Raw genomic sequence first — 57,435 nt, 5'->3', positions numbered from 1 at the left:
CCCGGTCAAGCGAAGCGCACAGCGAGCAGCAGCAGAAGGGCACGGCGTCGTGGCAAGGGTTCGGACAGGGGTACGCGCGATGGGCGCCGTGCTGGCAGTGATGCTGGCAGCCGCAGGATGCAGCAGCACCGGCGGCAAGCGCGCCGAGGAGCGCGCGGCCGCCGCGGCCGAGGGACGGGCCGCGGTGAACACTCCGCGCTGGACCTTCGCCATGGTCACCCACTCGGGCGACGGCGACACCTTCTGGGACATCGTCCAGAAGGGCGCCGAGCAGGCCGCCGTCAAGGACAACATCAACTTCCTCTACTCTCACAACGACGAGGCCAACCAGCAGGCCCAGCTCGTCCAGACCGCGATCGACAAGAAGGTCGACGGGCTGATCGTCTCGCTGGCCAAGCCGGACGCGATGAAGGCCGTGGTCGCCAAGGCCGTGAAGGCGGGCATCCCGGTCGTCACCGTGAACTCCGGCTCCGCGGAGTCGAAGGAGTTCGGGGCGCTCACCCACATCGGCCAGGACGAGACCATCGCCGGTGAGGCCGTCGGCGACGAGCTGAACGGCCGGGACCGCAAGAAGGTCCTGTGCGTCCTGCACGAACAGGGCAACGTGGGCCACGAGCAGCGCTGCGCCGGAGCGAAGAAGACCTTCGACGGCACCCTGCAGAACCTGTACGTCGACGGCACCAACATGCCCGACGTCACGGCGTCCATCGAGGCCAAGCTCCAGTCCGACAAGAGCATCGACGCGGTCGTCACCCTCGGCGCCCCCTTCGCCGACGCTGCCGTCCAGGCCAAGCAGACCGCGGGCAGCGACGCCGAGATCGACACCTTCGACCTGAACGCCAAGGTCGCCACCGGCCTCCAGGACGACAAGCTCGGCTTCGCCGTCGACCAGCAGCCCTACCTCCAGGGCTACGAGGCCGTCGACCTGCTCTGGCTCTACCGCTACAACCGCAACGTCCTCGGCGGCGGCCTCCCCGTCCTCACCGGCCCGCAGGTCATCACCAAGGACGACGCCGACGCGCTCGCCGACTACACCAAGCGCGGCACCCGATGAGCGGCTCCACCGCCGCACCGAAGACGCCGGCGAAGGCGGACGAGCGCCTGGTGCGCACCTCGCCCCTGCGCAAGCTGCTCGGCCGCCCCGAACTCGGCTCGGTCGTCGGCGCGGCAGCCGTCTTCCTCTTCTTCGCGATCGTCGCCGACAGCTTCCTCCAGGCCTCCAGCTTCGGCACGGTGCTGTACGCGGCCTCGGTCCTCGGCATCATGGCCGCGCCGGTCGCGCTGCTGATGATCGGCGGCGAGTTCGACCTCTCCGCCGGGGTCATGGTGACCAGCTCCGCCCTGATCTCCTCAATGTTCAGCTACCAGATGACCGCCAACGTCTGGGTCGGCGTCCTGGTGTCGCTGCTGGTCACGCTCGCCATCGGCGCGTTCAACGGCTTCATGCTGACCCGCACCAAGCTGCCGAGCTTCATCATCACGCTCGGCACGTTCCTGATGCTGACCGGCCTGAACCTCGGCTTCACCAAGCTCATCAGCGGCACCGTCTCCACCAAGGCGATCGGTGACATGGAGGGCTTCGACTCGGCCCACGCCCTGTTCGCCTCCACGCTGACCGTCGGCAGCGTCGAGTTCAAGGTGACGATCCTGTGGTGGGCTGCGCTCGTCGGGATCGCCACCTGGATCCTCCTGCGTACCCGCTTCGGGAACTGGATCTTCGCCGTCGGCGGCGAGGCCGACGCGGCCCGCGCGGTCGGCGTCCCGGTCATCCGCACCAAGATCGGGCTCTACCTCGGCGTCGCCTTCGCCGCCTGGATCTCCGGCCAGCACCTGCTGTTCAGCTACGACGTCGTCCAGTCCGGCGAGGGCGTCGGCAACGAGCTGACGTACATCATCGCGGCCGTCATCGGCGGCTGCCTGATCACCGGCGGCTACGGCTCCGCGATCGGCTCGGCGGTCGGCGCCTTCATCTTCGGCATGACCAGCAAGGGCATCGTGTACGCCGAGTGGAACCCGGACTGGTTCAAATTCTTCCTGGGAGCGATGCTGCTCCTGGCCACCCTGCTCAACGCGTGGGTGCGCAAGCGCGCGGAGGCGACGTCATGACGGCCACCCCTGAAGAGACCGCGGAAACGACCGGGGGAGCGACCGCGGGCCCGCTGGTCGAACTGGACGACGTATCCAAGTTCTACGGGAACATCAAAGCCCTGGAACACGTCTCGCTGGAGGTCCACGCGGGCGAGATCACCTGCGTCCTCGGCGACAACGGCGCCGGCAAGTCCACCCTCATCAAGATCATCGCGGGGCTGCACCGGCACGACGCCGGGCGCTTCCTGATCGACGGCGAGGAGACCGCCCTCGCCAACCCGCGCGACGCCCTGGACCGGGGCATCGCCACCGTCTACCAAGACCTCGCCGTCGTCCCGCTCATGCCGGTCTGGCGCAACTTCTTCCTCGGGTCCGAACCCACGACCGGCGTCGGCCCCTTCAAGCGCCTCGACGTCCGCCGGATGCGCGAGACGACCCGTACCGAACTGCTCCGCATGGGCATCGACCTGCGCGACGTCGACCAGCCCATCGGCACCCTGTCCGGCGGCGAGCGCCAGTGCGTGGCCATCGCCCGCGCCGTCTACTTCGGCGCGAAGGTCCTCGTCCTGGACGAGCCGACCGCCGCGCTCGGCGTCAAGCAGTCCGGCGTGGTCCTCAAGTACGTGGCCGCCGCCCGCGACGCGGGGCTCGGCGTGGTCCTCATCACGCACAACCCGCACCACGCCCACCTGGTCGGCGACCGGTTCGTCCTCCTCAAGCGCGGCGTGATGTCCGGCAGCCACACCAAGGACGACGTCACGCTGGACGAGCTGACCCGGCAGATGGCGGGCGGCAGCGAGCTGGAGGAGCTCAGCCACGAGCTGGAGCGCACCCCCACCCCCACCCTCCCGGGCGGCCGCGGCACGAAGGGCGAGGCTCCCTGAGCGGGGACCGCCCCGGCGCGGCCGACCCCGCCCACCGGACCCCCGGGGCCGGGCAGTGGCAGAATCGAGCCCGGCGGGCGTCGTCCGCCGCCGACCGCGACAGCGGCCCGGCCCCCCAGACCCCGCAGGGACGATGAGCACGTACCGCGACTTCGCACACCGCGGCTCCGCCCGCGCCACCGTCCTCAAGACCGTCGGCACCAGGGAACGCCGCTCGCATCTGTCCGCCCCCCGGGTCCCCACGGTCGGGATCGACATCGGCGGCACCAAGGTGATGGCGGGCGTCGTCGACGCCGACGGCAACATCCTGGAACAGCTGCGCACCGAGACGCCCGACAAGTCCAAGAGCCCCAAGGTCGTCGAGGACACCATCGTCGAGCTGGTCCTGGACCTCTCCGACCGGCACGACGTCCACGCGGTGGGCATCGGCGCGGCGGGCTGGGTGGACGCCGACCGCTCCAAGGTCCTCTTCGCCCCCCACCTCGCCTGGCGTGACGAGCCCCTGCGTGACGCCATCGCCTCCCGCCTCGTCGTCCCCGTCATGGTCGACAACGACGCCAACACCGCCGCCTGGGCGGAATGGCGCTTCGGGGCGGGCCGCGGCGAGGACCACCTCGTCATGATCACCCTCGGTACGGGCATCGGCGGCGCGATCCTGGAGGACGGCCAGGTCAAGCGGGGCAAGTACGGGGTGGCCGGTGAGTTCGGCCACATGCAGGTCGTGCCCTCGGGCCACCGCTGCCCCTGCGGCAACCGGGGCTGCTGGGAGCAGTACAGCTCCGGCAACGCCCTCGTCCGCGAGGCCAGGGAACTGGCCGCCGCCGACTCCCCGGTCGCGCACTACCTGCTGGACCGGGTCAAGGGCAACATCCCCGACATCACCGGCCCGCTGATCACCGAACTGGCCCGCGAGGGCGATGCGATGTGCATCGAGCTCCTCCAGGACATCGGTCAGTGGCTCGGCATCGGCATCGCCAACCTGGCCGCCGCACTCGACCCCTCCTGCTTCGTCATCGGAGGCGGCGTCAGCGCCGCCGACGACCTCCTGATCAACCCCGCCCGGGACGCCTTCAAGCGCCACCTCACCGGCCGCGGCTACCGCCCCGAGGCCCGGATCGCGAAGGCGCAGCTCGGCCCCGAGGCGGGTATGGTCGGCGCCGCGGACCTGGCCCGGCTGGTCGCCCGCCGATTCCGCCGGGCCAACCGGCGGCGCGTCGAGCGGTACGAGCGGTACGCCCAGATCTACGACCAGGCGGCGAGCACCATCCGCAACACGCGGTCCACCCGGACCGCCGACTGAACCGCGGCCGCCCCTTCCGGCGTCCACCCTTCAGTACGCCTCCTCAGCACGCCGTCGCCGCAGCACCTTAGGGACCACCTGATCATGATCGCAGCCGAGCACCCCGTGGTGCCGCACCAGTCGGAGTCGCCGGGCGACGGCGAGGGCAGACCGCCCGAGGGCCGCCGGCGTGTGTTCCGGCGGCGCTTCATCACCGCCACGATCATCGTGCTGCTGATCGGCATCCCGGCCGGCTACCTGCTGATCTCGGCCGGCCAGAGCCGCCGCTCGGGCATGGACAAGGAGAGCGAGGCGGCCGCCCAGGGGCTGCGCGAGGGCTGGCCCTCCAAGATGCAGCGCCGGATCTTCGAGATCCCGATCCCCGGCAACGGACAGGGCGTCCAGTACTACGAGACGAACAACTGGAAAGCCAGCCGGATGTACGCGAAGTTCCGCACCACCTCCGCCGGTCTCGACCGCTTCCTCACCGGGGTGGGCACCGGACGTGCGGCGCTGGAGCCGGACCGGATCACCATCAGCCCGCGGGACGTCAAGATCACCGGCTGGTCCTTCGGCCCGGGCGAGCACTGGGCCGGCACCACGCACAGCAACAAGAAGCCGCGCCCCACCCAGAACATCACGGTCAATATGACCGATCCGGCCAGCCCCGTCGTCTATGTCGTATCGGCGGCGACCCCCTGACCGGGGACCGGAGGGGCGCTCAGTAACCTGGAGCGAGTGAGCGAAGTGAGCGAGACGACCCCGCAGCCCGTGCCGGCCCCCCACCCCGGTGGGCCCGCCCCGCACCCCGGAGCGCCTCATCAGGCGGTTCCGGCCCCGCACCGGGCACCGGACGCCGTGCCCCTGTCGGCCGCCCCGGAGTCCTACCCGGCGCCCGGTGGCAGCGGGGCCCCCGGGTTCCCGCAGGCTCCGGTGACCGCGCAGCCGGACCGGATCCCGCTCGCCCCACCGGCACCGCAGGGCCCGTTCGCCCCGCAGGCCACCTCTGTACTGCAGGCCACCTCCGTACCGCAGGACGCTCCCGCCCCGCAGGCCGTTCCCGGTCCGCAAGGGGCCCCTGCCGCGGCCCCACCGGCACCGCAGGGAGGGATCGACGCCCCGCGGACCCTCCAGTACCGCTTCGACGGGCCCGACGACGCCCCGGTCCTGGTCATCGGTCCCTCGCTCGGGACGACGTGGCACATGTGGGACCGCCAGATACCCGAGCTGTCCCAGCACTGGCGGGTCTTCCGCTACGACCTGCCCGGCCACGGCGGCGCGCCCGCCCACGCCGCCGCCTCCGTCGCCGAGCTGGGCGACCGGCTGCTCGCGACCCTGGACGGGCTCGGCGTCCAGCGCTTCGGCTACGCGGGCTGCTCGATCGGCGGCGCGGTCGGCGCGGACCTGGCCCTGCGCCACCCGCACCGGGTCGCCTCGCTGGCGCTCGTCGCCTCCTCGCCCCGGTTCGGCACGGCCGACGAGTTCCGTCAGCGCGGCGTGATCGTCCGCACCAACGGCCTGGAGCCGATGGCCCGCACCGCGCCGGAGCGCTGGTTCACCCCCGGCTTCGCCGCCGCGCAGCCCGCCATCGTGGAATGGGCCGTGCAGATGGTCCGCACCACCGACCCCGGGTGCTACATCGCCGCCTGCGAGGCGCTCGCGGCGTTCGACATCCGCGGCGCCCTGGGCCGGATCGGCGTCCCCACCCTGGTGCTGGTCGGGGCGGAGGACCAGGTCACCGGTCCCGCCGAGGCCCGCACCCTGGTCGCCGGGATAACGGACGCCCGCCTGGCGCTCGTCCCCGGGGCCTCCCACCTCGCGCCCGTCGAGCAGCCCGCCGCCGTCAGCGACCTGCTGCTGATGCACTTCTCCACCGCCTGGCAGCAGGAGACCTCGGCCGCGATCCCCGTGCTGCCCCACGTCACCGGGCCCGCCGCCCCCAGCGTGCCGTTCGCCCCGGTGGCCGAGATCGCCCCGGCCGCCGGCGCGCCCGACGCCGTCGCGCCGACGCCGGACGGCCGGTACGAGCAGGGCACGAAGGTCCGCCGCGAGGTGCTGGGAGACGCCCACGTCGACGCGGTGAACACCGCGGCCGACGCCTTCACCGAGGACTTCCAGGAGCTGGTCACCCGGTACGCCTGGGGCGAGGTCTGGAGCCGCGACGGACTCGACCGCCGCACCCGCAGCGTCATCACGCTCACGGCGCTCGTCACCTCCGGCCACCTGGAGGGCCTGGCCGCGCACACCCGGGCCGCCCTGCGCAACGGCCTGACGCCTGCCGAGATCAAGGAAGTTCTGCTCCAGAGCGCCGTCTACTGCGGCATCCCGGCCGCCGGAGCCGCCTTCGCCGTCGCGCAGAAGGTGATCCAGGAGGAAACCACGCCGCCCGCGTAGCAGGATGGGGCCATGAACGCATCGCCCGGGGCACTCACCCTCACCAAGAAGACCCACTCCTGCGTCCGGATCGAGAAGGAGGGGCGCGTCCTGGTCATCGACCCCGGAGGCTTCTCCGAGGACGACGCGGCGCTCGGCGCGGACGTCATGCTGGTGACGCACGAGCACCCGGACCACTTCAACGAGGCGCGGCTGCGGGCGGGCCTGGAGGCCAACCCGGCGGCCGAGGTCTGGACGCTGCGCAGCGTCGCCGAGCAGCTCTCGGCCGCCTTTCCGGGCCGGGTGCACACCGTGGGCCACGGGGACGCGTTCTCCGCCGCCGGATTCGACGTCACCGTGCACGGCGAGCTGCACGCGGTGATCCACCCGGACATCCCGAGGATCACCAACGTCGGGTTCCTCGTCGACGGTTCGGTCTTCCACCCCGGCGACGCGCTCACCGTTCCCGAGCGCCCCGTGGACACGCTGCTGCTGCCCGTCATGGCCCCCTGGAGCAAGATCTCCGAGGTCATCGACTACGTACGCGAGGTGAAGCCGCGGCGCGCCATCGACGTCCACGACGCCCTGCTGACCGATCTGGCCCGCCCGGTCTACGACAGCCAGATCGGCGCCCTGGGCGGCGCGGACCACGGCCGGCTGGCCCCGGGCGGTACCACCGAGCTGTGAGCCCGGCGGCCGCTGTCAGTGGGAGCCGCTAGGTTGGCTGCCATGCGCATCGCCACCTATAACGTCAATTCGATCACCGCCCGGCTGCCGAGGCTCCTGGCCTGGCTGGAGAGCAGCGGCACCGATGTGCTGTGCATCCAGGAGACCAAGTGCACGGCGGAGCAGTTCCCCGCCGAAGCCCTGCGCGAGGCGGGGTACGAATCCGCCGTCAACGCCACCGGCCGGTGGAACGGGGTCGCGCTGCTCTCCCGTGTCGGCCTCGACGACGTCGTCACCGGACTGCCCGGCGGCCCGGACTACGACGGGGTGCAGGAGCCCCGCGCGATCTCGGCGACCTGCGGCCCGCTGCGCCTCTGGTCGGTGTACGTGCCCAACGGCCGCGAGGTCGAGCACGAGCACTACGCCTACAAGCTGCGCTGGCTGGAGGCGCTGCGCAAGGCCGTCGCGGGGGACGCCGCGGGGACCCGGCCGTTCGCGGTCCTGGGCGACTTCAACGTGGCCCCGACCGACGAGGACGTCTGGGACCCGGCGCTGTTCGAGGGCGCCACACACGTGACGCCCGCCGAGCGCGCCGCCCTCGCGGCTCTGGAGGCCGAGGGCCTGGGCGAGGTGCTGCCCCGCCCCCTCAAGTACGACCGCGCCTACACCTTCTGGGACTACCGCGAGCTGCGGTTCCCCAAGAACAAGGGCATGCGGATCGACCTGACCTTCGGCAACGCCCCCTTCACCGCCGCCGTCAAGGACAGTTACGTCGACCGCGAGGAGCGCAAGGGCAAGGGCGCGTCCGACCACGCCCCGGTGGTCGTCGACCTCGACCTCTGAGCCGGGCCGGGCGGAGGCGGGCGGGAGGTCGCGAACCACGTGACAACCCAAGGTTGACACCACTCGGGTGTCAACCTACGGTTGTCACATGACGCAGCCTCTTCCCGTCACCCCTTCCGTACGCCTCGACGATCTGATCGAGGCCATCAAGAAGACCAACGACGACGCGCTGGAGCAGCTCTCCGGCGCGGTGCTCGCCGCCGACCACCTCGGCGACGTGGCCGACCATCTCATCGGCCACTTCGTGGACCAGGCGCGGCGTTCCGGAGCATCCTGGACCGACATCGGCCGGAGCATGGGCGTCACCCGCCAGGCCGCCCAGAAGCGCTTCGTGCCCAAGAAGGGCGAGGGCTCCTCGGACCTGGACCCGAACGAGGGCTTCAACCGCTTCACCACCCGCGCCCGCAACGTGGTGGTCGCCTCCCACAACGAGGCCCAGTCCTCCAGGCACGCCGAGATCGTCCCCGCCCACCTGGTCCTCGGCCTGCTCGCCGAGCCCGAGGCCATCGCCGCCCGCGTCCTCACCGGGCAGGGCGTGACGCCGGACGTGCTGCGGGCGGCGGCGACCGCGGCGCTGCCCGCCGCCGTGGACGCGGTGCCCGAGATGATCCCGTACGACATGGACTCCAAGAAGGTCCTGGAGCTGACCTTCCGCGAGGCCCTGCGGCTCGGCCACAACTACGTCGGCACCGAGCACATCCTGCTGGCCCTGCTGGAGTTCGAGGACGGCTCCGGCGTGCTGACCGGCCTCGGCCTGGACAAGGAAGCCGTGTCCGCCGCGGTGGAGCGGACGGTGAGCGAGGCGGCCCAGGCCCTGCGGCGGTAGGAGCCCGAGGTTTCCCCGCGATGGGCGGCGAGCCCGGCGCACCGGGCCCGCCGCCACCGACACCGGCCGTCAGTGCACCGAGAAGCCGCCGTCCACGAACACCGACTGCCCGGTGACGTACGCCGAGGAGCGCCCCGCCAGGAACACCGCGGCCCCCGCGAAGTCCTCCGCGAGACCGTTGCGGCCGACCAGCGTGCGCGCGGCCAGCGACGCCACCTTCTCCGGGTCCGACTGGAGGCGCGCGTTCAGCGGGGTCAGCACGAACCCCGGCACCAGGCTGTTCACCGTGACGCCGTACGGCGACCACGCCTCGGCCTGGGAGCGGGTCAGCGACTCCAGGCCGCCCTTGGACACCCCGTAGGCGCCGCTGCTCACGAAGGCCCGGTGCGCCTGCTGCGAGGTGACGTGGATGATCCGGCCGTAGCCGCGCTCGGCCATGCCGGGCCCGAAGCGCTGCCCCAGCAGGAACGGCGCCTTCAGGTTCACCGCCATCGTGGTGTCCCAGACGTCCTCGCCGAGCTCGGTCATCGGCGGGCGCAGATTGATGCCGGCGCAGTTCACCAGGATGTCCGGCTCCCCGAACGCCTCCACGGCGCCCTCCGCTCCGGCGCGCACCCCCTCCGGCGTGCTCAGGTCCGCGCTCACCCAGGCGGCCCGGCAGCCCTCGGCGGTCAGCTCGTTGACGGTCGCCTTCAGCTCCGCCTCCCGGCGGGCCACCACGACGACGCGTCCGCCGGCCCGGGCCAGGGCGCCGGCGATCGCCCGGCCGATGCCGGAACTGCCTCCGGTGACCACCGCCACCCGGCCTTCCAGCGAGAACAGTTCCGCGACGTATGCCTGTGCACTCATGTACGCACCTTAGATATGCGCTCGGATCCCCGTCCGGGGCAGGGTGGGGGATCGGTGAACGCCGCGCGCCCTGTGGTGCGGAACCTGGCCGGGATGGGACCCTAGTGGTATGAACATCCCTTTCTTGGACAACTGGCGTAAGCGTCAGGGTGGTACGCACGCGGGCGCGCTCGCCGCCGCCGTCGAGGCAGACCCCGACGGCGTGGCCGAGCTGCTCGCCGAGTGCGAACTGCTGCGCGTCCGGGCGGGGCAGCACGGACTCGAACTGGACGACAGCCCCGCCTCGTTGACCGCGCTCGACCAGCTGCCGCCCCGCTGGCGCGACGATCCCGAGGAACTGCCCTGGCTGGGCAACGACGCAGGCCTCTATCTCGGCACCGTGATCGTGCGGACCGTGCCGGGCGCCGCGTGGGACGTCTGGCCGAGCGGCCAGCCCGTGGTGCGGCTGGTCTCCGGGCGGGAGATCGACGTCGTCGCGGCCGGACTCGACTGGGCGATGGCGGGCAGCCCGGAGCTCTCCCAGGTGTACGCCGAGTCCGCCGAGAACTGAGCCGGAACCGGCGAGCGGCCCGCTCTTCTCACCTAATCTAGAAAAAAGCCTTTTGCGCCATTTACGCGTGTCGGGTGCGAAGTCCCTTTTCGCGATGGATAGTTTGCGCTGACCTCGACACAGCGACAAGTGGGTAGGGCAGCGCATGGCCGTCGATCCGTTGATCGAACTGAGGGACGTCAACAAACACTTCGGGGAGTTGCACGTACTTCAGGACATCAATCTCACCGTCGGCCGCGGGGAGGTGGTGGTGGTCATCGGCCCCTCCGGCTCGGGGAAATCCACCCTGTGCCGGGCGATCAACCGGCTGGAGACGATCGAGTCCGGCATCATCACGATCGACGGCAGACCCCTTCCCGCCGAGGGCAAGGGCCTGGCCCAGCTCCGCGCCGAAGTCGGCATGGTCTTCCAGTCGTTCAACCTCTTCGCCCACAAGACCGTGCTGGACAACGTCTCGCTGGCGCAGCTCAAGGTCCGCAAGCGCAAGAAGGACGCGGCCGACGAGCGCTCCCGCGAACTGCTGGAGCGGGTCGGCCTGGCCGCCCACGCCGACAAGTTCCCCGCGCAGCTCTCCGGCGGCCAGCAGCAGCGCGTGGCCATCGCCCGCGCCCTGGCCATGGACCCCAAGGCGCTCCTCTTCGACGAGCCCACCTCGGCGCTCGACCCGGAGATGATCAACGAGGTCCTGGAGGTCATGCAGCAGCTCGCCCGGGACGGCATGACCATGGTCGTGGTCACCCATGAGATGGGCTTCGCCCGCTCCGCGGCCAACCGCGTCGTGTTCATGTCCGACGGCTGCGTCGTCGAGGACCGCACCCCGGAGGACTTCTTCACGAACCCTTCGAGCGACCGCGCCAAGGACTTCCTGTCCAAGATCCTCAAGCACTGAGGGGGGAGGCTTCCATGTTGCGTACGAGGAACACGCGTACGGGCAGAGCCGCCGCCCTCGTGGCCGGCCTCCTGCTCGCCGCTCTCGCCGCGGGCTGCGGCAAGGACGGCAGCCCGCCCGTCAAGGGGCCGAAGGCCGAGGCCCTGCCGGTGTACCAGGTCGACACCGGCTTCGAACTGCCCGACTCCCGCACCTGGACCAAGGCGAAGCGGCGCGGCTATCTGATCGTCGGCGCCAAGGAGGACCAGCCCTACCTGGGGGAGAAGGACCCGGCGAGCGGGATCTACTCCGGCTTCGACATCGAGATCGCCCGCATGATGGCGGCCTCGCTCGGCTTCGAACCGCAGACGATCCGCTTCCGCACGATCGCCTCGGCCAACCGCGAGACGGCCCTGCAGAACGGCCAGATCGACTACTACGTCGGCACCTACACCATCAACGACATGCGCAAGAAGCTCGTCGGCTTCGCCGGCCCGTACTACCTGGCCGGCCAGGGGCTGCTGGTGCGCACCGACGAGAACGACATCAACGGGCCCCAGGACCTGGCGGGCAAGACCGTCTGCTCCGCGGCCGGCTCGACGCCCTACCAGCGCATCGCCGCCGACTACCCCAAGGCGACCCTCGTCGCCTACGACACGTACTCCATCTGCGTCGACAACCTGCTCACCTTCCAGGTCGACGCCGTCACCACCGACGACGCGATCCTGCTGGGCTTCGCGGCCAAGGCGCCCGACGAGATGAAGGTGGTCGGCAAGCCGTTCTCCGAGGAGCCGTACGGCATCGGCGTACCGCGCAGCGACAACGCCCTGCGTAACGCCCTCAACGACGCGCTGGAGGCCAACGAGAAGGACGGCAACTGGAAGAAGGCGTACGACGCGACGCTCGGCCTCTCCGGAGCGCCCGCGCCGACCCCGCCGCCCATCGACCGCTACCCGGCGACCTGAGGGGACGGCCCCACCCATGGATGTACTGACAGAGAACTTCTCCCTCTACGGCAAGGGCTTCCTCGGCACCGTCGAACTGACCGTCTACGCCTCGGCGCTGGCGCTCGTCCTCGGCTTCCTGATGGCGTCCTTCCGGGTCGCGCCCGTCGGCTCCTTCCGGGTGCTGGGCACGGTCTGGGTCACCGTGCTCCGCAACACCCCGCTGACCCTGCTGTTCTTCGCGGTCCTGCTCGGCCTGCCCCGCTTCGGGCTCGTCCTGCCGTTCCAGGTCTTCGCGGTCATCGCGCTCGGCTGCTACACCTCGGCGTTCATCTGCGAGGTGCTGCGCTCCGGCATCAACACCGTGCCCAGGGGCCAGGGCGAGGCGGCGCGCAGTCTCGGCATGAACTTCGGCCAGACCCTGAGCACCGTGGTGCTGCCGCAGGCGTTCCGGTCGGTGATCCCGCCGGTCGGCTCCACGCTGATCGCGCTGGCGAAGAACTCCGCGATCGCCGGGGCGTTCAGCGTCACCGAACTCCTCGGCACCTACAAGACCCTCAACGAACTGGGCTACAGCATCATCTGGTCCTTCATCTGGATCGCCGTCGGCTACCTGATCATCACCCTGACCATCAGTGCGGTGTTCAACGTGATGGAGAAGCGCTGGGGAGTCGCACGATGACCAAGACCCTCACCCGTAGGACGTCCCGAGCGTCGTTGCCCGAGGCCACCGCGCTCTACGACATCCCGGGACCGGTGACCCGCAAACGGCACCTGATGTACGGGATCGCCTCGACCGTCCTGATCGTGGCGCTGTTCGGCTGGATCGTCTACCTGCTCTTCGACACCGACCAGTTCACCGCGCAGAAGTGGACGCCCTTCGAGTACAAGGGCATCCAGGAACTGCTGCTGCGCGGGCTCGGCAACACCCTCAAGGCGTTCGCGTACGCCGCGGTCCTCTCGCTCGCGCTCGGCGCGGTCCTCGCGGTCGGCCGGCTGTCCGAACACCGGGTGCTGCGCTGGATCTCCACCGTGCTGGTCGAGTTCTTCCGTGCCATGCCCGTGCTGGTGATGATCTTCTTCATCTTCGTGGCGCTGAAGGTCCAGCCGCTGCCCGCCCTCGTCGCCGGGCTGACCCTCTACAACGGTTCCGTTCTCGCGGAGGTGTTCCGCACCGGGATCAACTCCGTGGACCGTGGCCAGCGCGAGGCCGCGTACGCGCTCGGGATGCGCAAGACGCAGGTCACCACGTTCGTCCTGGCCCCCCAGGCCGTACGCGCGATGCTGCCGACCATCATCAGTCAGCTGGTGGTCGCGCTCAAGGACACCTCACTGGGCTATCTGATCACCTACGAGGAATTCCTCCACGCCGGAAAGCTGATCGCGTCGAATCTCGACTACGATCTTCCCTTCATCCCCGTCGTGATGGTGATCTCTCCGATCTACATCGGGATGTGCATGCTGCTCTCGTGGTTCGCCACGTGGGTGGCCCGTCGTCAGCGGCGCAATCCGAAGACGAGGGCGGTGGGGGTGGCCCCGGCCGAACCGGGGACGCTGCTGCCGGGAGGGCAGTAGCCGGGCAGTGCCCGCCCGGCAGCAGTCGGTGATCACTTCTCGCGCAGCGGGACCGAGAGATGACTCGGGTCCGTGCCGGGCGAGGAGAAGGTCAGCTGCGCGCCGGTCGGGTTGTGCTCGATGTACAGCGGATCGACGGTGTCGATCACCAGGGCGAGCCGGTGACCGGCCGGGACGTCGTAGGCCGTGGAGTACAGCTCCAGGTCGACGGGGAACGGCCGGCCCGGCGTCTGCCCGTGGAACGTGTACGGAGCATTGCTGACCAGCTTGCCGACGCCGAGCGGTCCCACGTCGTAGAGATAGGCGACGAGGGTGCCGCTCGGCTTCGTGCTGGTGACCGTCGTGTGCAGCGTGGACGTGCCCCTGATCCGCTGCTCGGTGGGGTACCGCTCCGACTGCCACACGCTCGCGAACGTACGCGGCAGCAGCGGCACGGAGACCATGGGCGGGAGCTTCAGGAACTGGTCCAGCGCGTTGGACAGGATCGCGATGCCCCCGTTCGCACCGGAGTCGACGTTGGCCCACACCTTCCTGGTGCCGTCCAGCGGGATCCGGTTCTTCAGCGCGCCGACCGACTTCCAGTCCGGGTAGCCCTCGTACCCCTTGTCGGTGCGGGACTTGAGCTGGACGGGCTGCTCGGTGTCGATGCCGTTGCGCTCGCCCTTGAGATAGCGGTCGAACCAGCGGCGGGTGCTCGTCCAGGTGTCGTTGGGCAGCCCGAGCAGTCCGGTGGCCTCGGCGGTGGCGTGGTCGCCGGGGCGGAACTCCAGGCGCTTGGGGCCGGTGAGCTTGTCGTAGAACGAGGCGTACTGGTTGGGCGGGAAGATGGTGTCGCCCCAGGCGTTGCCCATCATGATCGCCGCGCCGTTGGCGTTGATCCGGTCCAGGTACGTCGCGGGGGAGCGCTTCTTCCCCCAGGCGATCATCTGCGGCTCCTTGTCCAGCTTGGAGCCGAGGAAGTCCCGAAGCGTCTGCGTCAGTTCGTCGCTGGGGCGGCCGGTGACGAGGCCCGCGCCGCCGAGCAGGGCGGCGGCCTGGAGGTGCTGGGTGCGGCCGCTGTAGATCGAGTCGATCAGATCGGCCCAGCCGCTGAGCGCGGCCACCGCCTTGATGCGCGGGTCGTGGCCGGCCGCCAGCAGGCTGATGCCCGCTCCGTAGGAGACGCCGCCCATGCCGATGAGGTCCGGGTCGGCGGAGGTGTGCTCCAGCGCCCAGTCGATGACGGCGGAGGCGTCCGCGATGTCCGGCGGGCCCGCCACCTCGATCTTCCCGCCGGAGCGCCAGAAGCCGCGCGAGGTGTAACTCACCACGACATAGCCGGAGTCGGCGAGCTTCTGGGCTTGGGCGAGATACTCGATCTGCGGCACCGCCCAGCTCGTCGGGAAGACGATGAGGGGGTGCTTCGTCCCGGCCGCGGCTCCCGCCGGGGTGAAGACGTTGCCCTTGAGGGTGATGCCCCCAGAACCGGGGATGTCGTGGAACGTCAGGTCCCCGGCCGCCGTGCCCGCGGGCGCGGCGAGGGGGGCGGGGGCGGCGGTCGCCGCGGGCGCGGCGACGAGCGCGCCCCCGGCGAGCAGGGCGACGGCGGTGGTGATCGAAGCGGTGGTGCGCAGTGCCGGTTTCGGACGTACCACGGGTCACTCCTCACGCGTGTCAGTGCAAAGTGACCCGACGGTAACCCCGGTTGTTTACCCCTGGTAACTACTCGGCGTGTTGCGCGAAGGTAACGATTGTTGGACGCGACGTCAGTAGTGCGTCCGGTACGGAACGGGCGCTACCGGGTCACTTCAGGGCGCTCTTGGCCTGCCAGTCGGCCCACGACAGGTTCCACGCGCCGTAGCCGTTGCCCTCGGCGACCGTGCCCTTGGCCTCCGCGCCGGTCATCTCGAACGGATCGCCCACCCGTACCTGCCCGTACAGCGACGCGGCATCGGCGTCGCTCATCCCGACGCAGCCCGAACTCCGGTTGGCCTGGCCGAAAACGCCCGCGTTCCACGGCGCCGCGTGCGCGTACATCCCCGACCAGGTCAGCCGCATCGAGTAGTCGACCATCTTGTCGTAGGCGTCGCCGAGGCCCACCGTCTCGGAGCGCATGTTGATGGTGCCCTCCTTCGACATCACGACCGCCGTGCCCCGCCAGGAGGCCTTCTCACCGCCCGGGGTGCCCGCCGACATCGGGACGTCCAGGACCTGCTCGCCGTTCCGGTGCAGGGCCAGGCGATGCCCGTCGAGGTCGACCTTGACGATCTGGGCCGCGCCGACGGTGAACGTCGTCGTGTAGTCGCGGACGAACCAGCCGCCGTCCGCCCCCGTGTCGACGCCGTTGAGCCGCGCGTCCAGCGTCACCTTCGTACCGGGCTTCCAGTACTCCTCGGGCCGCCAGTCGACGCGGTCCTTGCCCGAGTAGTCCTGCAGCCAGCCCCAGGAGCCCTCGGTGTCGTTGGACGTCGAGACCTTCAGGGCCTTCTCCACGGCCGCCTTGTCCTTCACCGGGTGGTCGAAGACGACCGACAGCGGCTGCGCGATGCCCACGGTCGTGTTCTTCCCCGGCGCCAGGGACAGCTTGTTGACCTTCTCCGCCTCGGCGGTGGTGAACGCCGCGCTGTCGCTGCCGCCGTCCGCGTCCGTCGCCTCGACCGTGTACGCGGTGCCCGGCGCGGCGACCCGGTCGGATGTCCAGGTCCGGCCGTCGGCGGATATCCGCCCCGCCAGCGCGCCCTCGCCCGCCTTCACCGACACCGCCTTCAGCTTCCCCCGGGCCAGCGTCACCTTCACCGGTCCGCCCGGGGCCGCCGCCCTGCCCGTGAGATTCACCGAGACGCTGGTGTCGGCCGCCTTGCCGTCCCCGCCGGCCTCGGCGGAGCCCGACGAGCCGCCCGAGCACGCGGTGAGCGCGGCGGCGAGCAGCGCCGCGGGCCCGGTGACGGCGAGCCGGGCCCTCCGGCCGGCCGGGGCGGAACGACGGATGCGCGGGCGTGCGGAACTCACGGAAAAACCTCCAGGGCTGGGGTGCTCAGCAGGGGAGAGGCATTTCCCTCATGTCGGGTTCCTTCCGCGCCCCGGAAAAACGTCACTCCACGGCTCGGAGTACGCTCCACCGTCGGCCAGAACTCGTCCCCCGGGAGACCACCAGTGAGCGCGACCGTCGACGGAACCACGGGCACCACCGACCCCCCGCCCCGGTCCGCCTCGGTGCTGCGCAGCGGTGCCGTGATGGCGGCCGGCTCCGTCGTCTCGCGCGCCACCGGCTTCGTCCGCTCGGCGGTCGTCGTCGCCGCGCTCGGCACCGGGCTGACCGCCGACGGTTACACGGTCGCCAACACCGTCCCCAACATCCTCTACATCCTCCTCATCGGCGGCGCGCTCAACGCGGTCTTCGTCCCCGAACTGGTCCGGGCGGCCAAGGAACACGCCGACGGGGGAGCCGCCTACACCGACCGGCTGCTCACCCTGTGCACCGTCGGCCTCCTCGCCCTCACCACGCTCGCCGTCCTGGCCGCGCCCCTGATCGTCGGCCTCTACACCGACTACGACGGACGCCAGGCCGAGCTGACCGTCGCACTGGCCCGTTACTGCCTGCCGCAGATCCTCTTCTACGGGCTCTTCACTCTGCTCGGCCAAGTTCTGAACGCCCGCGGCCGGTTCGGCGCGATGATGTGGACCCCGGTTCTCAACAACATCGTGATCATCGGGGTGTTCGGCCTCTACATCGCCGTCGCCGCGAACTCCGACGGCATCCTCACCGACACGCACGCCCACCTGCTGGGCTGGGGCACCACCGCCGGGATAGCCGTGCAGACGCTCGCCCTGATCCCCGCGCTGCGCGCCGCGAAGTTCCGCTGGCGGCCCCGCTTCGACTGGCGCGGCAGCGGACTGACCCGGCCCGTGCGCGCGGCCGGCTGGCTGGTGCTGCTGGTCCTCACCAACCAACTCGCCTACTGGGTCGTCACCCGGCTCTCCACCGCCACCGGGCAGCACGCCGTCGAGCAGGGCGTCGCGGGCGGCGCGGGCTACACCGCGTACAGCTACGCCTACCAGCTCTGGGTCGTCCCGCAAGGCATCATCACGGTCTCGCTGGTCACCGCCCTGATGCCCCGGATGAGCCGGGCCGCGGCCGACGGTGACCTCGCCGGGGTGCGGCGCGACGTCGCGTACGCGCTGCGCACCAGCGCCGCCGTCGTGGTGCCCGCCGCCACCGCCCTGCTGGTGCTCGCACCGTGGGTGATCGGCTCCGTCTTCGGGTACGGACGCACCACCCCCGCCGACATCACGGTGATGGCCGGAATCATGATGGCCTTCGCCCCCGGGCTGATCGCCTTCTCCGGGCAGTACGTCCTCTCGCGCGGCTTCTACGCGATGAGCGACACCCGCACCCCGTTCCTCCTCAACCTGGTGATCGCCGCCGTCCAGGCGGGCCTCTCGGCCGCCGCCTACCTGCTGCTGCCGGCGCGCTGGGCGGTCACCGGGATGGCCGGGGCGAGCACGGTGGCCTTCTGCGCCGGGTTCGCCGTCACCGGGTACGTCCTGTCCCGCCGGCTCTCGGGGCCCGGAGCCGGTTCCCTGCTGCGCTCGCCCACCCTCGGCGCACACGCCCGCCTGATCGCCGCCTGCCTGCCCGCCGGAGCCCTGGCGTACGGCGCGGCGCGCGCCACGGAGGGCGCCGGGGACCTGACGGCCGCCGGCGCCGGGACCCTTGCGCTGCTGCTCGGCGTGGTGCTGGCGGCCCGGCCGTTGGGCCTGGCGGAGATCACCGGGATGGTGGCGGCAGGATGGGCCCGGCTGCGCCGCTGAGGGCCGGGGTGGGTCCGGCGGACCCGGTCGAGATCCGCCGGACCCACCTGAGGCCGGTCAGCTGCCCGCGCGGTGCGATGCGGGCGCGCTGGGCACCGGTGTCTGGGCCTCGCGCGTGACGTCACCGACCAGCTCGACCACATCGGGGCCGTACGCCTGGGAGTTGACGACCTTCAGCAGCAGGCAGAACGACTTGTTGCCGTGCTTGCGGCGCAGCTTCTCGTAGTTGCGGGCGGCATAGCGGGTGGCCGCCTGATTGGTGATGGCCCGCTGCCCGCAGAACAGAAAGACCGGGCGGGACTCCTGACCGCCCGTCAGCCGTGCGAGCAGCACGTACTCAGCGGTCCCCGGCTCCATCCGGTAGCGCTCCGAGCCGACCTGGAACGCCACCCGGTCCGGGCCCGGATCCTGTTCGACATTGATCCGCACCCCGGGCAGCAGGGTCCGCAGATGCGCCGCCATCCGCTGGTTGGACGTCGGGCCGCCGACGCAGAACTCCGTACGCTCCCCGAACCCCTGCTGGGCCGTGTCGTGCGTGACGATCTGCGCGTTCGCCCCGCACCCCTTGATGAGCGCGGAGAGTTCGAGCAGGGCGAAGGCGTCGTGCCGGTGCACCGATCCCTCGGCGCCCGCGTACCGGTTGACGACCAGCAGGCATGCGGAGTTCGACGGCAGCCCGAAGAAGGCCTGTTTGCGGCGGAGCCCCCGCCGCCAGAGATACGTTCGGGCGAGCCAGCCCAGCGAGGCACTGATCCCGGCGGCTATCACGCCCAGCACGATGTTGCGCACGTCGTCCGTCATGGGCGCGCATGGTATCGGTCATTCGGGTATCCGTTCGAGGCGGTCCTGACGATCCGGGCTCCCCGGGGCTACCCTGCGGCGGAGATCCGTTGACTGGAGGTACGTATGCGCCGTTCCGTCGGTCGGAACACGTCGCTGTTGGCCGTGCTCGCCGTGGTCGCCTCGGTGGGAGCCGCCGCCCCGGCGACCTCGACGACGACCGCCACGCCGCGCCCCGCGCCGCCCAAGTCCCCGGTGGCGGTGGGCCATGGGGGAGCGGTGGCCAGTGTCGACCCGGACGCGTCGGCCGCCGGGATCGAGGTGCTGCGCAAGGGCGGCAACGCGGTCGACGCGGCCGTGGCGACCGCCGCCGCGCTCGGTGTGACCGAGCCCTATTCGGCGGGCATCGGCGGCGGTGGCTACTTCGTCCACTACGACGCGAAGAAGCGTCAGGTGCGGACGATCGACGGCCGTGAGACCGCGCCGCGCAGCGCGGACGCCTCCCTGTTCCTGGAGAACGGCAAGCCGATCCCGTTCGACGAGGGCGTGACCAGCGGCCTCGGCGTCGGCACGCCCGGCACCCCGGCCACCTGGGAGCGGGCGCTGGACGCCTGGGGCTCCAAGTCCCTGCGCACGCTGCTGAAACCGGCCGAACGCCTGGCCCGCGACGGCTTCGTCGTGGACGGCACCTTCCGCTCGCAGACCGCCTCCAACCAGGCCCGGTTCGCCGACTTCCCCGCCTCCGCCGAGCTCTTCCTGCCCGGCGGAGAACTCCCCGTCGTCGGCTCGGTGTTCAAGAACCCCGACCTGGCGCGTACGTACGAGAAGCTCGGCCGGGAGGGCGTCGACGAGCTGTACCGGGGCGAGTTGGCCGACGACATCGTGCGTACCGTCCGCAGGCCGCCCGTCGACCCGGACGCCACCCGGGTCGTCCGCCCCGGCGATCTGACCCGCAAGGACCTGGCCTCCTACCGGACCCTGCGCAAGGACCCGACCAAGGTGAACTACCGGGGCCTGGACGTCTACGGCATGGCCCCCTCCTCCTCCGGCGGCACCAGCGTCGGCGAGGCCCTGAACATCCTGGAGTCCACCGACCTCTCCCGGGCCGACCGGACCCAGTACCTCCACCGGCTCATCGAGGCGAGCCGGATCGCGTTCGCCGACCGGGGCCGCTGGGTCGGCGACCCCGCGTTCGAGGACGTGCCGACCAAGGAGCTGCTGAGCCAGCGGTTCGCGGACGCGCGGGAGTGCCTGATCCGGGACGACCGGGCGCTGACCAGTCCGCTGGCGCCGGGCGACCCGCGCAACCCCGAGCGGTGCGGCCGCGGCGGCACGGCCGCGCCGACGACGTTCGAGGGCGAGAACACCACGCACCTGACGGCGGCCGACAAGTGGGGCAACGTCGTCGCCTACACCCTGACCATCGAGTCCACCGGCGGCAGCGCCATCACCGTGCCCGGGCGCGGCTTCCTGCTCAACAACGAGCTGACCGACTTCTCCTTCGCCCCCGCCAACCCGGCGGTCCACGACCCGAACCTGCCGGGACCGGGCAAGCGGCCGCGCTCGTCGATCTCCCCGACCATCGTGCTGAAGCACGGCAAGCCGGTGCTGGCGCTCGGCTCGCCGGGCGGGGCCACGATCATCACGACCGTGCTCCAGTCGCTCACCGGGCACCTGGACCGGGGGCTCCCGCTGGTCGACGCGATCGCCGCGCCGCGCGCCAGCCAGCGCAACGCGCCGACCACCGAGATCGAGCCGGAGCTGTGGAACAGCCCGGTCCGCGCGGAGCTGGAGAAGCTCGGCCACGCCTTCAAGCAGAACCCGGAGATCGGAGCCGCCACCGGGGTGCAGCGGCTGCCCGACGGCCGCTGGCTGGCGGCGGCGGAAAAGGTGCGCAGGGGCGGCGGCTCGGCCATGGTGGTGCATCCGGGCGGCCGGCACTGAGGCGGGAGGGGTGCGCCCCCGGACGCGTCGCCAGGAGGACCCGCACGGGTCCCCTCGTCCACGGGAAGGGTCCTTCCGCACCATGCGCACCCGCATGCTCCCTCTGACATCCGCCGCCTGCGCCGCCGCTCTGCTCGGAGCGGCGGCGCTGCCCGCGTCCGCCGACGGCCCCGGCTCCGGCCCCGCGTCTCGCTCCGGGACCGGAAACGGGAACGGGACCGGTGGCGCCTCCGGCCAGGAGCCGGAGGCCGCCGGGGTGACCGCCGCCGAACTGCTCGCCGAGGTCCGTGCCTGTTCCCGTGTCTCCCGGGGCAGGTACCGCACCGACAGCGGCAGCGCGAAGGCCACGGTTCCGGTCTGCGGCACCGAGGACGCCGTCTTCTGGAAGGCGGACATGGACATCGACTGCGACGGCCGCAGGACCAAGGCCTGCAACCGGAAGACCGATCCGTACTTCCTGCCGGAAACGGCGTTCCAGAGCTCCCGCGGCGAACCCCTCGACTCGGCCGCGCTGCCCCATGTGGTCGTACCGGGCCCGAGCAAGGTGTGGGACTACCGGAAGTCGGGGCTCACCGGCGGCAGCGTCGTGGCGGTCGTGTACCGCGACCGCGTGCGGTACGGCGTGATCGGCGACACCGGCCCCACGAACATCATCGGGGAGGCGTCGTACGCGATGGCGAAGACGCTGGGGATCGACCCCGACCCGGCGACCGGAGGCGCCGAGTCCGGCGTCACGTACATCGCCTTCAAGGACTCCCGTGTCTCTCCGATCGAGAGCCGCGCCAAGGCGCGGAGCCGGGGGCAGCAGCTGGCGAGGGAGTTCGTCGGGCGTTCCTAGCGGGACCCCCGAAGGTGGTCACAGCGCGGTCAGGATACGCGGGCCGTCGTTCGTGATCGCCACCGTGTGCTCGGCGTGCGAGGCCCGGCTGCCGTCCGTCGTCCGCAGGGTCCAGCCGTCCTCGTCGTGGCGGAACTCGTCGTGGCCACCGGCGAGCAGCATGGGCTCGATCGCCAGGACCATCCCGTGCCGCAGCGCCATGCCGCGACCCCGTCGTCCTTCGTTCGGCACGGACGGGTCCTCGTGCATGGACCGGCCGATCCCGTGGCCGCCGTAGCCCTCCAGGATGCCGTAGCCCGCGTCACGGCAGACCGTGCCGATCGCATGGGCGATGTCCCCGATCCGGTTGCCCACCACGGCCGCGCCGATCCCGGCCGCCAGGGCCTCGTTCGCGGTGGCGATGAGCCGCGCGTCCTCGGGGCGGGCCGCGCCCACGGTGAAGCTGACCGCCGAGTCACCGGCCCAGCCGTCGAGGAGCGCGCCCGCGTCCACGCTGACCAGGTCCCCGTCCCGCAGCGGCTCGGCCGAGGGGATGCCGTGCACGACCGCGTCGTTGACCGAGACGCAGATGACTGCGGGGAACGGCGTGGGCGCGAAGTGCGGCCTGTAGTTCAGGAAGGGGGAGGAGGCACCGGCCTTGCTCAGCACCTCGCGGGCCGCCTCGTCCAGTTGGCGGGGGGTCACGCCGACCGCCGCCACCTCCCGCGCGCGGGTCAGGATCTGCGCGACGACCCGGCCGGCCTCGCGCATCGCTTCGATCTGCGTGTCTGTCTTGATGTGCACCATGCCCATTACTATACCGGTCGAAGCGGTATAGTAATGACGGTATAGAAATGGCATTCCGTAGTAGGATGGGCTCATGGTCCGCACCCCTCTGACACCCGAAGAGCGCCTGCGCGGCGAACGTCTCGGCGCACTGCTCCGCGCGGCGCGCGGGGAGCGCAGCATGGCCGCCGTCGCCGCGAGCGCCGGAATCTCCGCGGAGACCCTCCGGAAGATCGAGACCGGCCGCGCGCCGACTCCCGCCTTCTTCACCGTGGCCGCCCTCGCCGGTGCGCTGGGCCTCTCCATGGACGAGATCCTCGGCCGCTGCGCACCGGAACCGGCCGCGGTGCCGCTGATCGCGTAACGGGCGGGGCCCAGGGTCTTGTCGCGGGGGCGCCCCCGGGCCGCGTAGGGTCGCGCCGTGACTCTCCAGGACTTCGCACGCAGCGAGTACGTCAGCCTCACCACGTACCGGAAGAACGGCACACCCGTCGCCACGCCCGTCTGGGCCGCCGCCGAGGGTGATGTGCTGTACGTCTGGACCCGCTCCGACTCGTGGAAGGTCAAGCGGCTGCGCAACAACGGCACGGTCGTCGTCACCGTCTGCGACGTACGCGGCAGGATCGCCGACGGGGCCCCCAGCGCCGAAGGTACCGCGAAGCTCCTCGACGAGGACGGCACCCGCGCGGTGCGCAAACTGCTGGCCCGCAAGTACACCTGGAAGTTCTGGTTCGTCGACTGGCCCGCGACGATCGCCCGGCTCGGCAAGCGCCCGCACACCGGGATCGCCGTCACCTTCTGAGGCCCCTCCCGATTCCGGGCCCCCTCGTGCTCCCGCCGCAGCGCGCCCGAAAGCTGCGCGTAGCCGCCCTGTAACACGCCTGCGGTCGAATGCCTCCGGACTGGAAGGGTCCAGTCGACGGCCGGTGAGGGCGACGATGACGGTGCATCAACAGGCGTACGAAATAGGGGCGTTCGCGCAGTACCTGCGGGATCTGGTGGCGCGCCTGGACCCCGGGCGGGGATGGTACGGAGTCTTCGCCCGGCGTGATCCGGCGGGCATGCGCTCCTGCCTCGACGGGGTGGAGGTCCCGCCCTGGGATGTGGTCGAGTCGCTGCTCGCGGACCTCGCGGCGCTGCAGGGCGCCCGGTTCGCCGAGCAGGTCTCGGTCCGCGCCGCCGCGCTCTACTCCGCGTCCGCCGCCGCCCACGACCGGCGGCCCGGAGGGCGTCAGGAGCTCGTCCACCGGCTGGAGTTGATGGTCCGCGAGCAGCTCCGGGCGGCGGAGCGCCTGCGCGGCGCGGGGCTCGGCGGCCCGTACCCGGCCGAACCGGAGGCGCTGGCCTGGGCCCGCGACGACCACGAACGGGCCACCGCCCGGTGTGCCGAGCTGCGCAAGCGGCTGGCCGCGGTGGCGGCCCCCGAGGACTGGTTCCGGGCGGAGGACGGCGAGGGGCCGCACGCCGGGGCCACTGTGGACTCCGGTGCCGCCGGGTTCTCCAGTGCCGCCGGGTCCGGGTCCGGCTCAGCCGCCGGCGTCGGCGCCCCAGTTCCGGACCCTACCGCCCCCGCGCCCCGGCGCAGGAAGCCGAGAGGTGCCCGGTTCGCCGGTCTGGAGGTCGACGAGGAGGGAGCCGGCCCGGCCCCCTCGCCGGTGCCCGGTCCGTTCGTGCCGCCCCGTGCGGGCGCGACCGCCCCGCGCGGCGCACGCTTCGGCGGCGGGGGCGGGGAGGACGACCACGGCGGCCGGGGCCGAGCCGGACGTGACCGTTCGCCGGGCGCCCCGCCGGATCCGGACGCCCTGCTGGATCCGGACGCCGGGCAGGCCGTCGCCGGTGCCGTGGCCCAACTGGTCCGGCTGCGTGCCGAGGGCCGCGGCGGCGAGGCGCACGTCGTGCTCTGCGAGGTCGCGGCCTGGCCCGCGCCCCGGCTCCCGCTGATCGCCCTCGCGCTGCACCGCGCCGGGCTCGCCGCCGACTGGACGACCCTGCTCTGGGAGGTTTCCTCGCTCCCGCCCGCCGGGTTCGCCGCCGCCGCGGGTGCGCTGGCCGCCGCGGGCCGGGAGGCGGACTGCGGGCTGCTCCTGCGCCAGGGGGTGGCCCGGCCCGCCGCCGAAGTGGCCGAGTCGGTGCTCGCCCTGGACGCGGCCGGCCGGGAGCGGGAGGCCCGGGACCTGCTCGGCGCCTTCGTCCGCGTACGCACTCCGCGGGAGGCCGCCGAGCTGGCCGGAACCGGCGGGACCCCGGTCCTGCCGCTCCTCCTCGCGGCCGCCCGCGAGGTGTCGGTGGAGCGGGAGTGGGACCTGGTCCACGCGCTGCGGGTGGCGGGTGTGCCGGGGGTCTGAGACCGCACGGACACCGCCCGGGACCGGCACCGTGTCCGATGTGGACCGGTCGGGTGCGAAACATGATCGACTCCGCCGGTTCACGGCGATGGTCTTGCCCCGCCGGACGGAGGGGCTTACGTTCTCCATCCATGCACCGATCTACGTGCGTAGAGAACGCGTGCAGGCTCTCTGACGCCGCGTCGAAGGAGCAGCTCATGTCCCACGTCGTACGCGCCGCACTCGTCCAGGCGACCTGGACCGGCGACACCGAATCGATGATTGCCAAGCACGAGGAACACGCGCGCGAGGCCGCCCGGCAGGGGGCGAAGATCATCGGCTTCCAGGAGGTGTTCAACGCCCCCTACTTCTGCCAGGTCCAGGAGCCCGAGCACTACCGCTGGGCGGAGCCCGTCCCCGACGGGCCGACCGTCAAGCGCATGCAGGACCTGGCTCGCGAGACCGGCATGGTGATCGTCGTCCCGGTCTTCGAGATCGAGCAGTCCGGCTTCTACTACAACACCGCTGCCGTGATCGACGCCGACGGCTCCTACCTCGGCAAGTACCGCAAGCACCACATCCCGCAGGTCAAGGGATTCTGGGAGAAGTACTACTTCAAGCCCGGCAACGCCGGCTGGCCGGTCTTCGACACCGCCGTCGGCAAGGTCGGCGTCTACATCTGCTACGACCGGCACTTCCCCGAGGGCTGGCGGCAACTCGGCCTCGGTGGAGCCCAGCTCGTGTACAACCCGTCGGCCACCTCGCGCGGACTCTCCAGCCACCTCTGGCAGTTGGAGCAGCCGGCCTCCGCCGTCGCCAACGAGTACTTCGTCGCCGCGATCAACCGCGTCGGCCGCGAGGAGTACGGCGACAACGACTTCTACGGCACCAGCTACTTCGTCGACCCGCGCGGCCAGTTCGTCGGGGAGGTCGCCAGCGACAAGGAAGAGGAACTCCTCGTCCGCGACCTGGACTTCGACCTGATCGAAGAGGTCCGCCAGCAGTGGGCCTTCTACCGGGACCGACGGCCCGACGCCTACGACGGGCTGGTGGAGCCGTGAGCGGACTGTACGAGCGCCACCTCGCCGTCAGCCCCGAGTGGCTGGCCCTCTACTACCGCCACCCCCTGGAACTCACCCACGGCGAGGGCCGCCACGTCTGGGACGCCGACGGCAACCGCTACCTCGACTTCTTCGGCGGCATCCTCACCACCATGACCGCCCACGCCCTGCCCGAGGTGACGAAGGCCGTCGCCGAGCAGGCCGGGCGGATCATCCACTCCTCCACCCTCTACCTCAACCGCCCCATGGTGGAGATGGCCGAACGGATCGCCACCCTCTCCGGCATCCCGGACGCCCGGGTCTTCTTCACCACCTCGGGCACCGAGGCCAATGACACGGCCCTGCTGCTCGCCACCGCGTACCGCAGGTCCAACCAGATCCTCGCGCTGCGCAACAGCTACCACGGCCGGTCGTTCTCCACGGTCTCGATCACCGGCAACCAGGCCTGGTCGCCCACGAGTCTGTCCCCCCTCCAGACCCTGTACGTCCACGGCGGCGTCCGTACCCGGGGCCCGTACGCCGAGTTGAGCGACGACCGGTTCATCCAGGCGTGCGTCGCCGACCTGGAGGACCTGCTCGGGCACACCCGCAACCCCGCCGCCCTGATCGCCGAACCCATCCAGGGCGTCGGCGGGTTCACCTCCCCGCCCGACGGGCTGTTCGCCGCGTTCCGGCAGGTCCTGGACCGGCATGGGGTGCTGTGGATCTCGGACGAGGTGCAGACCGGCTGGGGCCGCACCGGCGAGCACTTCTGGGGCTGGCAGGCGCACGCCGAGCACGGGCCGCCGGACATCCTCACCTTCGCCAAGGGCATCGGCAACGGCATGTCGGTCGGGGGAGTGGTGGCCCGCGCCGAGGTGATGAACTGCCTCGACGCCAACTCCATCTCCACGTTCGGCGGTTCACCGATCACCATGGCCGCCTCGCTCGCCAACCTCTCGTACCTCCTGGAACACGACCTCCAGGGCAACGCGCGACGCGTCGGCGGACTGCTGATCGAACGGCTGCGCTCCATCGCCGCCGCTTCCCCCGCCGTACGCGAAGTGCGCGGCCGGGGCCTGATGATCGGCATCGAGCTGGTGAAGCCCGGCACCGACGAGGCCGACCCGGAAGCCGCCGCGGCCGTCCTCGAAGCGGCCCGCGCCGGCGGGCTCCTCATCGGCAAGGGCGGCGGCCACAGCACCAGCGTCCTGAGGATCGCCCCGCCGCTGACCCTGACCGTCGCCGAGGCCGAGGAAGGCGCGGCGATCCTCGCCGACGCCCTGCAAGCGGCCGGCTGACCCCCGCCGCCCCCCCCGTCGGCCCGTACGCCCACGAACCGCGCGGGGCCGCCCCCGAGCGTCGCGCCCATCGGGCCGGCGCGGGGGCGCCCCGAGTTGAGGAGACACCCATGAGCCGCACCGTCATCCACGGTGGCCTGGTCATCACCGCGTCCGACGAGATCCACGCCGACGTGCTCGTCGAGGGCGGCCGGATCGTCGCGCTCGCCGCCCACGGGACCGACGCCGCCGAGAGCTGGAGCGCCGACCGACGGATCGACGCGACCGGCAAGTACGTCATCCCGGGCGGCGTCGACGGGCACACCCACATGGAGATGCCGTTCGGCGGGACGTACGCCGCCGACACCTTCGAGACCGGCACCCGGGCCGCCGCCTGGGGCGGCACGACCACCATCGTCGACTTCGCGATCCAGAGCGTGGGCCGCTCCCTGCGCGAAGGGCTCGACGCCTGGTACGCCAAGGCCGACGGCAACTGCGCCATCGACTACGCCTTCCACATGATCCTCGCGGACGTCAACCCGTCCTCGCTCAAGGAGATGGACCTCCTCGTCGCCGAGGGCGTGACCTCCTTCAAGCTGTTCATGGCGTACCCCGGCGTCTTCTACAGCGATGACGGACAGATCCTGCGCGCCATGCAACGGGCCTCCGGCAACGGCGGGTTGATCATGATGCACGCCGAGAACGGGATCGCCATCGACGTCCTGGTCGAGCAGGCGCTCGCCGCGGGCCACACCGACCCCCGCTACCACGGGGACGTCCGCAAGGTCGCCCTGGAGGCCGAGGCCACCCACCGCGCCGTCCAGCTCGCCCGGGTCGCCGGATCCCCCCTCTACGTCGTCCACGTCTCCGCCGACGAGGCCGTGGAGGAGATCTCCACCGCCCGGCACAAGGGTCTCCCCGTCTTCGGCGAGACCTGCCCGCAGTACCTGTTCCTCTCCACCGACAACCTCGCCGAGCCCGACTTCGAGGGCGCCAAGTACGTCTGCTCCACCCCGCTGCGCCCCAAGGAACACCAGGAAGCCCTGTGGCGGGGCCTGCGCAACAACGAACTCCAGGTCGTCTCCACCGACCACTGCCCCTTCTGCTTCTCCGGGCAGAAGGAGATGGGCCGCGGCGACTTCTCCAAGATCCCCAACGGCATGCCCGGCGTCGAGCACCGTATGGACCTGCTGCACCAGGCCGTCGTGGACGGCCACATCACCCGCCGCCGCTGGATCGAGATCGCCTGCGCCTCCCCGGCCCGGATGTTCGGCCTGTACCCGAAGAAGGGCACCATCGCCCCGGGCGCCGACGCCGACATCGTCATCTACGACCCGGCCGCCGAGCAGACCCTGTCCGCCGAGACCCACCACATGAACGTCGACTACTCGGCGTACGAGGGCAAACGGATCACCGGCCAGGTCGAGACCGTGCTGTCGCGCGGCGAAGTCGTCATCGAAGGACGGAAGTTCACCGGCCGTGCCGGACACGGCATGTACACCCCCCGCGCCACCTGTCAGTACCTGGACTAGGAGATCCCGCCATGGACTTCGGACTCGTCCTCCAGACCGATCCGCCCGCCTCCGCCGTCGTCGGCCTGATGCGCCGCGCCGAGCGCAACGGCTTCCGCTACGGCTGGACCTTCGACTCGGCGGTGCTCTGGCAGGAGCCGTTCGTCATCTACAGCCGCATCCTGGAGCACACCGACCGGATGATCGTGGGCCCCATGGTCACCAACCCCGGCACCCGCACCTGGGAAGTCACCGCCTCCACCTTCGCCACCCTGAACGACATGTACGGCAACCGCACCGTCTGCGGCATCGGGCGCGGCGACTCCGCGATGCGCGTCGCGGGCCGCCGCCCCAACACGCTGGCCCGCCTCGGCGAGGCCACCGACGTCATCCGGGACCTCGCCGAGGGCCGGGAGGCGACGGTCGACGGGCAGCCGGTGCGGATCCCCTGGGTGAAGGACGGACGGCTGCCGGTGTGGATGGCGGCGTACGGGCCCAAGGCCCTGGCGCTGGCCGGCCAGAAGGCCGACGGCTTCATCCTCCAGCTCGCCGACCCCTTCCTCACCGAGTGGATGATCAAGGCGGTGCGGGACGCGGCGGCCGACGCCGGACGCGACCCGGAGTCCGTCACCATCTGCGTCGCCGCCCCGGCCTACGTCGGCGACGACCTCGACCACGCCCGGGAGCAGTGCCGCTGGTTCGGCGGGATGGTCGGCAACCACGTCGCCGACCTGGTCGCCCGCTACGGCGAGCACTCCGGCCTGGTCCCCGAGGCGCTCACCGCGTACATCGCCGGGCGCTCCGGCTACGACTACAGCCACCACGGCCGCACCGGCAACCCGGACACCGCCTTCGTCCCGGACGAGATCGTCGACCGGTTCTGCCTGCTCGGTCCCGCCGAGGCGCACATCGAGAAGCTCCAGGCGCTGCGGGACATGGGAGTCGACCAGTTCGCTCTGTACAACATGCACGACGCCCGGGAAGCGACCATCGACGCCTACGGGGCCGAGATCATCCCCGCCCTGACCGACTGACCCCCTGACCGACTGACGGTCTCACCGCCCGACCGCCTGACGGTCTCACCGCCCGACCATCCGGCTGCCGGATCTCCCCACCCCTCCCCGCAGTTCGCACGCGCACCGCCCGCATCGCCCCGCACGGCACCGCTCCCGAGCGAAGGGCCCGTCCGCCATGACCGCTACCGTCCCACCCTCCCCACCGGAACCACCGACCCCACCGTCCTCCTCGCACGACCCGCACGACGCGATACCCGGCCCGGCCGCCTCCGGCCGGGTCGAACTCGCCCCCGGGCACGTCCCCGACGACCCCCGCTTCGCCAACGACGACCTGCTGCCCGTCCCCGTGGAGCGGCGCACCTGGACCACGTACAACTTCGCGGCCCTGTGGATCGGCATGGCCCACAACATCCCGTCCTGGTTGCTCGCCTCCGGTCTGGTGGCGCTCGGCATGGACTGGAAGCAGGCCGTGTTCACCATCGCGCTCGCCAACGTGATCGTGCTGGCCCCGATGCTGCTCACCGGCCACGCCGGGCCCAAGTACGGCATCCCCTTCCCGGTCCTGGCCCGCGCCTCCTTCGGGCTGCGCGGCGCCAACCTGCCCGCGCTGATCCGGGCCGCCGTGGCCTGCGCGTGGTTCGGCATCCAGACCTGGATCGGCGGCGTCGGGATCTTCACGCTGCTCGGCAAGATCTTCGGCGGCTGGGCCGGCGCGGCGGAGATCGGCGGTCAGCCCTGGACGCTCTGGCTCTGCTTCGCACTCTTCTGGGCCCTCGAACTGGCCATCATCTACCGGGGGATGGACACCCTGCGCCGCTTCGAGAACTGGGCGGCCCCGTTCGTCCTGGTCGGCGCGGTGGTCCTGCTGGTCTGGGTCGCGGTCAAGGCGGGCGGCTTCGGCCCGCTGCTCGACCAGCCGTCCGCGCTCGGCTGGGGCGCCGACTTCTGGCCGGTCTTCTTCCCCTCGCTGATGGGCATGATCGCCTTCTGGTCGACGCTCTCCCTCAACATCCCCGACTTCACCCGCTTCGGCGCCGGCCAACGCGCCCAGATCCGGGGGCAGTCGCTCGGGCTGCCGACCACGATGACCTTCTTCGCCCTGCTCTCGGTGTTCGTCACCTCCGGCTCGCAAGCGGTGTACGGGGTGGCCATCTGGGACCCGGTCCAGCTCGTCGCCCGGACGGACAACGTCTTCGGGCTGGTCTTCGGTCTGGTCACCGTGCTGATCGCGACGATCTCGGTGAACATCGCGGCGAACGTGGTCTCACCGGCGTACGACCTGGCGAACCTCGCCCCGAAGCTCATCAGCTTCCGGACCGGGGCGCTGATCACGGGCGTGATCGGGGTCGTCATCATGCCGTGGAAGCTCACCGAGACGCCCGAGCTGTACATCTTCACCTGGCTGGGCCTGGTCGGCGGACTGCTCGGTACGGTGGCGGGCATCCTGATCGCCGACTACTGGATCGTCCGGCGCACCGTCCTCGACCTGGCCGACCTCTACCGGCCGGGCGGCCGGTACTGGTACCGGAGCGGCTGGAACTGGCGGGCGGTGGCGGCCTTCGCGGTCGGCGGCGTCCTCGCGGTGGGCGGTTCGCACTCGGCCCCCGGGAAGGGCCCCTTCCCCGCCGACGGTCTGATCCCGTTCCTGAAGCCGCTGGCCGACTACGGCTGGGCGGTCGGGCTCGCCTCGTCGTTGCTGCTGTACGTGGCGCTGACCCGCCGGGAGCGTGCGGCGGCCTGAGCGCTCGGCAGGCCTCGCGGATGCGAAGCTCGGCTACACGGGTTTGACGCTGCGGCCCAGCAGAGCGGTGACGTCCACCGTCTCGTCCGCCGAGGGAGTGGCCGTGGGCACCGGCCGGTCGAAGCCGGAGAAGTTCACGGTCCCTTCCTCGTCGGCGTTCTGCACGGTGATCCGCACCGGGTACGGCGTGCCCTCGGCGGCCACGTAGGCCGTCAGGCGCTCATCGCCCTCGGCGCGGGTCACCGGAACGGTCGGCGCGCCGTTCACGTCGGTCCTCGCGCCCTTCGTCAGGGTGTCGAGGTCGGCGGTGCCGACGTTGTCCGTGATCAGCTCGCGGAACGTGTCGAGGTCGCAGACCTCGGTCACCTCCAGCAGCCGGGGGTCGTCGGCCGAGGCCTTCATGTACCGGCCGTCGAGGATCGCGTCGAAGGTGGAGCCGCCGATCGGCACATGGTTCTTCCAGAAGGTGGCGTCCGGCTTCAGCCAGACGTCGTCGCCGCGCTTCACGATCTCCACCGAGCCGTCGTCGCCCATGTCGACCCCGCCCGCGCAGTTTCCCTCGCGGTCCAGCGTCAGGTCGACGCTCACGTCCTCCCCGGTCCCGTCGGTGCTGCCGCGCGCGCTCAGATGCAGGGAGTCGACGCCGACCAGGGCGTCGCGGGCGCGTTCGGCGATCTCCTCGGCGGGGAGCGCGTCGATGTCGTCGTCAGCCTGCGCGAGGGTGCCACCCGTGACGGTGAGAGCGACGGCCGCCGCACCCGCGGCCGCCCGGGCGGCCCATCGGTGTCCGCTCACGTCGCCTCCTCGAAAAGGCCCCGGTCAGGGCGTACGAACCAGGATGACCGGCACATACGAGCGTACGCCGGGAGAGGGGGCGCCGCCCGGCGCGCGAACACAGAGTGAAGCGCGGCGGTGTTTTCGACCACGGAGCGTGGGCAAAGCTGCGGTGATCCCGCCCGGGGTCACATACGCACACACCACGAGGGAGAACAACCATGAACCTGTTCACGGGGACGAGGAGCACGAGCGGCCCGGCCGCGGGGAAGCGCCCCCGGTCCGTCCTGCGGGCGCTCGCCGCCACGGCGACGGCGGCCGCGCTGGCGCTCCCGGTCACCTCCGCGACCGCGTCGGCGGCCCCGGCCGCGATTCCGCCCGGCCTGTCCTGCGACACCGGCAAGCACGCCATCGACGACTACACGGGCTTCGCGCTCTGTCGCAACAACGGCAGCCAGACGCAGGTCTTCTGGGTGCATCTCGTCTGCGGCTGGTCCCCGGACGTCGACGGCGACCGCGTCACCCTCAGGCCCGGCGACTCCGGGCAGTCCACCGCCCACTGCGGGAGTCTCGGCACCGGCATCGGCGAGATCCACGTACGCCCCTGACGCAGGGCGCGTAGTCGGTGACAGCCGGAACAGCCGGAAGGGCCCGACCGGTTGAGCGTGCCGCCTCCTCTCGTTACCCTCCAGTAAGTAGGCGTGGGCGCAGCCGGGACGACCGGCCGGCCCCGCGACACGAGGGAGGCGGCACGCCCATGTCCTCAGCGGAGCCCACCGAGCAGACCGGCCCGGCCGTACGGGATCCCGGTCGCGCTCCCCGCCCGGCCGCCCCCGTCCCGCCGCCGCTCCCCGGCCTCGCGGAGAGCGCCCGCCGGCTGGCCGACGCCACCACCACCTCCACCGCTCTCGTGGCCGACGCCCTGGCCCGTATCGAGGCCACGCAGCCCTCCCTCAACGCCTTCCGCCACCTGCGCGCCGACGCGGCACTCGCCGAGGCCGCGGAGGCCGACCGCAGGCTCGCCGCGGGGGAGCGGCTGCCGCTCCTCGGCGTGCCGGTCGCGGTCAAGGACGACACCGACGTGGCGGGCCTGCCCACGCACTTCGGCTGCGACGGCGAACGGCCCCCGGCCGCATCCGACAGCGAGGCGGTCCGCCGGCTCCGCGCCGCCGGAGCCGTCGTCGTCGGCAAGACCAACTCCTGCGAACTGGGCCAGTGGCCCTTCACCGAGGGCCCCGGCTTCGGCGCCACCCGCAACCCGTGGAACACCGCGCACACCCCGGGCGGCTCCTCCGGCGGATCGGCCGCCGCCGTCGCCGCCGGGCTCGTGCCCGCCGCCCTCGGCTCGGACGGCGCCGGATCCGTGCGCATCCCCGCCGCGTGGACGCATCTCGTCGGCATCAAACCGCAGCGCGGGCGCATCTCGGTCCACCCGCACAGCGACGCCTTCCAGGGCCTCACCGTGAACGGCCCCCTCGCCCGTACGGTCGCCGACGCGGCGCTCCTGCTGGACGCCGTCGCCGGAGCGCACCCCGAGGACTTCCACCGCCCGCCCGCCGTGCGCGCCGCCGACGCAGCCCGCCGCGACCCGGGCCGCCTGCGCATCGCCCTCGCCTGGCGTCCCCCGCTCACCCTCACCGGCGCCGGACCGGACCCGGAGGTGCGCCGGGCCGTCGAGGCGCTCGCCGAGACCCTCGCCCGGCTCGGCCACCACGTCGAGGAGGCCCGCCCCCGGTACGGGCTGATCGGCCTCGCCTTCGTGCCCCGCGCCACGGCGGGCATCGCCGAGGTCGCCGCCCGGCACCCCGAACCGGCCCTCCTGGACCCGCGCACCCGCAGCGCCCTGCGGACCGGGACGCGGCTCGGCGGGCGGGTGGTGCGGGCCGCCCGCGCCCGGGAAGTCCGCCAGCACCGCAGGATCGGCGCCCTCTTCGACGCCTCCGGGTTCGATGTGCTGCTGACCCCGACCACGGCCGCCCCGCCGCCGCGGATCGGCCGGTTCGACGAGCTGAGCGCCTGGCGCACCGACCTCGCGATGACGGCCGCCTGTCCGTACGCCTGGCCCTGGAACGTCCTCGGCTGGCCCGGGGTGAACGTCCCGGCCGGCTTCACCCGCTCCGGCCTCCCGGTCGGCGCCCAGCTGCTCGGCCCCTCCCGCAGCGAGGAGCGGCTGATCGCGCTCGCCGCCCAGCTGGAGGACGACCGGCGCTGGTACGAGCACCGGCCGCCGACCCCGTAACCCGGAGTCATCGGAACATCACAGGACCCCGTACCGCCTGTGAAGCCGTGCGGGGGCCTTGTGGAGCCCCGCGCGCCGACGAGATATCTTGATGTCAAGCAATGTTGCAGACGTGGAGCGGAGCACCCGGTGACTGACTCGACCATCATCTATACGCACACCGACGAGGCCCCTGCCCTGGCGACCTACTCGTTCCTGCCCGTGATCGAGGCCTACGCCTCGACCGCCGGTGTCACGGTGGAGCGCCGCGACATCTCCCTCGCGGGCCGGATCATCGCCAGTTTCCCGGAGCGGCTGAAGGCCGAGCAGCGTATCGATGACGCACTCGCCGAGCTGGGCGAGCTGGCCAGGACGCCCGGCGCGAACATCATCAAGCTGCCGAACATCTCGGCGTCGATCCCGCAGCTCAAGGCCGCCATCGCCGAGCTCCAGGAGCAGGGCTACGCGCTCCCGGACTACCCGGACGACCCGCGGACCGACGAGGACAAGGACGTCCGCGCCCGCTACGACAAGGTCAAGGGCAGTGCCGTGAACCCGGTGCTGCGCGAGGGCAACTCCGACCGCCGCGCCCCCGCGTCCGTCAAGAACTACGCCAAGGCCCACCCGCACCGCATGGGCGCCTGGACGGCCGACTCGAAGACGAACGTCGCCACCATGGGCGTCGACGACTTCCGCTCCACCGAGAAGTCCGCGGTCATCCCCGAGGACGGCTCGCTCCGCATCGAGCTGCACGGCGACGACGGCACCACCACCGTGCTCCGCGAGTCCGTACCCGTCCTGAAGGGCGAGGTCGTCGACGCGGCCGTCATGCGCGTCGCCGCGCTGCGCGAGTTCTTCACCGCGCAGGTCGCCCGCGCCAAGGCCGAGGGCGTGCTGTTCTCCGTACACCTCAAGGCCACCATGATGAAGGTCTCGGACCCGATCATCTTCGGCCACGCCGTCCGCGCCTTCTTCCCGAACACCTTCGCCAAGTACGGCGAGCAGCTCGCCGCCGCCGGCCTCACCCCCAACGACGGCCTGGGCGGCATCCTCAAGGGCCTCGGCTCGCTGCCGGACGTCGGCGCCGAGATCCAGGCGTCCTTCGAGGCCGAGCTGGCCGAGGGCCCGGCCCTCGCGATGGTCGACTCCGACAAGGGCATCACCAACCTGCACGTCCCCAGCGACGTCATCGTCGACGCCTCCATGCCCGCCATGATCCGCACCTCGGGTCACATGTGGGGCCCGGACGGCGACGAGGCCGACACCATCGCGGTCCTCCCGGACAGCAGCTACGCCGGTGTGTACCAGGTCGTCATCGACGACTGCCGCGCCAACGGCGCCTTCGACCCGGCCACCATGGGCTCCGTGCCCAACGTCGGTCTGATGGCGCAGAAGGCCGAGGAGTACGGCAGCCACGACAAGACCTTCGAGATCCCCGCCACCGGCACCGTGCGCGTCGTCGACGCGAGCGGCGCGGTCGTGCTGGAGCAGGCCGTGGGCGCCGGCGACATCTTCCGGATGTGCCAGACCAAGGACCTGCCGATCCAGGACTGGGTCAAGCTCGCCGTCACCCGCGCCCGCGCCACCGGCAACCCGGCCGTGTTCTGGCTGGACGAGACCCGCGCGCACGACGCCAACCTGATCGCCAAGGTCACCGCGTACCTCGCCGACCACGACACGGACGGCCTGGACATCTCCGTCAAGTCCCCGGTCGAGGCCACCGCCTTCTCCCTGGAGCGCATCCGCCGCGGCGAGGACACCATCTCCGTCACCGGCAACGTGCTCCGTGACTACCTCACCGACCTCTTCCCGATCCTGGAGCTCGGCACCAGCGCCAAGATGCTTTCCGTCGTCCCGCTGATGAACGGCGGCGGCCTCTTCGAGACCGGCGCGGGCGGCTCGGCCCCCAAGCACGTCCAGCAGCTCGTCAAGGAGAACTACCTCCGCTGGGACAGCCTGGGCGAGTTCCTGGCCCTCGCGGTCAGCTTCGAGCACCTGGCCACCACCACGGACAACGCGCGGGCCCAGGTCCTCGCCGACACCCTGGACCGGGCGACGGGCACCTTCCTCAACGAGGACAAGTCCCCGAGCCGGCGCCTCGGCGGCATCGACAACCGCGGCAGCCACTTCTACCTGGCCCTCTACTGGGCCCAGGAGCTGGCGCGGCAGACCGACGACGCCAAGCTCGGCGAGGCGTTCGCGGCCCTGGCCAAGACGCTGGCCGAGCAGGAGGAGACCATCGTCGCCGAGCTGATCGCGGTGCAGGGCTCCCCGGCCGAGATCGGCGGCTACTTCCAGCCCGACCCGGCCAAGGCCGCTGCGGTCATGCGTCCGTCCGCCACGTTCAACAAGGCGATCGCGTCCCTCGCCTGATCTTTCTTTGACCGCTTGACCGCTTGACCGCTTGACCGCTTGACCGCTTGACCGCTCCGCCCCGGCCGGCCCCGCGCCCGCCGGGGCGGAGCGCGTTCCGGGCAGATCGGGGGACCGGACCAATCCGCCGGTCCCACGGCTCCGAATGACGACCGTGAGGATCACCCGGACAGCCCTGACCCGCGGCGCGCTCGCCGCACTGAGCGGACTGCTCGCGGGATTCGCCTCGTTGACCGTCGCCGAGCTCGTCTCGGCCGCCGTCCGCCCCGAGGCGAGCCCCGTGACGGCGGTCGGCGGAGCCGCCATCGACCGGACGCCCGCCGGTGTGAAGGACTGGGCGATCCGGACCTTCGGCGAGAACGACAAGATCGTCCTGCAGCTCGGCATCGTCGTCACGCTCGCCCTCTTCGCCGTCGCCGTCGGTCTGCTGGCGCTGCGACACCGGCGTACCGGCTCCGCCGCCGTCCTCGCCTTCGGCGTCGTCGGCGTCGCGTCCGCCGTCAGCCGCCCGGACTCCACCGGTCCGATCGACGGGCTCCCGTCGCTGGTCGGCGCGGTCGCCGGGGCGCTGCTGCTGTACGTCCTCATCGGCAAGCTCACCCGGCCGCACAGGGTCGCGGGGGAGGAGGACGAGGGCGGCTGGGACCGGCGGGGCTTCCTGATCGCCGCCACGGCCGCGGCCGCCGCCTCCACGGCGGCCGGAGCGGTCGGCCGGGCCCTGAACGGCCGGAGCGCCCAGGACGCCGTCGCCTCCCGGGAGGCCGTCCGGCTGCCCGCCCCGGCCTCGGCGGCCAAGCCGATCCCGGCGGGTGCCCAGCCCCGGGTGCGCGGCCTCAGCACCTTCACGACCCCCAACAACAAGTTCTACCGGGTGGACACCGCCCTGGTGATCCCCAAGGTCGACGCGAACTCCTGGCGGCTGCGCATCCACGGCAAGGGCGTGCGCCGGGACCTGGAGTTCACCTACCAGGACCTGCTGAACCGCCCGCTGATCGAGCGCGAGATCACGCTCTGCTGCGTCTCCAACGAGGTCGGCGGCCCCTACATCGGCCACGCCAGGTGGATCGGCGTCCGTCTCGCCGACCTGCTCAAGGAGGCCGGGGTGAAGCCGCCGTCCCGGGGTGGAAAGGCGGACCAGATCATCGCCCGCTCGGTGGACGGCATGACGCTCGGCACCCCCGTCGAGGACGTCATGGACGGCCGGGACGCGATGCTCGCCGTCGGCATGAACGGCGAACCGCTCCCCTTCGTCAACGGGTTCCCCGTCCGCATGCTGGTGCCCGGCCTGTACGGGTACGTCTCGGCCTGCAAGTGGATCGAGGACATCGAGCTCACCACGTTCGACGACTACGACGCGTACTGGGTGAAGCGCAAGTGGGCCCGCGAGGCCCCCATCAAGACCCAGTCCCGGATCGACACCCCCAAGCCCTTCGGCCGCCCGGAGGCCGGCACGGTCATGGTCGCCGGGGTCGCCTGGGCCCAGCACCGCGGCATCGAGAAGGTCGAGATCCGGGTCGACGAAGGCCCCTGGCGCCCGGCCCAACTCGCCGACCAGGCCACCGTCGACACCTGGCGTCAGTGGACCTACCCGTGGAAGGCGACCCCCGGCGGTCACACCCTGACCGTGCGCGCCACCGACGGGACCGGCGAGACGCAGACCGAGGAGCGGACGAAGACCGTCCCCGACGGTGCGAGCGGCTGGCACTCCGTGGTGGTCACCGTCGACTGATCCCGACAGAGCGCCCCGCCGCGGAAGGACCGTCACGACCCCCAAAGGTCCCTCCGCGGCGGGGCTTTCACACCCTCACGGCCCGAAGGCCCTCCCCAGTGCCTCCTTCAGCCCGCCCACCGTCGGCGGCCGGAGACAGGCGGTCAGGTATCCGTCCGGCCGTACGACGAACGCCGCGCCCTCACCCGCCGCGTACCGGAGCCCGAACTCGCCCAGGCTGTCGTGGTGATGGGGGACACCCGGCGCCCCTTCCGAGGCGCCGGCGGGCAGGATCCCGTGCGTCTCCATCAGGCCCCCGGTCAACTCCCTTGCCGCTGCGGCGAGATCGGTGGCCGTGTCACCGGCCGGGTGGTGTCCGTACACCAGCAGGACGTGACCGCGTCCGCGCAACAGGTCGAAGAGGCGCACCGGGTAGGCCGCGATGTCCCCGGTGAGGCCGCCGCAGTCCGGGGCCCGGTCGCCGGGCCGGAGACCGGCGCCGTCGTCCCGGGGCAGCGGTGTCACGATCGGGCTCTCCCGGTAGCCGATGAGGAGTTGGGCCTCCCGCAGCAGCAGCGTCTCCACGTCCGTCGGGTCCGCCTGCACGCCCTCGGCGGCGTGCCGGACGGTCCGGCCCACCACCTCCTCGCCGACCGGGTGCCGTTCCGCGTCGTAACTGGCGGGCAGCTGCGGGTGCGCCGCGCCCCCGACGGCCAGAGCCAGCTTCCAGGCCAGGTTGCAGGCGTCCTGGATCCCGGTGTTCATGCCCTGGGCGCCGGTCGGCGGATGGATGTGCGCCGCGTCCCCGGCGACGAACACCCGGCCCTCCCCGTACCGGTCCACCAGCCGGTGGCTGATCCGGAACACCGACGACCAGCGCAGCGCGGACGCGGTGACGGGCTCCGGCGCCAGCCGGTCCAGGACCTTCTGGATGTCGGCGAGTGCGGGGGCCGTGCCGCCTTCGAGGCCATGGGCCACCCCGTCGCCGCCCACCGGCCCGGTCGCCTCCACCTGCCGCGCGGCGGACAGCTCCGGCGGCACCAGCATCGACATCCGGTAGCGGCCGTCCCCCGGCAGCGGGATGCAGACCAGCAGATCGTCGATGGCCCCGTCCTCGCCCCGGTGCATCGAGCGCACCCCGTACCCGGGCGGCAGCCCCCACCCCACCTCCACATCGGCGAGCATGTACTCCTCGGGGAACGCGCCGCCCTCGAAGGTGAGCCCGAGCCCCTTGCGCACGACGGAGTGCGCTCCGTCGCACCCCACCAGGAACCGGGACCGGACCTCCTCCTCGGTACCGGACACGGTGGTGAGCCGGCTGGTCACCCCGGCGGGATCCTGGGCGAACGCCACCAGCGCGGTGGAACGCTCGATCCCGGTGCCGTAGCGCCCGAGGGACTCCTCCAGGAGGCGCTCGGTGTCGTACTGCGGCAGCGCGGCGAAGCCGTACGGCACCTCGGGCGGCAGGACCAGCTCGATCCGGCCCTGCTCGGCTCCGTTCACGTAGGTCAGCTGCCCGCGCAGGGGGACCGCCGCGTCCAGCACCTCCCGCACCAGGCCCATCCGGTCGAAGAGCTCCAGGGTGCGCGGCTGGATGCCCACCGCCTTGGCGTACGGCAGCCGGGCGGGGAGCCGGTCCACGATCCGGCAGGCCACTCCCGCCCGGCGCAGCTCAGCGGCCAGCGTCAGGCCGACCGGGCCCGCGCCCACCACGAGGACGTCCGTCGATTCGCTGCGTGCCACCGGGGTCTCCCGTCGTGGGCCCCCCTGCGTACGGTTCCCTCCATCGTCCTGCCATCGGCGGTCTCCGGCACCCGGGCGGCGCTCAGCCCCCGGCGGGCGCGGGCGGCGGGGTCATCGCCCACCGGATGGTCCTGGTCAGGGCCTTCCCGGCGGGCCGTACGCAGACCTCCTCGACCCCCGGCACCCGGGGCAGCCGCAGCGGCTCCCGGGCCCACGGCGGCAGCGAGGCGACGGCGTTGGCGGCGAGCACGGCGTACGGGGGGCGGACCGGCCAGGGCAGGGGAGGGTGCAGCAGAATGAAGCGGGCCGCTTCCAGGGCCTCCTGGGTGGCGCGCAGCTCGGGGCGGTAGGCGGCGATGCGCTCCGCCAGCTCCGCCCGGTCGCGCGGCGGGTCGGGGATGCCGAGGGCGTGGGCCACCGTCGCCATGTCGCGGATGTATCCGTCGCACCCCGCACCGTCCAACGGCCTTTCCCCGTACCGCTGGTGGGCGCGGAGGAAGCTGTCCACCTCGGCGATGTGCACCCAGCACAGCAGATGCGGATCGGCCGCGTGGTACGGCTCCCCGGAGGACGCGGTCCCGCGCACCCGCTCGTGCACGGACCGTACGCGGTCGACCGCCTCCTGGGCGTGCTCGGCCGTGCCGAACGTGGTCACCGCCAGGAACGTGCTGGTCCGCTGGAGCCGCCCCCACGGATCGCCCTTGAACCCCGAATGGCCCGCGACGGCGGCCATGGCGAGGGGGTGCAGCGACTGGAGGAGCAGCGCGCGCAGACCGCCGATGAACATGGACGCGTCCCCGTGCACCCGGCGCACCGGCCGGTCCGGGCCGAACCAGCGGGGGCCCGGGGTGTCGTGGATCCGGGCCCGGGTCTCCGGCCCGGAAGGCCCCGCCACCCGGGCGAACAGACCCCTGCCGAGCCGTTCCCGCACTCCGGAGCCGGGCGCCGCCTTGTCCATACGACCCAGTATGCGGGGGCGGGGGCCACAGCGGGGCCGGAACGCGGGCATGCGCCCAGGACCCTACGGCACCCGGGCCGTCCACTCTGGCGTCGCGAACTTGGTCCGTACGAGCTCCTCGGCGCGCGCCAGCTCGGAGTCCGTCACGTGGCCGACCGTGAGGCCGTGCCGCTTGCGGAACGACTCGATCATGCGCTCGATCACGACCTGACGGGGCAGGCCGGTCTGCCGCCGCAGTGGGTCGACGCGCTTCTTCGCCGACCGGGTGCCCTTGTCCGACATCTTCTCCTTGCCGATGCGGAGCACTTCCAGCATCTTGTCGGCGTCGATGTCGTAGGCCATCGTCACGTGATGCAGCACGGCCCCGGGCCCGCCGTCGGGCCCCACCACCCGCTTCTGCGCCGCTCCCGCGATCTTGCCGACCTCGGTGGCGATGTCGTTGAGCGGCTGGTACCAGGCCTTGATGCCCATGTCCGCGAGGGCTTCGAGGACCCAGTCGTCCAGATAGGCGTAGCTGTCGGCGAAGGACAGCCCCGACACCAGCGCCTGCGGGACGGCGAGCGAGTAGGTGATGGTGGAGCTGGGCTCGGCGAACATCGCGCCGCCGCCGGAGATCCGGCGTACGACGTCGATCCCGTGCCGCTCCACGCCCGCCGGGTCCACCTCGTTGCGCAGCGACTGGAAGCTGCCGATGATCACGGCGGGGGAGTCCCACTCCCAGACCCGCAGCGTCGGCGGACGCAGCCCCGCCGCGACCTCGGCGGTGATCACCTCGTCCAGCGCCATGTGCAGCGCGGGCGGCTGCGGGGCCTCGTGGATCAGCTGCCAGTCGTAGTCGCTCCACTCGGTGGCCTGCGCGAGCGCCCGGCGTACGGCGATGGCGACGCCCTCCGCGCTCAGCCCGAGCATCACCGTGGAGTCGGGCAACGCCGCCTCGATCCGGGCCGCGAGCCCGGCCGTGTCGGCAGAGGCCGGGGCGCCCTCCAGTGCCGCGTCGATCGCGAGGATCGCCTCGTCCGGTTCGAGGAAGAAGTCCCCGGCGACGCGGACGTTCCGCAGCGCCCCGCCCGCCACGTCCAGGTCCACCACGACCAGCTTGCCGCCGGGAACCTTGTACTCACCGTGCACAGCGCCGCCTCCAGCTCTCCGAGAGGGTCCGGCTCGGTGCCGAGCCGGACACACCAGGATGTAACACGCATCGCGGTGCGGATCATCCCCGCCGCACTGCCCGTGCCGCGCCTCGTGCGCCGGCGGTGGCCGGCAGGCGCGTGTGCGCGCCTGCCGCCACACACCGTCCGGCCCGCGCCGGGGCGCCGGTGGCGCGTCTCAGCGGTGGGTGAACTCCGCGGGCCGCTTCTCGGTGAACGCCTTCATGCCCTCCTTCTGGTCGGCCGTCGCGAACACCGCGTGGAACAGGCGGCGTTCGAAGCGCACGCCCTCGGCGAGCGTCGTCTCGAAAGCCCGGTTCACCGCCTCCTTCGCCATCATCGCGACCGGCCCCGACATGCCGGAGACCGTCCCCGCGACCGCGAGCGCCTCCTCCAGCAGAATCGCGTCCGGCACGATCCTGGAGACGAGACCGGCCCGCTCCGCCTCCTCGGCGCCCATGTTCCGGCCAGTCAGGCACAGGTCCATCGCCTTGGCCTTGCCGACCGCCCGGGTCAGCCGCTGGGAGCCGCCGATGCCGGGGATCACGCCGAGCCGGATCTCCGGCTGCCCGAAGACCGCCGTGTCCGAGGCGATCACCAGGTCGCACAGCATGGCCAGCTCGCAGCCGCCGCCCAGGGCGTAGCCCCGTACGGCGGCGATCGTGGGCGTGCGCAGCTGACCGAGCCGGTCCCAGGCGGTGAACCAGTCGCTGAGGTACATGTCCAGGTAGCTCCTCGGCTGCATCTCCTTGATGTCCGCCCCGGCCGCGAACGCCTTCTCCCCGCTGCCGGTGATGACGATGCAGCCGACGTCCGGGTCGCGGTCGAGCGCTTCCGTGGCCTCGACGGTCTCCCGCATGACGTCCAGGCTCAGCGCGTTGAGCGCCCCCGGCCGGTTCAGGGTGAGCAGGGCGGTGCGGCCCCGGCGCTCGACGAGGATGGTGCCGTACGGGCCCGGGGTGGACGTGCTCTCGTGGTTCTCGCTCATGCGGTGGTGCCTTCCTCTGTCCTGCCGGTCCTCGGCGAAGTGGCCCTGATGGCCCGGACGATCCCGGAGAAGTCCTGGTCCGCTCCCGGACCCTCGGCGAATCGGGCGTACAACTCCGCCGCACGGAGACCCAGTTCGGCATCGACGCCGCCCGCGCGCACCGCGTTGGCGGCCAGCCCGAGGTCCTTCGCCATCAGCGGGGCGGCGAACCCGGGGCGGTAGTCGCGGTTGGCGGGGCTGGCCGGGACCGGCCCGGGGACCGGGCAGTTGACGGTGAGCGCCCAGCACTGTCCGGAGGCCGCCGAGGCGACGTCGAACAGCGCCTGGTCGGAGAGGCCGAGGCTCTCGGCGAGCACGAACGCCTCGCTGACGGCGATCATCGAGACGCCGAGGATCATGTTGTTGCAGATCTTCGCCGCCTGCCCGGCGCCCGCCGCCCCGCAGTGCACCGCCTTCTTCCCCATCACGGACAGCAGCGGTTCGGCCTCCGCGAACGCGGCCTCCCCGCCCCCGGCCATGAAGGTGAGCGTGCCGGCCTCGGCCCCCACCACCCCGCCGGACACCGGCGCGTCCAGCGACCGGTGACCGGCCGCCTCCGCCGCTGCGTGGGCGGCCCGGGAGTCGGCCACGTCGATCGTCGAGCAGTCGACGAACAGGGTGCCGGGACGGGCGGCGGCGAGCAGGCCCTCCGGCCCGTACAGGGAGAGGACATGGCGGCCCGCCGGCAACATGGTGATCACCACGTCGGCCACCGAGGCGGCTTCGGCGGCGGACTCCGCCCGCTCGACCCCGCTCGCCGCGGCGGCCGACAGACAGGCTTCCACCAGATCGTGGCCGAGCACCCGGTGGCCGGCCCGGACGAGGTTGGCAGCCATCGGACCACCCATGTGGCCCAGCCCGATGAAGGCGACAGTCGTGGTCACCAGGGCACCTCCTGCGGTGAGTCGGATGCGGCGAGGGACAGTTCCTCGTCGCCGGTCGGTGCGAAGTACCGGGCCACGTCCGCGTCCGTGACCTCGACCAGCGTGCCCGGCGACCACCGGGGCGCGCGGTCCTTGTCGATCACCTGGGCGCGGATGCCCTCCACCAGGTCGTGCGAGGAGAGAGCGGCGCAGGAGATGCGGTACTCCTGCTCCAGCACCCTTTCCAGCGGTCCGAGTTCCCGGGCCCGGCGCAGTGCGGCGAGGGTGACCTTCAGCGCGGTCGGCGAGCGGCCGAGGATCGTGGCGGCCGCCTCACCCGCCGCCGGGGCGTCGGACGCGAGCAGCCGCTCCACGATCTCCTCGACCGTGTCGGCGGCGTAACAGCGGTCGATCCAGGCGCGGTCGGCGTCCAGGATGCCGAGGGGTGCTTCCCGGACATGGCGGTGCAGGACCGGGGCGGGAGGTTCGGTCCGCAGTCCGGCGAGAAACGCGGGCAGGTCCGCCCACGGTACGAAGTGGTCCGCGAGCCCGCACAGCAGGGCGTCCCCGGCTCCGACCACCGCGCCCGTCAGGGCGAGATGGGTGCCCAGCTCCCCGGGTGCGAGGGCCAGCAGATAGGTGCCCCCGACGTCCGGCACGAAGCCGATCCCGGTCTCCGGCATGGCGACCCTGGAGCGCTCGGTGACGATCCGGACGCTGCCGTGCGCCGAGACCCCGACCCCGCCGCCCATCACGATGCCGTCCATGAGCGCCACGTACGGCTTGGGGTAGCGGGCGATCCGGGCGTTGAGCCGGTACTCGTCGCGCCAGAACGCGGCCGAGGCCCTGCCGCCGACGCGCGCGTCCTCGTGGATGGACCGGATGTCGCCGCCCGCGGACAGGCCGCGCTCCCCGGCCCCGGTGATGACGACGGTGGCCACTTCCGGGTCGTGCTCCCACCGGTCCAGGGCGGCCGCGATCGCCTCCACCATCGCGTGGGTGAGGGCGTTGAGCGCCTTCGGCCGGTTCAGGGTCACCACCCCCGTACGTCCCTCGGTGTGCACCCGTACGAGCTCCTCGGTCATCGCAGGGCTCCCGTCAGGCTCCGGGCCACCATGACGCGCATGATCTCGTTGGTCCCTTCCAGGATCTGGTGGACCCGCAGGTCCCGGACGATCTTCTCGATGCCGTACTCGGCCAGATAGCCGTAGCCGCCGTGCAGTTGGAGCGCCCGGTCGGCCACCGAGTAGCCGGTGTCCGTCGCGAAGTGCTTGGCCATCGCGCACAGCTGCGGGGCGCCGGCCACGTTCCGGTCGAGCGCCTCGGCGGCCTGTCGCACCAGTGCTCGGGCGGCGGCGAGTTCGGTCGCCATGTCGGCCAGCCGGAACTGCAGCGCCTGCGCGTCCAGCAGCCGGCCGCCGAACGCCTCCCGGTCCGCGAGATGCGCCAGGCTGCGGTCAAGGGCGCTCTGCGCACCGCCCAACGAGCAGGCCGCGATACCGAGTCGGCCGCCGTTCAGCCCGTTCATCGCGATCCGGAAGCCGCCGCCCTCCTCGCCGAGCAGCCGGTCGGCCGGGATCCGCACCTCCTCCAGCAGGACCTGCCGGGTCGGCTGGGCGTTCCACCCCATCTTCTTCTCGTTGGGCCCGAACGAGAGCCCGGGGTCGTCCCGTTCGACGAGGAACGCGGAGATGCCCCGGGGCCCGTCGTCGCCGGTGCGGGCCAGCACGATGTAGAGGTGCGAGGCGCCCGCCCCGGAGATGAACTGCTTCGTCCCCGTCAGCACGTAGTGGTCGCCGTCGCGCACCGCGCGGGTGCGCAGCGCCGCGGCGTCGGACCCGGCGCCCGGTTCGGTCAGGCAGTAACTGCCCAGCTGCTCCATGGTGCAGAGCGTGGGCAAGTAGCGGCCGCGCTGGTCCTCGCCGCCGTACCGGTCGATCATCCAGCCGACCATGTTGTGGATGGACAGATAGCCCGCGATGGACGGGCAGCCGGTGGCCAGGGCTTCGAAGACCAGGACGCCGTCGGAGCGGGACAGCTCGGAGCCGCCCAACTCCTCCCGTACGTACACGCCTCCGAGGCCGAGCCCGGCCGCCTTGCGCAGCACGTCGACCGGGAAGTGCTTGTCCTGGTCCCAGGCCACGGCGTGCGGGGCCAGGTGTTCCTGGGCGAAGTCCAGGGTCGTCTCGACGACCGCGAGCTGGTCGTCGGTGAGGAGCGTGGTCACGATGCTCATCCCATGGTCGGAATCGTGAAGCTCGCGCCGTCCCGGATTCCCGAGGCGGGCCAGCGCGAAGTGACGGTCTTCGTACGGGTGTAGAAGCGGATGGCGTCCGGACCGTGCTGGTTGAGGTCGCCGAACCCGGACCGCTTCCACCCGCCGAAGGTGTGGTACGCGACCGGCACCGGGATCGGCACATTGACGCCGACCATGCCGGTGTCGACGCGGCGCGTGAAGTCGCGGGCGGTGTCGCCGTCGCGGGTGAAGAGCGCGACGCCGTTGCCGTACGGGTGCTCCGAGGGCAGGCGCAGCGCCTCCTCGTAGTCCGCCGCACGGACCACGGACACCACCGGGCCGAAGATCTCCTCCTGGTAGATCCGCATGTCCGGCGTGACCCGGTCGAAGAGGGAAGCGCCCGCGAAGAAGCCGTCCTCGTGACCCTCCAGGGTGAAGTCCCGCCCGTCGACGACCAGTTCCGCGCCCTCCTCGACCCCGAGGTCGACGTAGCCGCGGACCCGGTCCACCGCGTCGCGGCCCACCAGCGGCCCGAAGTCGGCGTCCGGGTCGTCCGAGCGGCCGATCCGCAGCTCGGCGATCCGCTCGGTGAGCCTGGCGACCAGCGCGTCGGCGGTGGCCTCGCCCACCGGCACGGCGACCGAGATCGCCATGCACCGCTCGCCCGCCGAGCCGTAACCGGCGCCGATCAGCGCGTCCACCGCCTGGTCCAGGTCGGCGTCCGGCATCACGATCATGTGGTTCTTCGCCCCGCCGAAACACTGGGCCCGCTTGCCGTGGGCGGCGGCCGTGGCGTAGATGTGCGCGGCGATCGGCGTCGAGCCGACGAAGCCGAGCGCCTTTACGCGCGGGTCCTCCAGGAGGGTGTCCACGGCCTCCTTGCCGCCGTTGACGACGTTGAGGACGCCCGGCGGCAGGCCCGCCTCCAGGAACAGTTCCGCCAGCCGCAGCGGCACCGACGGGTCCCGCTCGGACGGCTTGAGGATGAAGGCGTTGCCGCAGGCCAGGGCGGGTGCGGCCTTCCACAGCGGGATCATCGCGGGGAAGTTGAACGGAGTGATGCCCGCGACGACCCCGAGCGGCCGGCGCAGCGAGTGGACGTCGATGCCGGCCCCCGCGTTGTCGCTGAACTCGCCCTTCAGCAGATGCGGGACACCGGCGGCGAACTCCACGACGTCCAGTCCGCGCGCGATGTCGCCGTGCGCGTCGGCCACGGTCTTGCCGTGCTCCGAGGAGAGCAGCCGGGCCAGCGAATCCTTCTCCTTCTCGACGAGCCGGAGGAAGCGCAGCAGCACCCGGGCGCGGCGCTGCGGGTTCCACTCGCCCCACTCGCGCTGGGCCTCGACGGCGTCGGCGATCGCCGCCTCCGTCTCGGCGCGGTCGGCCAGCGGAACCCGGGCCTGCACCCGGCCGGTGTTGGGATCGAAGACGTCGCCGTAGCCGCCCGAGGTGCCGGACGTGTGCTTGCCGCCGATGAAATGAGTGAGTTCGCGGACCATGGAAGCCTGCTCTCGTCGTGGAGATCGTCAGGTGAGATCCGGGGATGGCGCACGGGCCCGCCAGGCCGCGGCGCACCGGTCGGATGCGCGCGGAAACGGAGGGCTCGTCGTCGGGGACGCGAAGGGCTCAGGCCGTCAGGGGGCGGGGAGAACCGCTCGCCGGGACGTGCCTGCGGGGCCGTGATGACGGACCGGTGCCATGCGTGTCTGCTCCATCCTCGTGGAAACACGGAACATCCCGCGGCCGGTATCCTGACTCCCGGATCAGCGCCCGCCCTCGTGCCTTCCCAACGGCTGCCTCACCGTCAGTGGCGTGTCCTGCGAGGACGGACTCCCCGGTCACAGTGGCGGGACCGCGCCGGAATCACACCGGCTTCCCTGACACCACGGGCCTTCGAGGCGCCCGGCTCCATGCCGGTCACCTCTCTGCTCACGAACATATAGTTGGACGTCCTAGTAAGTCCACCCCGCCCGGGGCCTGTCTGACCGTTCCCGCCTGCCTCGCGACGCCATGCGCGCACTCTCGCCGCACCGGCCCCTGGCATGATCGGCCGACATGGCAGACATGGCTGAAATGAGCGACGCGCCCCGCCACATCCTCGTCATCGGCATGGGCGCCGGCGACCCCGACCATCTGACCCTGGCCGCGGTGAAGGCCATGCGCCGGGCCGACGTCTTCTTCGTGCTCGGCAAGGGCAAGGAGAAGGAGTCCCTGACCCGGCTGCGGCGCGACATCCTCGACGAGCACCTCACCGGCCCGTACCGCGTGGTGGAGGCCGACGACCCGTGGCGCGACCGGACCCAGCAGGACGGCGGGCGCTACACCTCGGCGGTGCACGACTGGCGGCACCGCCGCGCCGACATCTGCGAGCGCCTGATCATCGAGGAGCTCGCACCGGGGCAGTGCGGAGCCTTCCTGGTGTGGGGCGATCCGGCCCTCTACGACAGCACGCTGGCGATCCTCGACGACATCCGAGGGCGCGGCACGGTGGAATTCGGCCATGCGGTGGTCCCCGGCATCAGCAGCGTCTCCGCCCTCGCCGCCCGGCACCGCGTCACCCTGAACCAGGTCGGCCGGCCCATCCACATCACCCCCGGCAGGCGGCTGGCCCAGGGCTTCCCCGAGGACGACGGCGACATCGTCGTGATGCTCGACGGCCACGAGAGCTTCACCCATCTGACAGGCAGGGGCCTGTGGATCCACTGGGGCGCGTACATCGGAACCCCCGACGAGATCCTGGTCTCCGGCCCGCTCGACGAGGTGGCCGACGACATCAGCCGCCTGCGCGCCGAGGCCCGCGAACGGCACGGCTGGATCATGGACACCTATCTGCTGCGCCGGACGCCGGACGAGGCGGACGGCGTCGGCGGCACGGACTGACGGCGGCTGATCGCTGACGGTTGCCGGGGCCGCCGAGGGGCCCGCGTCGAGGCGCGGGCGGCGGGCGGCCTCCGCACCTCGTCGTCGGACCGGCGGGGTGTCAGCGCCGGGTCTCGTGCGCCCGGATCACGCCGAGCCCGTGCCCCAGGCTCGGGCACTCGGCGGTCAGGTCGTCGCCCCTCACCAGGTAGTCGTGCACCCGGCCGTCCGTGGGCCGTTCGATCGCGCGATACAGCGTGCCGTTCACGGTGATCGTCCAGTCGTCGCCGTCCTGGGCCCACCCGACTGTCTTCTTCATAGGGCGTTGTCCCTTTCCTCGGTCGGCTTCGCCGCGGGTCGGCGGCCGTGTAGTGCGAAGAAGAACGGCTTGTGACGCTCCGTGGTTCCGCGTTCTCTACGCCAATCGGTTACATCTGGGTCACTGCCTCCGCACAGTCGAGCCGAACGACCTGACCGAAGGTCAGGGAGCGGATGGCGAAAAGTCGAACGATGGGGGAACCCGTGTCGCCCCCGCTCCGTGGCCCGGCCCGGTCTTCAGCGCGATCGGGAAGAAGCGGGCGCGTGTCTCACATCACCGTCCGAAGTGTGAACAACGGTGTGCGCCCGGCGGTCGTCCCCTAGGCTGGCCGCTGCAACTGGTTCGCCCTGTCCGCCAGACAGGGTGTCGCAAGAGGGAACCCGGTGGGAATCCGGGACTGCCCCGCAGCGGTGAGTGGGAACGACCGCCGTCATACGCACTGGGCCCGGCCGGGTCTGGGAAGCGACGGCCTTTAGGTGTCTGCCCCGGCAGACGTGCCCGCGAGTCCGAAGACCTGCCCGTTGCCCGCACGCGACCGTTCGCGTGCGGAGATCTCGGTGACCTCGTGGGCGGGTCGGCGTAACCATCAGGTGGACGGACACGGTTCGACGTGTCCGGTGTCCGCCCGATGCGTCATCCCTTCGCGTCCGCGTCCCGTCCCGGGATCTGCACCGCAGACACGCTCGCGAAGGAGAGTCACGTGACAGCGAAGCCCGCAGCCGCGGCAGCACGGGCCACCGTGTACGGCTACCCCCGCCAGGGTCAGAACCGTGAACTGAAGAAGGCCATCGAGGGCTACTGGAAGGGCCGCGTCAGCGCCGACGCCCTCCGGCAGACCGCCGCGGAACTGCGCCGGGGAACCTGGCAGCAGCTCGCCGAGGCCGGCGTCCACGAAGTGCCGACCGGTGATTTCTCGTACTACGACCATGTCCTGGACACCAGTGTCATGGTCGGCGCTGTTCCCGAGCGGCACCGCGACGCGGTCCGCGCCGACGCCCTCGACGGCTACTTCGCCATGGCCCGCGGCACGCAGGACGTGGCCCCGCTCGAAATGACCAAGTGGTTCGACACCAACTACCACTATCTGGTGCCTGAGTTGGGACCGGACACGGTGTTCACCGCCGACTCGGCCAAGCAGGTCGCCGAGTTCAAGGAGGCCCTCGCGCTCGGCCACACCCCGCGCCCGGTCCTGGTCGGCCCCGTCACCTACCTCCTGCTCGCCAAGGCGGCCCCCGGCGTGGCCCCGGACTTCGAGCCGCTGACCCTGCTGGACCGGCTGCTGCCGGTGTACGCGGAGGTCCTCGCGGACCTGCGCGCGGCCGGTGCCGAGTGGGTGCAGCTGGACGAGCCCGCGCTCGTTCAGGACCGCACCCCGGCCGAGCTGAACGCCGCCGCCCGTGCCTACCGCGAGCTCGGCGGCCTCACGGACCGGTCCAAGCTGCTCGTCGCCTCCTACTTCGGGCGGCTCGGCCAGGCGCTGACGGTCCTGGCCAAGGCTCCCGTCGACGGGCTGGCCCTCGACTTCACCGAGACCGGCGCGGGCAATCTCGACGACCTGGCCGCCGCCGGGGGACTGCCCGGCAAGCGGCTGGTGGCCGGTGTCGTCAACGGCCGCAACATCTGGATCAACGACTACGGGAAGTCGCTCGCCACCCTCGGCACCCTGCTCGGCCTCGCCGACCGGGTCGACGTCTCCGCCTCCAGCTCGCTGCTGCACGTCCCGCTGGACGCCGCCGCCGAGACCGACATCGCCCCGCAGATCGCCCGCTGGCTCGCCTTCGCCCGGCAGAAGACCGCCGAGATCGTCGTCCTGGCCCGCGGTCTCGCCGCCGGAACGGACACCATCGCGGCCGAACTCGCCGCCAACCGCGCCGACCTGGCCTCCCGCACCGACGCCGCGATCACCCGCGACCCGGCCGTCCGCGCCCGTGCCGCGGCCATCACCGACGCGGACGGCCGCCGCTCCCAGCCGTACGCCGAGCGGACCGCCGCCCAGCGCGCGCACCTCGGGCTGCCGCTGCTGCCGACCACCACGATCGGCTCGTTCCCGCAGACCACCGAGTTGCGCACGGCGCGGGCGGACCTGCGGGCGGGCCGGATCGACGAGGCCGGGTACGAGGAGCGCATCAAGGACGAGATCCGCGAGGTCCTCTCCTTCCAGGAGAAGGCCGGGATCGACGTCCTGGTGCACGGCGAGCCCGAACGCAACGACATGGTGCAGTACTTCGCCGAGCAGCTCACCGGCTACCTCGCCACCCAGCACGGCTGGGTGCAGTCCTACGGCACCCGCTACGTCCGCCCGCCGGTCCTCGCCGGGGACATCTCGCGGCCCGAGCCGATGACCGTGCGCTGGACCACGTACGCGCAGGCGCTGACCGAGCGCCCCGTCAAGGGCATGCTCACCGGGCCGGTCACCATGCTCGCCTGGTCCTTCGTCCGCGACGACCAGCCGCTCGGCGACACCGCCCGCCAGGTGGCCCTCGCCCTGCGCGACGAGGTGAACGACCTCGAAGCGAACGGAACGTCGGTGATCCAGGTCGACGAACCCGCGCTGCGCGAGACGCTCCCGCTGCGCGCCGCCGACCACGCCGCGTACCTGGAGTGGGCGACGGAGTCCTTCCGCCTCGCCACCGCAGGCGTGCGGCCGGACACCCAGATCCACACCCACATGTGCTACGCGGAGTTCGGCGACATCGTCCAGGCCATCGACGACCTCGACGCCGACGTCATCAGCCTGGAGGCGGCCCGCTCCCACATGCAGGTCGCCCGCGAACTGGCCGCCCACGGCTATCCGCGGGAGGCCGGACCCGGCGTCTACGACATCCACTCCCCGCGCATCCCCAGCACCGAGGAGGCAGCGGCCCTGCTGCGCAAGGGACTTGAGGCCATCCCGGCGACACGGCTGTGGGTGAACCCCGACTGCGGCCTGAAGACCCGAGGCTGGCTGGAGACCCGGACCTCCCTGGAGAACCTGGTCGCCGCCGCGCGGGAGATCCGCGCCGAGCTGCCCACCGACGCGGCGTGATCCGGGCCCGGTGCGGGAGCGGTGACCGCCGCTCCCGCGCCGGGCCCCCACCCGTACGGACCGGTGCGTGTCCGAGTCCGCTGATAGCGTGCCGCTTCCGGATCGAAGATCACGAAAGGGCGGCGTGCGTGCGGGAAGTGACGTGTCATGAGGTGGATATCCGGCGCTTGGGCGAGGCATCGGAAGGCATCGTCGGCCGTACCGCGGGGCGGTGGCACCGGATGCGCTACGACGATCCGGACCCGCGGCGGATGCGCGAACTGGCCGAGGAACTGCTCGACCACGTCGCCGCCCGCACCGGGCAGGGGATCGCGCTCGACGATCTGGCACGCTCCGCGCTGAGCACGGCGGCGGAGTGCCACCTGGGGGAGATGAGCGTCGGCTGTTTCCCCGACGGGGACCAGGAGATCTTCTTCCCCCTGGTCGGGGAGAGCCTCAGCAGCGAGGACATATCCTTCGGCGACGTCGTCGCCTTCTCAAACGCGCAGGCTCCCTCGGCCCGGACCTGGCTGGACCTCTTCGCGGTCTCCCTCGCCAGCGGTCTCGTCCGGCAACGGCAGCGGGTGATCGGGCCGTTGCTGCGGAACGACTTCGCGCCCTCGATCCGCCAAGGGGTGCCGTACTCCTCGCTCGCCTCGGCATCGGACCCGGCGGACCTCGCCGCGATGGACGCCCTGTGCCCGTATCTGGCCGAGGCGGAAGGCCACCAGCCCCGCCACCGGCCCACCGTGCCCCTGCGCAAGCCCGATGCCGACGAGCGGGTACAGGCGGCCGCCGCGCTGGACGCCGTAGGCGCGCTCACCCCCGATCAGCACCTTCTGCGCCTGCTCCTCGACGACGAACAGCACGCGTTCGAGCAGGCGTTGGCGGACCGGCTCGACGCCTACCGGGAGAGTGCGGGACCCGCTCCCGCGCCCCGCACCCTGCTGCCGCTCGACCCCCTCGCCCTGGCCGCCCTCGCCGTCCAGGTGCACGGATGGGAGCTGGGCATCGGCTCCCGCTATCTGCCGCCCGACCTGCTGGGCTCCCCGGACGCGCTGCGCCGGGCAGCGGAGGCGGGACCCGGCAACTCGGTTGCCCAGTAGGCGAAGCAGCCTCCGGGGCCCGGCGGGCCGCCCGTCGTTCGCGCCCTCCAAGTTAGGTTAGCCTAACCAGCAAATCCCCGGCGGTGGATCTCTCCGCCCCCGGTGTCGCCCCGCGCGCGGACCCGCTTCCGCACGGCCCGCCCGCACCACGACCGAAGGTCCTCGCCATGCCGCCTCCTCCGCTCCCGCTCCCCGGCGAACCCCCGGCGCAGGCCGGGGCGTCGGGCGCGCGTGCCGGTACGCCGTCGGGGCCCGGCGCACAGGACGTACGGGGAGGCCTCGTGGCGGGCGGTGCGCACGGGCCGGACCACCTGCGGGCCCTCACCGCGATCGTCCTGGACGCCCTGGAGAACGCCGCCCCGGCCCGGGGCGGACCGCTGCCCGCCGGAGGGCCCGATGCCGTGGCCCTGAGCACCCTGGCCCTCTGCTCCCCGGTTCTGCCGGAGGAGGGCGTCGGCCCCGAGGCCGCGCTCGGGGACGTCGTGCGCGCGGTCGCGGAAGGGGCCGCCGATCCGGCCGACCCCGCCTGCGTCGCCCATCTGCACTGCCCGCCGCTCGCCGTGGCCGTCGCGGCGGACCTGGCGGGGGCGGCCCTCAACCCCTCCATGGACTCCTGGGACCAGGCGCCCGCCGCCGGTGTGATCGAGGAGCTGACCACGGCCGCACTGGCCCGGCTCGTCCACCCCACGGCCCCGGCCCCCGACGCGCTCATCACCAGCGGCGGCACCGAGTCCAACCTGGTCGCCCTGCTCCTCGCCCGGGAACGGTCGGCCCCCGGTCCGCTGCGAGTGGTGACCGGCGCCAACGTCCACCACAGCGTCCACCGTGCCGCCTGGATGCTCGGCCTGCCCGCCCCCACGGTCGTCCCCTGCGGCAACGGCCGGATCGACCCGGCCGCCCTCGACCGCGCCCTGACCCGCCTCGCCGGAGCGCCGCTCCTGGTCGTCGCCACCGCCGGGACCACCGACGAGGGGCGCATCGACCCGCTCCCGGAGATCGCCCGCATCGCCGAACGGCACACGGCCCAGCTCCACGTCGATGCCGCGTACGGCGGCCCACTGCTGTTCAGCGAGCGCCTGGCCCCTCAGCTCGCCGGCCTGGAGCACGCCGCCACCGTAACGTTCGACCTGCACAAACTCGGCTGGCAGCCGGTCGCCGCCGGAGTGCTGGCCGTCGCCGACGCCGCGATGCTCGCCCCGCTGTCCCTGCGCGCCGACTACCTCAACGCCGACGACGACACCGAGGCCGGACTCCCCGACCTGCTGGGCCGCTCGATCCGTACCACCCGCCGCCCCGACGCCCTGAAGATGGCGGTCACCTTCCGCGCCCTCGGACGCCGGGGGCTCGGCACACTGGTCGAGCACTGCGTGCGTACGGCCCACGAGTTCGGCCGGGCCGTCGACGCGCGCCCGGCACTGCGCCGCCGGCCCGGCGACATCGGGATCAGCACCGTGCTGTTCCGGCCGACGGTGGCCGACGGGCTGCCCGACGAGGCGGGCGACGCCGTGGTCGCCGCAGTCCGCCGCACCCTGCTCACCGAGGGGCGCGCCGTCCTCGGCCGGGCGGTCGCGGAGGACGGCGACGGCCGCAGCCGCCTCTGGCTGAAGGCCACCCTCCTGCACCCGAACGCCGCCACGGCCGACCTGCTACCCCTGCTCGACCTCGTCACGGCGGCGGCGGACCGTGCGGCGAGCGAAGCCGCGGCGGCCGAAGGTACCGATGCCCCCGTGACGGAAAGGCTGTCGCCATGACGTCGACGATGCGCACGACGCGTACGGGACGACCCCCCGCCGCCCCAGCGACCCCCGCCGGAGGAACCCGATGACACCCGGACCGCGCACGCCGCCCCTCGATCTGCTGGGGGTGGGGGCAGGGCCCTTCAACCTTTCGCTCGCCGCACTCGCCGACGGCGTTCCCGGGCTGCGCACCGCCTTCCACGAGCAGCGCGCCGCCTTCCACTGGCACCCCGGGCTGCTCATCGAGGGCGCGACGCTGCAAGTGCCCTTCCTGGCCGACCTGGTGAGCCTCGTCGAGCCCACCAGCCCCTGGTCCTACCTCAATTACATCAAGACCCGCCGCAGGCTCTTCCCGTTCTACTTCGCCGAGCGCTTCCACATCCACCGCTCCGAGTTCGACGACTACCTGCGCTGGGTGAGCACCGAACTGCCCTCCACCCGCTTCGGCCACCGCGTCGACACCGTCGCCTGGGACCCCGGACAGGGCGCGTTCGCCGTGGAGTTCAGCCGCCTCGGCCCCGACGGGGAAGCGCTCACGAGCGGGCTCGCCCATGCCCGTAACCTCGCCCTCGGCGTCGGCACGGCGCCGCACGTCCCCGAACCGCTGCGGGAGCTGGTCGGGGACCCGGCCGCCGTGGTGCTGCACTCCGCGGACTATCTCGCCCAGCGGGACCGGCTGCTGGCCGCCCGCCACATCACCGTCGTCGGCTCGGGCCAGTCGGGCGCCGAAGTCCTGCTGGACCTGCTGCGGTCCCGGCCCGAGGGGGCGGAGGCGCTGACCTGGCTGGCCCGTACGCCGGCCTTCGCGCCCATGGAGTACAGCAAGATCGGCCTGGAGCAGTTCACGCCCGACTACACCCGCTACTTCCACGGACTTCCGCAGGCCACCCGGGACCGGCTCCTGCCCCGTCAGTGGCAGCTCTACAAGGGCGTCAGCGGGGACACGCTCGGGGACATCCACGACGAGCTGTACCGGCGGAGCCTCGGCGGGGGCTGGCCCGACGTCACGTTGACACCCGGCATCGAGGTCACCGGAGCGGCCGCCACCGCGGCGGGGCGCATCGAGCTGAGCGTCGAGCACGGCCAGCAGGAGCGGCGGGGCCGGCTCGTCACGGACGCCGTCGTTCTCGCCACCGGGTATCGGGAGCGCCCGGTCGACCTGCTGCTGGCCGCCCTCGACCCGTACATCGTCCGCGACGAGGCCGGGCGTCCGCAGGTCGACGCGGCTCAACGGCTCGTTCTCGCACCGGAGATCGCCGGATCGCTCTTCGTGCAGAACGCGGAACGGCACACGCACGGCGTCGGCGCGCCGGACCTGGGTCTGGCCGCCTGGCGTTCCGCCGTCATCGTCAACGCGCTGACCGGCAAGGAGTTCTACCCGCTGCCCGAGCGCACGGCCTTCACGACGTTCGGCCTCGCCGCGCAGGACCGCGACGACCGGGACGACCGGGACCCGTCGGCGCGTCCGGCCGAGGAACGACGGTGACGACGCGGCCGGGCCGCGCGGTGGGGTTCACCGTGCGGCCCGGGGCGGGGGTGGTTCGCCGGGGGATCAGCCCTTGCGGGCGGTGATCTCCTCGGTGAGCTG

Annotated in this window: 49 protein-coding genes and 2 riboswitches; of the genes, 34 read left to right on the top strand and 15 right to left on the bottom strand. The window is 72.1% G+C overall.

The genetic code is table 11. The annotated features are described in order from the left end of the window. The first annotated feature begins 79 nt into the window (after positions 1-79). From ACFWRV_RS22210 to ACFWRV_RS22170, 9 genes are all read left to right on the top strand, one after another. Positions 80-1,054 carry a sugar ABC transporter substrate-binding protein gene (locus tag ACFWRV_RS22210; protein WP_384337129.1) on the top strand — a complete coding sequence of 325 codons (975 nt, stop codon included), beginning with the start codon at positions 80-82 and terminating at the stop codon, positions 1,052-1,054. Further along, positions 1,051-2,106 (top strand): ABC transporter permease, encoded by a 1,056-nt coding sequence (locus ACFWRV_RS22205; protein ID WP_384337127.1) that lies wholly within the window; start codon positions 1,051-1,053, stop codon positions 2,104-2,106. The genes ACFWRV_RS22210 and ACFWRV_RS22205 overlap by 4 nt, the downstream gene beginning before the upstream one ends. Next, positions 2,103-2,972, top strand: coding sequence for an ATP-binding cassette domain-containing protein (locus tag ACFWRV_RS22200; protein ID WP_384337125.1), 870 nt, complete (start codon positions 2,103-2,105; stop codon positions 2,970-2,972). Before ACFWRV_RS22205 ends, ACFWRV_RS22200 begins: the two co-directional genes overlap by 4 nt. A gap of 133 nt (positions 2,973-3,105) precedes the next feature. Continuing rightward, positions 3,106-4,272 (top strand): ROK family glucokinase, encoded by a 1,167-nt coding sequence (locus ACFWRV_RS22195; protein WP_384337123.1) that lies wholly within the window; start codon positions 3,106-3,108, stop codon positions 4,270-4,272. A gap of 84 nt (positions 4,273-4,356) precedes the next feature. After that, positions 4,357-4,953, top strand: a complete 597-nt coding sequence (locus tag ACFWRV_RS22190) for a hypothetical protein (protein WP_384337121.1) — start codon at positions 4,357-4,359, stop codon at positions 4,951-4,953. A gap of 408 nt (positions 4,954-5,361) precedes the next feature. Beyond that, positions 5,362-6,645, top strand: coding sequence for an alpha/beta fold hydrolase (locus ACFWRV_RS22185; protein ID WP_384337179.1), 1,284 nt, complete (start codon positions 5,362-5,364; stop codon positions 6,643-6,645). Positions 6,646-6,657: 12 nt separating this feature from the next. Next, positions 6,658-7,311, top strand: a complete 654-nt coding sequence (locus ACFWRV_RS22180) for an MBL fold metallo-hydrolase (RefSeq protein ID WP_384337119.1) — start codon at positions 6,658-6,660, stop codon at positions 7,309-7,311. Between the two features lie 42 nt (positions 7,312-7,353). After that, entirely contained in the window at positions 7,354-8,133 is a 780-nt protein-coding gene (locus ACFWRV_RS22175; protein ID WP_384337117.1) for an exodeoxyribonuclease III, read from the top strand. A gap of 88 nt (positions 8,134-8,221) precedes the next feature. Beyond that, the gene (locus ACFWRV_RS22170) at positions 8,222-8,959 is read left to right on the top strand and encodes a Clp protease N-terminal domain-containing protein (protein ID WP_384337115.1); all 738 of its coding nucleotides are present in this window, start codon (positions 8,222-8,224) and stop codon (positions 8,957-8,959) included. A gap of 69 nt (positions 8,960-9,028) precedes the next feature. Here the strand turns inward: ACFWRV_RS22170 and ACFWRV_RS22165 are convergent, their stop codons facing one another. Then, entirely contained in the window at positions 9,029-9,808 is a 780-nt protein-coding gene (locus ACFWRV_RS22165; RefSeq protein WP_384337113.1) for an SDR family NAD(P)-dependent oxidoreductase, read from the bottom strand. Positions 9,809-9,917: 109 nt separating this feature from the next. On the opposite strand from ACFWRV_RS22165, the gene ACFWRV_RS22160 reads away from it, so the two are divergent. The 5 genes from ACFWRV_RS22160 to ACFWRV_RS22140 all read left to right on the top strand — a co-directional run bounded on the left by ACFWRV_RS22160 (position 9,918) and on the right by ACFWRV_RS22140 (position 13,745). Next, complete coding sequence (locus ACFWRV_RS22160) at positions 9,918-10,358, top strand: DUF6278 family protein (protein ID WP_384337111.1); 441 nt, start codon at positions 9,918-9,920, stop codon at positions 10,356-10,358. A gap of 145 nt (positions 10,359-10,503) precedes the next feature. Next, positions 10,504-11,247 (top strand): amino acid ABC transporter ATP-binding protein, encoded by a 744-nt coding sequence (locus ACFWRV_RS22155; RefSeq protein WP_384337109.1) that lies wholly within the window; start codon positions 10,504-10,506, stop codon positions 11,245-11,247. A 14-nt stretch (positions 11,248-11,261) separates the two neighbouring features. After that, positions 11,262-12,191: a glutamate ABC transporter substrate-binding protein gene (locus ACFWRV_RS22150; RefSeq protein WP_384337107.1), complete on the top strand. Its 930-nt coding sequence runs from the start codon at positions 11,262-11,264 to the stop codon at positions 12,189-12,191. 16 nt (positions 12,192-12,207) lie between these two features. Next, complete coding sequence (locus tag ACFWRV_RS22145) at positions 12,208-12,852, top strand: amino acid ABC transporter permease (RefSeq protein WP_384337106.1); 645 nt, start codon at positions 12,208-12,210, stop codon at positions 12,850-12,852. Beyond that, positions 12,849-13,745: an amino acid ABC transporter permease gene (locus ACFWRV_RS22140; protein ID WP_384337104.1), complete on the top strand. Its 897-nt coding sequence runs from the start codon at positions 12,849-12,851 to the stop codon at positions 13,743-13,745. Before ACFWRV_RS22145 ends, ACFWRV_RS22140 begins: the two co-directional genes overlap by 4 nt. 32 nt (positions 13,746-13,777) lie before the next feature. Here ACFWRV_RS22140 and ACFWRV_RS22135 read toward each other — a convergent pair whose 3' ends face one another. Next, entirely contained in the window at positions 13,778-15,379 is a 1,602-nt protein-coding gene (locus ACFWRV_RS22135) for a CocE/NonD family hydrolase (RefSeq protein WP_384337102.1), read from the bottom strand. A gap of 148 nt (positions 15,380-15,527) precedes the next feature. Further along, positions 15,528-16,733, bottom strand: a complete 1,206-nt coding sequence (locus ACFWRV_RS22130; protein WP_384337100.1) for an Ig-like domain-containing protein — start codon at positions 16,731-16,733, stop codon at positions 15,528-15,530. Positions 16,734-16,877: 144 nt separating this feature from the next. Here ACFWRV_RS22130 and murJ point away from each other — a divergent pair, with 144 nt between their 5' ends. Next, positions 16,878-18,536: a murein biosynthesis integral membrane protein MurJ gene (murJ, locus tag ACFWRV_RS22125; RefSeq protein ID WP_384337098.1), complete on the top strand. Its 1,659-nt coding sequence runs from the start codon at positions 16,878-16,880 to the stop codon at positions 18,534-18,536. Between the two features lie 57 nt (positions 18,537-18,593). On the opposite strand, the gene ACFWRV_RS22120 is transcribed toward murJ, so the two are convergent. Continuing rightward, on the bottom strand, positions 18,594-19,337 hold the full coding sequence (locus tag ACFWRV_RS22120; RefSeq protein ID WP_384337096.1) for a hypothetical protein: 744 nt from the start codon (positions 19,335-19,337) through the stop codon (positions 18,594-18,596). Between the two features lie 105 nt (positions 19,338-19,442). On the opposite strand from ACFWRV_RS22120, the gene ggt reads away from it, so the two are divergent. After that, positions 19,443-21,260: a gamma-glutamyltransferase gene (ggt, locus tag ACFWRV_RS22115; RefSeq protein ID WP_384337094.1), complete on the top strand. Its 1,818-nt coding sequence runs from the start codon at positions 19,443-19,445 to the stop codon at positions 21,258-21,260. Positions 21,261-21,342: 82 nt separating this feature from the next. Next, on the top strand, positions 21,343-22,098 hold the full coding sequence (locus ACFWRV_RS22110) for a glycoside hydrolase family 75 protein (protein WP_384337092.1): 756 nt from the start codon (positions 21,343-21,345) through the stop codon (positions 22,096-22,098). An 18-nt stretch (positions 22,099-22,116) separates the two neighbouring features. On the opposite strand, the gene map is transcribed toward ACFWRV_RS22110, so the two are convergent. After that, positions 22,117-22,884, bottom strand: coding sequence for a type I methionyl aminopeptidase (gene map / locus ACFWRV_RS22105; protein WP_384337090.1), 768 nt, complete (start codon positions 22,882-22,884; stop codon positions 22,117-22,119). Between the two features lie 73 nt (positions 22,885-22,957). Between map and ACFWRV_RS22100 the strand changes: the two genes are divergently transcribed. The 8 genes from ACFWRV_RS22100 (at position 22,958) to ACFWRV_RS22065 (ending at position 31,775) form a co-directional block, all read left to right on the top strand. Next, positions 22,958-23,227 carry a helix-turn-helix domain-containing protein gene (locus ACFWRV_RS22100; protein WP_018961443.1) on the top strand — a complete coding sequence of 90 codons (270 nt, stop codon included), beginning with the start codon at positions 22,958-22,960 and terminating at the stop codon, positions 23,225-23,227. A gap of 57 nt (positions 23,228-23,284) precedes the next feature. Then, entirely contained in the window at positions 23,285-23,665 is a 381-nt protein-coding gene (locus ACFWRV_RS22095) for a PPOX class F420-dependent oxidoreductase (protein WP_384337087.1), read from the top strand. A 136-nt stretch (positions 23,666-23,801) separates the two neighbouring features. Then, positions 23,802-25,208, top strand: coding sequence for a hypothetical protein (locus tag ACFWRV_RS22090; RefSeq protein WP_384337085.1), 1,407 nt, complete (start codon positions 23,802-23,804; stop codon positions 25,206-25,208). A 197-nt stretch (positions 25,209-25,405) separates the two neighbouring features. Then, on the top strand, positions 25,406-26,248 hold the full coding sequence (locus ACFWRV_RS22085) for a nitrilase-related carbon-nitrogen hydrolase (RefSeq protein WP_384337083.1): 843 nt from the start codon (positions 25,406-25,408) through the stop codon (positions 26,246-26,248). Further along, positions 26,245-27,528, top strand: a complete 1,284-nt coding sequence (locus ACFWRV_RS22080; RefSeq protein WP_384337081.1) for an aspartate aminotransferase family protein — start codon at positions 26,245-26,247, stop codon at positions 27,526-27,528. Before ACFWRV_RS22085 ends, ACFWRV_RS22080 begins: the two co-directional genes overlap by 4 nt. 110 nt (positions 27,529-27,638) lie before the next feature. Continuing rightward, positions 27,639-29,039, top strand: a complete 1,401-nt coding sequence (gene hydA / locus ACFWRV_RS22075; protein ID WP_384337079.1) for a dihydropyrimidinase — start codon at positions 27,639-27,641, stop codon at positions 29,037-29,039. An 11-nt stretch (positions 29,040-29,050) separates the two neighbouring features. Next, positions 29,051-30,052, top strand: a complete 1,002-nt coding sequence (locus tag ACFWRV_RS22070) for a TIGR03842 family LLM class F420-dependent oxidoreductase (protein ID WP_384337077.1) — start codon at positions 29,051-29,053, stop codon at positions 30,050-30,052. 157 nt (positions 30,053-30,209) lie between these two features. Continuing rightward, complete coding sequence (locus ACFWRV_RS22065; RefSeq protein ID WP_384337075.1) at positions 30,210-31,775, top strand: NCS1 family nucleobase:cation symporter-1; 1,566 nt, start codon at positions 30,210-30,212, stop codon at positions 31,773-31,775. Positions 31,776-31,808: 33 nt separating this feature from the next. Here the strand turns inward: ACFWRV_RS22065 and ACFWRV_RS22060 are convergent, their stop codons facing one another. Continuing rightward, positions 31,809-32,570, bottom strand: coding sequence for a hypothetical protein (locus ACFWRV_RS22060; protein WP_384337073.1), 762 nt, complete (start codon positions 32,568-32,570; stop codon positions 31,809-31,811). 200 nt (positions 32,571-32,770) lie between these two features. Between ACFWRV_RS22060 and ACFWRV_RS22055 the strand changes: the two genes are divergently transcribed. The 4 genes from ACFWRV_RS22055 to ACFWRV_RS22040 all read left to right on the top strand — a co-directional run bounded on the left by ACFWRV_RS22055 (position 32,771) and on the right by ACFWRV_RS22040 (position 38,869). Then, complete coding sequence (locus ACFWRV_RS22055) at positions 32,771-33,157, top strand: hypothetical protein (RefSeq protein ID WP_384337071.1); 387 nt, start codon at positions 32,771-32,773, stop codon at positions 33,155-33,157. 149 nt (positions 33,158-33,306) lie between these two features. Then, complete coding sequence (locus ACFWRV_RS22050) at positions 33,307-34,788, top strand: amidase (RefSeq protein ID WP_384337069.1); 1,482 nt, start codon at positions 33,307-33,309, stop codon at positions 34,786-34,788. A 129-nt stretch (positions 34,789-34,917) separates the two neighbouring features. Next, a complete protein-coding gene (locus tag ACFWRV_RS22045) occupies positions 34,918-37,140 on the top strand; it encodes an NADP-dependent isocitrate dehydrogenase (RefSeq protein ID WP_384337067.1) in 2,223 nt (740 codons plus the stop codon). A 145-nt stretch (positions 37,141-37,285) separates the two neighbouring features. Next, complete coding sequence (locus ACFWRV_RS22040) at positions 37,286-38,869, top strand: molybdopterin-dependent oxidoreductase (protein ID WP_384337065.1); 1,584 nt, start codon at positions 37,286-37,288, stop codon at positions 38,867-38,869. Positions 38,870-38,944: 75 nt separating this feature from the next. Here ACFWRV_RS22040 and ACFWRV_RS22035 read toward each other — a convergent pair whose 3' ends face one another. The 8 genes from ACFWRV_RS22035 to ACFWRV_RS22000 all read right to left on the bottom strand — a co-directional run bounded on the left by ACFWRV_RS22035 (position 38,945) and on the right by ACFWRV_RS22000 (position 48,322). Continuing rightward, a complete protein-coding gene (locus tag ACFWRV_RS22035) occupies positions 38,945-40,591 on the bottom strand; it encodes an FAD-dependent monooxygenase (RefSeq protein ID WP_384337063.1) in 1,647 nt (548 codons plus the stop codon). A gap of 82 nt (positions 40,592-40,673) precedes the next feature. Further along, complete coding sequence (locus ACFWRV_RS22030; RefSeq protein WP_384337061.1) at positions 40,674-41,549, bottom strand: oxygenase MpaB family protein; 876 nt, start codon at positions 41,547-41,549, stop codon at positions 40,674-40,676. Positions 41,550-41,612: 63 nt separating this feature from the next. Beyond that, complete coding sequence (locus ACFWRV_RS22025) at positions 41,613-42,677, bottom strand: biotin/lipoate A/B protein ligase family protein (protein ID WP_384337059.1); 1,065 nt, start codon at positions 42,675-42,677, stop codon at positions 41,613-41,615. Between the two features lie 198 nt (positions 42,678-42,875). Next, on the bottom strand, positions 42,876-43,685 hold the full coding sequence (locus ACFWRV_RS22020; RefSeq protein WP_384337057.1) for an enoyl-CoA hydratase: 810 nt from the start codon (positions 43,683-43,685) through the stop codon (positions 42,876-42,878). Further along, a complete protein-coding gene (gene mmsB, locus ACFWRV_RS22015; RefSeq protein ID WP_384337055.1) occupies positions 43,682-44,608 on the bottom strand; it encodes a 3-hydroxyisobutyrate dehydrogenase in 927 nt (308 codons plus the stop codon). Before mmsB ends, ACFWRV_RS22020 begins: the two co-directional genes overlap by 4 nt. After that, positions 44,605-45,672 carry an enoyl-CoA hydratase/isomerase family protein gene (locus tag ACFWRV_RS22010; RefSeq protein ID WP_384337053.1) on the bottom strand — a complete coding sequence of 356 codons (1,068 nt, stop codon included), beginning with the start codon at positions 45,670-45,672 and terminating at the stop codon, positions 44,605-44,607. Before ACFWRV_RS22010 ends, mmsB begins: the two co-directional genes overlap by 4 nt. Next, positions 45,669-46,823, bottom strand: a complete 1,155-nt coding sequence (locus tag ACFWRV_RS22005) for an acyl-CoA dehydrogenase family protein (protein ID WP_384337051.1) — start codon at positions 46,821-46,823, stop codon at positions 45,669-45,671. The genes ACFWRV_RS22010 and ACFWRV_RS22005 overlap by 4 nt, the downstream gene beginning before the upstream one ends. Further along, positions 46,820-48,322, bottom strand: a complete 1,503-nt coding sequence (locus ACFWRV_RS22000; RefSeq protein WP_384337049.1) for a CoA-acylating methylmalonate-semialdehyde dehydrogenase — start codon at positions 48,320-48,322, stop codon at positions 46,820-46,822. The genes ACFWRV_RS22005 and ACFWRV_RS22000 overlap by 4 nt, the downstream gene beginning before the upstream one ends. Before the next feature lie 246 nt (positions 48,323-48,568). After that, a riboswitch (cobalamin riboswitch) is annotated at positions 48,569-48,701 on the bottom strand. 195 nt (positions 48,702-48,896) lie between these two features. On the opposite strand from ACFWRV_RS22000, the gene cobF reads away from it, so the two are divergent. Beyond that, complete coding sequence (gene cobF / locus ACFWRV_RS21995; RefSeq protein ID WP_384337177.1) at positions 48,897-49,703, top strand: precorrin-6A synthase (deacetylating); 807 nt, start codon at positions 48,897-48,899, stop codon at positions 49,701-49,703. Between the two features lie 100 nt (positions 49,704-49,803). On the opposite strand, the gene ACFWRV_RS21990 is transcribed toward cobF, so the two are convergent. After that, a complete protein-coding gene (locus ACFWRV_RS21990; protein ID WP_359149142.1) occupies positions 49,804-50,001 on the bottom strand; it encodes a hypothetical protein in 198 nt (65 codons plus the stop codon). A gap of 321 nt (positions 50,002-50,322) precedes the next feature. Then, positions 50,323-50,538: riboswitch (cobalamin riboswitch) on the top strand. Positions 50,539-50,701: 163 nt separating this feature from the next. On the opposite strand from ACFWRV_RS21990, the gene metE reads away from it, so the two are divergent. From metE to ACFWRV_RS21970, 4 genes are all read left to right on the top strand, one after another. Further along, positions 50,702-53,026 (top strand): 5-methyltetrahydropteroyltriglutamate--homocysteine S-methyltransferase, encoded by a 2,325-nt coding sequence (gene metE, locus ACFWRV_RS21985; RefSeq protein ID WP_384337046.1) that lies wholly within the window; start codon positions 50,702-50,704, stop codon positions 53,024-53,026. A gap of 128 nt (positions 53,027-53,154) precedes the next feature. After that, complete coding sequence (locus tag ACFWRV_RS21980) at positions 53,155-54,111, top strand: Imm49 family immunity protein (RefSeq protein ID WP_384337044.1); 957 nt, start codon at positions 53,155-53,157, stop codon at positions 54,109-54,111. A 167-nt stretch (positions 54,112-54,278) separates the two neighbouring features. Further along, positions 54,279-55,862, top strand: a complete 1,584-nt coding sequence (locus ACFWRV_RS21975) for a pyridoxal phosphate-dependent decarboxylase family protein (RefSeq protein ID WP_384337042.1) — start codon at positions 54,279-54,281, stop codon at positions 55,860-55,862. A gap of 70 nt (positions 55,863-55,932) precedes the next feature. Then, complete coding sequence (locus ACFWRV_RS21970) at positions 55,933-57,333, top strand: lysine N(6)-hydroxylase/L-ornithine N(5)-oxygenase family protein (protein ID WP_384337040.1); 1,401 nt, start codon at positions 55,933-55,935, stop codon at positions 57,331-57,333. The last annotated feature ends 102 nt before the right edge of the window (positions 57,334-57,435 follow it).

Source organism: Streptomyces sp. NPDC058576 (assembly GCF_042718715.1).
Taxonomy (GTDB): domain Bacteria; phylum Actinomycetota; class Actinomycetes; order Streptomycetales; family Streptomycetaceae; genus Streptomyces.
Note: the sequence above shows the minus strand (reverse complement) of the source record. Positions and strands in the feature narration are given on the sequence as shown.

Excerpts from the sequence above, each read along its gene's own strand:
- ACFWRV_RS22210 (WP_384337129.1), top strand. The coding sequence starts at position 80 with ATGGGCGCCGTGCTGGCAGTGATGCTGGCAGCCGCAGGATGCAGCAGC.
- ACFWRV_RS22205 (WP_384337127.1), top strand. The coding sequence starts at position 1,051 with ATGAGCGGCTCCACCGCCGCACCGAAGACGCCGGCGAAGGCGGACGAG.
- ACFWRV_RS22200 (WP_384337125.1), top strand. The coding sequence starts at position 2,103 with ATGACGGCCACCCCTGAAGAGACCGCGGAAACGACCGGGGGAGCGACC.
- ACFWRV_RS22195 (WP_384337123.1), top strand. The coding sequence starts at position 3,106 with ATGAGCACGTACCGCGACTTCGCACACCGCGGCTCCGCCCGCGCCACC.
- ACFWRV_RS22190 (WP_384337121.1), top strand. The coding sequence starts at position 4,357 with ATGATCGCAGCCGAGCACCCCGTGGTGCCGCACCAGTCGGAGTCGCCG.
- ACFWRV_RS22180 (WP_384337119.1), top strand. The coding sequence starts at position 6,658 with ATGAACGCATCGCCCGGGGCACTCACCCTCACCAAGAAGACCCACTCC.
- ACFWRV_RS22175 (WP_384337117.1), top strand. The coding sequence starts at position 7,354 with ATGCGCATCGCCACCTATAACGTCAATTCGATCACCGCCCGGCTGCCG.
- ACFWRV_RS22170 (WP_384337115.1), top strand. The coding sequence starts at position 8,222 with ATGACGCAGCCTCTTCCCGTCACCCCTTCCGTACGCCTCGACGATCTG.
- ACFWRV_RS22165 (WP_384337113.1), bottom strand. The coding sequence starts at position 9,808 with ATGAGTGCACAGGCATACGTCGCGGAACTGTTCTCGCTGGAAGGCCGG.
- ACFWRV_RS22160 (WP_384337111.1), top strand. The coding sequence starts at position 9,918 with ATGAACATCCCTTTCTTGGACAACTGGCGTAAGCGTCAGGGTGGTACG.
- ACFWRV_RS22155 (WP_384337109.1), top strand. The coding sequence starts at position 10,504 with ATGGCCGTCGATCCGTTGATCGAACTGAGGGACGTCAACAAACACTTC.
- ACFWRV_RS22150 (WP_384337107.1), top strand. The coding sequence starts at position 11,262 with ATGTTGCGTACGAGGAACACGCGTACGGGCAGAGCCGCCGCCCTCGTG.
- ACFWRV_RS22145 (WP_384337106.1), top strand. The coding sequence starts at position 12,208 with ATGGATGTACTGACAGAGAACTTCTCCCTCTACGGCAAGGGCTTCCTC.
- ACFWRV_RS22140 (WP_384337104.1), top strand. The coding sequence starts at position 12,849 with ATGACCAAGACCCTCACCCGTAGGACGTCCCGAGCGTCGTTGCCCGAG.
- ACFWRV_RS22120 (WP_384337096.1), bottom strand. The coding sequence starts at position 19,337 with ATGACGGACGACGTGCGCAACATCGTGCTGGGCGTGATAGCCGCCGGG.
- ggt (WP_384337094.1), top strand. The coding sequence starts at position 19,443 with ATGCGCCGTTCCGTCGGTCGGAACACGTCGCTGTTGGCCGTGCTCGCC.
- ACFWRV_RS22110 (WP_384337092.1), top strand. The coding sequence starts at position 21,343 with ATGCGCACCCGCATGCTCCCTCTGACATCCGCCGCCTGCGCCGCCGCT.
- map (WP_384337090.1), bottom strand. The coding sequence starts at position 22,884 with ATGGTGCACATCAAGACAGACACGCAGATCGAAGCGATGCGCGAGGCC.
- ACFWRV_RS22100 (WP_018961443.1), top strand. The coding sequence starts at position 22,958 with ATGGTCCGCACCCCTCTGACACCCGAAGAGCGCCTGCGCGGCGAACGT.
- ACFWRV_RS22090 (WP_384337085.1), top strand. The coding sequence starts at position 23,802 with ATGACGGTGCATCAACAGGCGTACGAAATAGGGGCGTTCGCGCAGTAC.
- ACFWRV_RS22085 (WP_384337083.1), top strand. The coding sequence starts at position 25,406 with ATGTCCCACGTCGTACGCGCCGCACTCGTCCAGGCGACCTGGACCGGC.
- hydA (WP_384337079.1), top strand. The coding sequence starts at position 27,639 with ATGAGCCGCACCGTCATCCACGGTGGCCTGGTCATCACCGCGTCCGAC.
- ACFWRV_RS22070 (WP_384337077.1), top strand. The coding sequence starts at position 29,051 with ATGGACTTCGGACTCGTCCTCCAGACCGATCCGCCCGCCTCCGCCGTC.
- ACFWRV_RS22065 (WP_384337075.1), top strand. The coding sequence starts at position 30,210 with ATGACCGCTACCGTCCCACCCTCCCCACCGGAACCACCGACCCCACCG.
- ACFWRV_RS22055 (WP_384337071.1), top strand. The coding sequence starts at position 32,771 with ATGAACCTGTTCACGGGGACGAGGAGCACGAGCGGCCCGGCCGCGGGG.
- ACFWRV_RS22050 (WP_384337069.1), top strand. The coding sequence starts at position 33,307 with ATGTCCTCAGCGGAGCCCACCGAGCAGACCGGCCCGGCCGTACGGGAT.
- ACFWRV_RS22040 (WP_384337065.1), top strand. The coding sequence starts at position 37,286 with ATGACGACCGTGAGGATCACCCGGACAGCCCTGACCCGCGGCGCGCTC.
- ACFWRV_RS22030 (WP_384337061.1), bottom strand. The coding sequence starts at position 41,549 with ATGGACAAGGCGGCGCCCGGCTCCGGAGTGCGGGAACGGCTCGGCAGG.
- ACFWRV_RS22020 (WP_384337057.1), bottom strand. The coding sequence starts at position 43,685 with ATGAGCGAGAACCACGAGAGCACGTCCACCCCGGGCCCGTACGGCACC.
- ACFWRV_RS22010 (WP_384337053.1), bottom strand. The coding sequence starts at position 45,672 with ATGACCGAGGAGCTCGTACGGGTGCACACCGAGGGACGTACGGGGGTG.
- ACFWRV_RS22005 (WP_384337051.1), bottom strand. The coding sequence starts at position 46,823 with ATGAGCATCGTGACCACGCTCCTCACCGACGACCAGCTCGCGGTCGTC.
- ACFWRV_RS22000 (WP_384337049.1), bottom strand. The coding sequence starts at position 48,322 with ATGGTCCGCGAACTCACTCATTTCATCGGCGGCAAGCACACGTCCGGC.
- cobF (WP_384337177.1), top strand. The coding sequence starts at position 48,897 with ATGAGCGACGCGCCCCGCCACATCCTCGTCATCGGCATGGGCGCCGGC.
- ACFWRV_RS21990 (WP_359149142.1), bottom strand. The coding sequence starts at position 50,001 with ATGAAGAAGACAGTCGGGTGGGCCCAGGACGGCGACGACTGGACGATC.
- ACFWRV_RS21975 (WP_384337042.1), top strand. The coding sequence starts at position 54,279 with ATGCCGCCTCCTCCGCTCCCGCTCCCCGGCGAACCCCCGGCGCAGGCC.
- ACFWRV_RS21970 (WP_384337040.1), top strand. The coding sequence starts at position 55,933 with ATGACACCCGGACCGCGCACGCCGCCCCTCGATCTGCTGGGGGTGGGG.